This window comes from Sphingobium sp. SA2, from assembly GCF_032227065.1.
Lineage (GTDB): Bacteria > Pseudomonadota > Alphaproteobacteria > Sphingomonadales > Sphingomonadaceae > Sphingobium.
Genome location: NZ_JAPMXX010000001.1, coordinates 495,877 through 552,219, shown reverse-complemented (window position 1 = coordinate 552,219; position 56,343 = coordinate 495,877). Strand labels below are relative to the sequence as shown.

At 63.3% G+C, this 56,343-nt stretch carries 54 protein-coding genes and 3 pseudogenes (2 of these 57 cut by a window edge); 36 read left to right on the top strand and 21 right to left on the bottom strand.

Annotated elements, in window-relative coordinates:
* The 16 genes from OVY48_RS02795 to OVY48_RS02720 form a co-directional block, all read left to right on the top strand.
* Window positions 1-364, top strand: the 3' portion of a protein-coding gene (locus OVY48_RS02795) for an aldehyde dehydrogenase family protein (protein ID WP_313921785.1). Its footprint begins 1,055 nt before the window's first position; only the last 364 of its 1,419 coding nucleotides appear in the window; its start codon lies beyond the left edge, outside the window; its stop codon occupies window positions 362-364.
* Between the two features lie 313 nt (window positions 365-677).
* Complete coding sequence (locus OVY48_RS02790) at window positions 678-1,892, top strand: heparan-alpha-glucosaminide N-acetyltransferase domain-containing protein (protein WP_313921784.1); 1,215 nt, start codon at window positions 678-680, stop codon at window positions 1,890-1,892.
* A gap of 331 nt (window positions 1,893-2,223) precedes the next feature.
* On the top strand, window positions 2,224-4,350 hold the full coding sequence (locus tag OVY48_RS02785) for a TonB-dependent siderophore receptor (RefSeq protein WP_313921783.1): 2,127 nt from the start codon (window positions 2,224-2,226) through the stop codon (window positions 4,348-4,350).
* Window positions 4,351-4,451: 101 nt separating this feature from the next.
* Entirely contained in the window at window positions 4,452-5,378 is a 927-nt protein-coding gene (locus OVY48_RS02780; protein ID WP_313921782.1) for a glyoxylate/hydroxypyruvate reductase A, read from the top strand.
* A 239-nt stretch (window positions 5,379-5,617) separates the two neighbouring features.
* The gene (locus tag OVY48_RS02775) at window positions 5,618-6,286 is read left to right on the top strand and encodes a haloacid dehalogenase type II (RefSeq protein WP_069064131.1); all 669 of its coding nucleotides are present in this window, start codon (window positions 5,618-5,620) and stop codon (window positions 6,284-6,286) included.
* 7 nt (window positions 6,287-6,293) lie between these two features.
* Complete coding sequence (locus tag OVY48_RS02770) at window positions 6,294-7,577, top strand: FAD-binding oxidoreductase (RefSeq protein ID WP_313921781.1); 1,284 nt, start codon at window positions 6,294-6,296, stop codon at window positions 7,575-7,577.
* Window positions 7,574-9,118, top strand: a complete 1,545-nt coding sequence (locus OVY48_RS02765; protein WP_313921780.1) for an ABC transporter substrate-binding protein — start codon at window positions 7,574-7,576, stop codon at window positions 9,116-9,118. Before OVY48_RS02770 ends, OVY48_RS02765 begins: the two co-directional genes overlap by 4 nt.
* The gene (locus OVY48_RS02760; RefSeq protein WP_313921779.1) at window positions 9,118-10,098 is read left to right on the top strand and encodes an ABC transporter permease; all 981 of its coding nucleotides are present in this window, start codon (window positions 9,118-9,120) and stop codon (window positions 10,096-10,098) included. The genes OVY48_RS02765 and OVY48_RS02760 overlap by 1 nt, the downstream gene beginning before the upstream one ends.
* Window positions 10,095-10,922, top strand: coding sequence for an ABC transporter permease (locus OVY48_RS02755; protein ID WP_313921778.1), 828 nt, complete (start codon window positions 10,095-10,097; stop codon window positions 10,920-10,922). Before OVY48_RS02760 ends, OVY48_RS02755 begins: the two co-directional genes overlap by 4 nt.
* On the top strand, window positions 10,919-12,727 hold the full coding sequence (locus tag OVY48_RS02750; RefSeq protein WP_313921777.1) for an ABC transporter ATP-binding protein: 1,809 nt from the start codon (window positions 10,919-10,921) through the stop codon (window positions 12,725-12,727). The genes OVY48_RS02755 and OVY48_RS02750 overlap by 4 nt, the downstream gene beginning before the upstream one ends.
* The gene (locus tag OVY48_RS02745) at window positions 12,724-13,029 is read left to right on the top strand and encodes a (2Fe-2S)-binding protein (RefSeq protein ID WP_313921776.1); all 306 of its coding nucleotides are present in this window, start codon (window positions 12,724-12,726) and stop codon (window positions 13,027-13,029) included. The genes OVY48_RS02750 and OVY48_RS02745 overlap by 4 nt, the downstream gene beginning before the upstream one ends.
* Window positions 13,011-14,387, top strand: coding sequence for an NAD(P)/FAD-dependent oxidoreductase (locus OVY48_RS02740; RefSeq protein ID WP_313921775.1), 1,377 nt, complete (start codon window positions 13,011-13,013; stop codon window positions 14,385-14,387). The genes OVY48_RS02745 and OVY48_RS02740 overlap by 19 nt, the downstream gene beginning before the upstream one ends.
* Window positions 14,384-15,517 carry an FAD-binding oxidoreductase gene (locus OVY48_RS02735; RefSeq protein ID WP_313921774.1) on the top strand — a complete coding sequence of 378 codons (1,134 nt, stop codon included), beginning with the start codon at window positions 14,384-14,386 and terminating at the stop codon, window positions 15,515-15,517. The genes OVY48_RS02740 and OVY48_RS02735 overlap by 4 nt, the downstream gene beginning before the upstream one ends.
* 19 nt (window positions 15,518-15,536) lie before the next feature.
* Window positions 15,537-15,695, top strand: coding sequence for a DUF2256 domain-containing protein (locus OVY48_RS02730; RefSeq protein WP_037476832.1), 159 nt, complete (start codon window positions 15,537-15,539; stop codon window positions 15,693-15,695).
* Between the two features lie 52 nt (window positions 15,696-15,747).
* The gene (locus OVY48_RS02725; protein WP_313921773.1) at window positions 15,748-16,479 is read left to right on the top strand and encodes an SDR family NAD(P)-dependent oxidoreductase; all 732 of its coding nucleotides are present in this window, start codon (window positions 15,748-15,750) and stop codon (window positions 16,477-16,479) included.
* Between the two features lie 43 nt (window positions 16,480-16,522).
* Window positions 16,523-16,957 (top strand): DUF3429 domain-containing protein, encoded by a 435-nt coding sequence (locus tag OVY48_RS02720; protein ID WP_313921772.1) that lies wholly within the window; start codon window positions 16,523-16,525, stop codon window positions 16,955-16,957.
* Here the strand turns inward: OVY48_RS02720 and OVY48_RS02715 are convergent.
* Window positions 16,954-17,928 carry an FAD-dependent oxidoreductase gene (locus OVY48_RS02715; RefSeq protein ID WP_313921771.1) on the bottom strand — a complete coding sequence of 325 codons (975 nt, stop codon included), beginning with the start codon at window positions 17,926-17,928 and terminating at the stop codon, window positions 16,954-16,956. The genes OVY48_RS02720 and OVY48_RS02715 overlap by 4 nt on opposite strands.
* 4 nt (window positions 17,929-17,932) lie before the next feature.
* Entirely contained in the window at window positions 17,933-18,544 is a 612-nt protein-coding gene (gene folE, locus OVY48_RS02710) for a GTP cyclohydrolase I FolE (RefSeq protein WP_313921770.1), read from the bottom strand.
* A 135-nt stretch (window positions 18,545-18,679) separates the two neighbouring features.
* Between folE and OVY48_RS02705 the strand changes: the two genes are divergently transcribed.
* On the top strand, window positions 18,680-19,267 hold the full coding sequence (locus OVY48_RS02705; RefSeq protein WP_313921769.1) for a PAS domain-containing protein: 588 nt from the start codon (window positions 18,680-18,682) through the stop codon (window positions 19,265-19,267).
* A 4-nt stretch (window positions 19,268-19,271) separates the two neighbouring features.
* On the opposite strand, the gene OVY48_RS02700 is transcribed toward OVY48_RS02705, so the two are convergent.
* From OVY48_RS02700 to OVY48_RS02685, 4 genes are all read right to left on the bottom strand, one after another.
* Window positions 19,272-22,028, bottom strand: coding sequence for a response regulator (locus OVY48_RS02700; RefSeq protein ID WP_313921768.1), 2,757 nt, complete (start codon window positions 22,026-22,028; stop codon window positions 19,272-19,274).
* Between the two features lie 90 nt (window positions 22,029-22,118).
* Window positions 22,119-23,435, bottom strand: coding sequence for an AarF/ABC1/UbiB kinase family protein (locus tag OVY48_RS02695; RefSeq protein ID WP_313921767.1), 1,317 nt, complete (start codon window positions 23,433-23,435; stop codon window positions 22,119-22,121).
* Complete coding sequence (locus OVY48_RS02690; protein ID WP_313921766.1) at window positions 23,432-23,818, bottom strand: DUF393 domain-containing protein; 387 nt, start codon at window positions 23,816-23,818, stop codon at window positions 23,432-23,434. The genes OVY48_RS02695 and OVY48_RS02690 overlap by 4 nt, the downstream gene beginning before the upstream one ends.
* Before the next feature lie 61 nt (window positions 23,819-23,879).
* Complete coding sequence (locus OVY48_RS02685; RefSeq protein WP_313921765.1) at window positions 23,880-25,352, bottom strand: aldehyde dehydrogenase family protein; 1,473 nt, start codon at window positions 25,350-25,352, stop codon at window positions 23,880-23,882.
* Between the two features lie 219 nt (window positions 25,353-25,571).
* Between OVY48_RS02685 and OVY48_RS02680 the strand changes: the two genes are divergently transcribed.
* From OVY48_RS02680 to OVY48_RS02650, 7 genes are all read left to right on the top strand, one after another.
* Entirely contained in the window at window positions 25,572-26,429 is an 858-nt protein-coding gene (locus tag OVY48_RS02680) for a GNAT family N-acetyltransferase (RefSeq protein WP_313921764.1), read from the top strand.
* Window positions 26,426-27,889, top strand: a complete 1,464-nt coding sequence (locus OVY48_RS02675; protein WP_313921763.1) for an NAD-dependent succinate-semialdehyde dehydrogenase — start codon at window positions 26,426-26,428, stop codon at window positions 27,887-27,889. The genes OVY48_RS02680 and OVY48_RS02675 overlap by 4 nt, the downstream gene beginning before the upstream one ends.
* Window positions 27,890-27,990: 101 nt before the next feature.
* The gene (locus tag OVY48_RS02670; RefSeq protein WP_313921762.1) at window positions 27,991-29,067 is read left to right on the top strand and encodes a tartrate dehydrogenase; all 1,077 of its coding nucleotides are present in this window, start codon (window positions 27,991-27,993) and stop codon (window positions 29,065-29,067) included.
* A 299-nt stretch (window positions 29,068-29,366) separates the two neighbouring features.
* The gene (locus OVY48_RS02665) at window positions 29,367-30,752 is read left to right on the top strand and encodes an aspartate aminotransferase family protein (protein ID WP_313921761.1); all 1,386 of its coding nucleotides are present in this window, start codon (window positions 29,367-29,369) and stop codon (window positions 30,750-30,752) included.
* Between the two features lie 19 nt (window positions 30,753-30,771).
* Entirely contained in the window at window positions 30,772-31,266 is a 495-nt protein-coding gene (locus tag OVY48_RS02660) for an Lrp/AsnC family transcriptional regulator (RefSeq protein WP_043149307.1), read from the top strand.
* Window positions 31,267-31,517: 251 nt separating this feature from the next.
* A complete protein-coding gene (locus OVY48_RS02655; protein ID WP_313921760.1) occupies window positions 31,518-32,666 on the top strand; it encodes a M20 aminoacylase family protein in 1,149 nt (382 codons plus the stop codon).
* A gap of 345 nt (window positions 32,667-33,011) precedes the next feature.
* Window positions 33,012-33,956 (top strand): IS110 family transposase, encoded by a 945-nt coding sequence (locus OVY48_RS02650; protein WP_313921759.1) that lies wholly within the window; start codon window positions 33,012-33,014, stop codon window positions 33,954-33,956.
* A gap of 87 nt (window positions 33,957-34,043) precedes the next feature.
* Here OVY48_RS02650 and OVY48_RS02645 read toward each other — a convergent pair whose 3' ends face one another.
* From OVY48_RS02645 to OVY48_RS02625, 5 genes are all read right to left on the bottom strand, one after another.
* Window positions 34,044-34,196: a hypothetical protein gene (locus OVY48_RS02645; RefSeq protein WP_313921758.1), complete on the bottom strand. Its 153-nt coding sequence runs from the start codon at window positions 34,194-34,196 to the stop codon at window positions 34,044-34,046.
* Between the two features lie 55 nt (window positions 34,197-34,251).
* Window positions 34,252-35,016 carry an IS6-like element IS6100 family transposase gene (locus OVY48_RS02640; protein WP_001389365.1) on the bottom strand — a complete coding sequence of 255 codons (765 nt, stop codon included), beginning with the start codon at window positions 35,014-35,016 and terminating at the stop codon, window positions 34,252-34,254.
* 116 nt (window positions 35,017-35,132) lie between these two features.
* The gene (locus OVY48_RS02635) at window positions 35,133-36,308 is read right to left on the bottom strand and encodes an ROK family transcriptional regulator (RefSeq protein ID WP_037472764.1); all 1,176 of its coding nucleotides are present in this window, start codon (window positions 36,306-36,308) and stop codon (window positions 35,133-35,135) included.
* Window positions 36,309-36,396: 88 nt separating this feature from the next.
* Window positions 36,397-37,710, bottom strand: a complete 1,314-nt coding sequence (fucP, locus tag OVY48_RS02630) for an L-fucose:H+ symporter permease (RefSeq protein WP_313921757.1) — start codon at window positions 37,708-37,710, stop codon at window positions 36,397-36,399.
* A gap of 147 nt (window positions 37,711-37,857) precedes the next feature.
* Window positions 37,858-40,539, bottom strand: a complete 2,682-nt coding sequence (locus tag OVY48_RS02625) for a TonB-dependent receptor (RefSeq protein ID WP_081912766.1) — start codon at window positions 40,537-40,539, stop codon at window positions 37,858-37,860.
* Window positions 40,540-40,713: 174 nt separating this feature from the next.
* Between OVY48_RS02625 and OVY48_RS02620 the strand changes: the two genes are divergently transcribed.
* Together OVY48_RS02620 and OVY48_RS02615 are read left to right on the top strand one after the other, a co-directional pair.
* Entirely contained in the window at window positions 40,714-41,127 is a 414-nt protein-coding gene (locus OVY48_RS02620) for an RbsD/FucU family protein (protein WP_237748778.1), read from the top strand.
* Between the two features lie 51 nt (window positions 41,128-41,178).
* Window positions 41,179-42,066 carry an ROK family protein gene (locus tag OVY48_RS02615; protein ID WP_037473553.1) on the top strand — a complete coding sequence of 296 codons (888 nt, stop codon included), beginning with the start codon at window positions 41,179-41,181 and terminating at the stop codon, window positions 42,064-42,066.
* On the opposite strand, the gene OVY48_RS02610 is transcribed toward OVY48_RS02615, so the two are convergent.
* Together OVY48_RS02610 and OVY48_RS02605 are read right to left on the bottom strand one after the other, a co-directional pair.
* Entirely contained in the window at window positions 41,979-42,356 is a 378-nt protein-coding gene (locus tag OVY48_RS02610; RefSeq protein ID WP_156106115.1) for a DUF6118 family protein, read from the bottom strand. The two genes, OVY48_RS02615 and OVY48_RS02610, sit on opposite strands and share 88 nt — an antisense overlap.
* Before the next feature lie 3 nt (window positions 42,357-42,359).
* A complete protein-coding gene (locus tag OVY48_RS02605; protein WP_237748779.1) occupies window positions 42,360-42,527 on the bottom strand; it encodes a hypothetical protein in 168 nt (55 codons plus the stop codon).
* Between the two features lie 37 nt (window positions 42,528-42,564).
* On the opposite strand from OVY48_RS02605, the pseudogene OVY48_RS02600 reads away from it, so the two are divergent.
* Window positions 42,565-43,318, top strand: a pseudogene (locus OVY48_RS02600) (type IV secretory system conjugative DNA transfer family protein); the annotation flags it as partial.
* Window positions 43,319-43,350: 32 nt separating this feature from the next.
* Here OVY48_RS02600 and OVY48_RS02595 read toward each other — a convergent pair.
* A pseudogene (locus OVY48_RS02595) lies at window positions 43,351-43,622 on the bottom strand (recombinase family protein); the annotation flags it as partial.
* A gap of 64 nt (window positions 43,623-43,686) precedes the next feature.
* Window positions 43,687-44,025, bottom strand: coding sequence for an N-acetyltransferase (locus tag OVY48_RS02590; protein ID WP_272945500.1), 339 nt, complete (start codon window positions 44,023-44,025; stop codon window positions 43,687-43,689).
* A 96-nt stretch (window positions 44,026-44,121) separates the two neighbouring features.
* Here OVY48_RS02590 and OVY48_RS02585 point away from each other — a divergent pair, with 96 nt between their 5' ends.
* Complete coding sequence (locus tag OVY48_RS02585; RefSeq protein ID WP_017503527.1) at window positions 44,122-44,397, top strand: hypothetical protein; 276 nt, start codon at window positions 44,122-44,124, stop codon at window positions 44,395-44,397.
* Between the two features lie 270 nt (window positions 44,398-44,667).
* Complete coding sequence (locus OVY48_RS02580) at window positions 44,668-45,945, top strand: outer membrane beta-barrel family protein (protein ID WP_076605470.1); 1,278 nt, start codon at window positions 44,668-44,670, stop codon at window positions 45,943-45,945.
* 81 nt (window positions 45,946-46,026) lie between these two features.
* On the opposite strand, the gene OVY48_RS02575 is transcribed toward OVY48_RS02580, so the two are convergent.
* The 3 genes from OVY48_RS02575 to OVY48_RS02565 all read right to left on the bottom strand — a co-directional run bounded on the left by OVY48_RS02575 (window position 46,027) and on the right by OVY48_RS02565 (window position 47,716).
* A complete protein-coding gene (locus OVY48_RS02575; RefSeq protein ID WP_017503527.1) occupies window positions 46,027-46,302 on the bottom strand; it encodes a hypothetical protein in 276 nt (91 codons plus the stop codon).
* A 143-nt stretch (window positions 46,303-46,445) separates the two neighbouring features.
* On the bottom strand, window positions 46,446-47,045 hold the full coding sequence (locus tag OVY48_RS02570; RefSeq protein ID WP_004212923.1) for a GNAT family N-acetyltransferase: 600 nt from the start codon (window positions 47,043-47,045) through the stop codon (window positions 46,446-46,448).
* Window positions 47,042-47,716, bottom strand: coding sequence for a YgjV family protein (locus tag OVY48_RS02565; RefSeq protein ID WP_313921756.1), 675 nt, complete (start codon window positions 47,714-47,716; stop codon window positions 47,042-47,044). The genes OVY48_RS02570 and OVY48_RS02565 overlap by 4 nt, the downstream gene beginning before the upstream one ends.
* 528 nt (window positions 47,717-48,244) lie before the next feature.
* Here OVY48_RS02565 and OVY48_RS02560 point away from each other — a divergent pair.
* Window positions 48,245-48,643, top strand: coding sequence for a hypothetical protein (locus tag OVY48_RS02560; RefSeq protein ID WP_004212919.1), 399 nt, complete (start codon window positions 48,245-48,247; stop codon window positions 48,641-48,643).
* A 72-nt stretch (window positions 48,644-48,715) separates the two neighbouring features.
* Here the strand turns inward: OVY48_RS02560 and OVY48_RS02555 are convergent, their stop codons facing one another.
* Entirely contained in the window at window positions 48,716-49,426 is a 711-nt protein-coding gene (locus tag OVY48_RS02555; protein WP_231472229.1) for a TonB-dependent receptor, read from the bottom strand.
* On the opposite strand from OVY48_RS02555, the pseudogene istB reads away from it, so the two are divergent.
* The 3 genes and pseudogenes from istB to OVY48_RS02540 form a co-directional block, all read left to right on the top strand.
* Window positions 49,350-49,688, top strand: a pseudogene (gene istB / locus OVY48_RS02550) (IS21-like element ISSsp5 family helper ATPase IstB); the annotation flags it as partial. The gene OVY48_RS02555 and the pseudogene istB sit on opposite strands and share 77 nt — an antisense overlap.
* Window positions 49,689-49,760: 72 nt before the next feature.
* A complete protein-coding gene (locus tag OVY48_RS02545; RefSeq protein ID WP_004212916.1) occupies window positions 49,761-50,915 on the top strand; it encodes a TonB-dependent receptor in 1,155 nt (384 codons plus the stop codon).
* Complete coding sequence (locus OVY48_RS02540; RefSeq protein ID WP_313921755.1) at window positions 50,915-51,556, top strand: alkaline phosphatase D family protein; 642 nt, start codon at window positions 50,915-50,917, stop codon at window positions 51,554-51,556. The genes OVY48_RS02545 and OVY48_RS02540 overlap by 1 nt, the downstream gene beginning before the upstream one ends.
* Here OVY48_RS02540 and OVY48_RS02535 read toward each other — a convergent pair.
* Window positions 51,507-53,600, bottom strand: a complete 2,094-nt coding sequence (locus OVY48_RS02535) for a recombinase family protein (RefSeq protein WP_037473055.1) — start codon at window positions 53,598-53,600, stop codon at window positions 51,507-51,509. The two genes, OVY48_RS02540 and OVY48_RS02535, sit on opposite strands and share 50 nt — an antisense overlap.
* Window positions 53,601-54,005: 405 nt before the next feature.
* On the opposite strand from OVY48_RS02535, the gene OVY48_RS02530 reads away from it, so the two are divergent.
* Window positions 54,006-55,166 (top strand): alkaline phosphatase D family protein, encoded by a 1,161-nt coding sequence (locus OVY48_RS02530; protein WP_313922050.1) that lies wholly within the window; start codon window positions 54,006-54,008, stop codon window positions 55,164-55,166.
* Here OVY48_RS02530 and OVY48_RS02525 read toward each other — a convergent pair.
* Window positions 55,159-55,428, bottom strand: coding sequence for a hypothetical protein (locus OVY48_RS02525; RefSeq protein ID WP_004212913.1), 270 nt, complete (start codon window positions 55,426-55,428; stop codon window positions 55,159-55,161). The two genes, OVY48_RS02530 and OVY48_RS02525, sit on opposite strands and share 8 nt — an antisense overlap.
* Window positions 55,429-55,599: 171 nt before the next feature.
* Between OVY48_RS02525 and OVY48_RS02520 the strand changes: the two genes are divergently transcribed.
* Window positions 55,600-55,782 (top strand): hypothetical protein, encoded by a 183-nt coding sequence (locus OVY48_RS02520; RefSeq protein ID WP_143058613.1) that lies wholly within the window; start codon window positions 55,600-55,602, stop codon window positions 55,780-55,782.
* Window positions 55,783-56,201: 419 nt separating this feature from the next.
* Window positions 56,202-56,343: the 5' end (the start) of a TonB-dependent receptor gene (locus OVY48_RS02515; protein ID WP_004212911.1), read on the top strand. Its footprint extends 2,315 nt past the window's final position; 142 of the gene's 2,457 nt are visible here — the first part of the coding sequence; the start codon lies at window positions 56,202-56,204; its stop codon lies off the right edge, out of view.

Sequence of the window (56,343 nt, the reverse complement as noted above, 5' to 3'; positions counted from 1 at the left end):
TTTCATGCCGCCCACGATCGTTCGCGACCTGGATGACGACGCGCCGTTGGTGCGCGAAGAACAGTTCGGCCCGGTGCTGCCCGTGCTGAAATATGACGATATTGACGATGTGATCGCCCGCGCCAATGACAGCGACTATGGCCTGGGCGGCACCGTATGGGGCAAGGATCTGGCGCGGGCGACCGATGTCGCGATGCGGATCGATTCCGGCACGGTCTGGGTCAACCAGCATATGGCGATCGACGCCAACATTCCCTTCCGCGGCGTCAAGCAATCGGGCCTGGGCGCGGAACTGGGCGAAGCCGGGCTGCTGGAATATACCCAGGCGCATATCGTCAACGCCATTGCGCTCGAAGACGCCTGAACGGCTGACGGATACAGGCATTAGCGGGGGTGAAGGAGCGCAACGCTTCTTCACCCCCTTTTTTTGACATAATCCACCTAGTCATTCGACATATTCGACACTTTCGTTCGTGCAGTCATCATAGCCTCAACCCTTGGGACCAATCCCTGGTTGTGGCGTTTCGGCGCGCATCCGGTGACTGTGTTCCCCACCTCTTCCTGTCGCAATGAAGCTTGCTACTCGGAGGAGGCGAAGCTAGATCATAGATGATACAGGGTATCATGATTGGTTCGGGCGGTGCCGCAACGAACCACGGGGAAAAGGGACAGACGCCATGAGCAGCTTAGCGGGCCACGCGCCCCCCACCGCCTTCAGCCCCGGCGCCACGTCGCCCATGGCCACAGCCCAGGCGCGTACCCGCCTGATCGCGATCGACGCGCTGCGCGGCCTGGTCATGCTGTTCATGCTGGTCGATCATGTGCGGGAGACATTCTTCCTCTACATGCAGGTCACTGACCCGGTGGACGCGAACACGACTGATCCGGGGCTGTTCTACACCCGCCTGCTGTCGACCTTTTGCGCGCCGACTTTTGTCGCGCTCACCGGCCTGTCCGCCTGGCTCTATGGCCAGTCGCACAGCAAGGGGCAGGTGTCGGAATTTCTGCTGAAGCGCGGGCTTTTCCTGATCGTCCTGGAATTTACCGTGGTCGGCTATGCCTGGCCAACCCAAGCCCCCGCCTTCCCACCGACGGCGATTTGGTTGCAGGTCATCTGGGCCATCGGGATTTCGATGATCGCGCTGGCCGCGCTGCTGCACCTGCCGCGCGTCGCCCAGTTTGCGGTGGGCTTGGCCATCGTGTGCCTGCACAATCTGCTCGACCCGATCCGGCTGACGGCCGATCAACCGGGCTATGTCGCCTGGGCGATCTTGCATCAACGCTCGCTGATTGAATTTGGCGGCATCGCGGTCAAGACCACCTATCCCATCCTGCCATGGATCGGCGTCATCCTGCTGGGCTATGCCTGCGGACCATGGTTCGCCAAGGGTAGCGATCCGCAGCGGCGCATCCGGCGCCTGGCGATGACCGGCCTTGGGCTGGTGCTGGGCTTCGTGCTGATCCGCTATCTCAATGTCTATGGCGACAAGCCGTGGTTCGTTGCGGAAAATTCGACGCGCACGGTGATGAGCTTCCTCGCACTGACCAAATATCCGCCTTCGCTGCTGTTTTTGATGCCGACGGTCGGCACCGGCTGTCTGCTGCTCGCTTTGTTCGAGAAGTTCGAGAATAGCCGGGTGATGCCGCATCTGGCGCTGCTGGGTGGCGCGCCGATGTTCTATTATGTGTTGCATCTCTATGTGCTCAAGCTGATCTACAATGTCGCGCTGGCGCTCTATGGGCCGACCAAGGGCACGGTGTTCGGGGTCGACAACCTGTCCACCGTCTGGATCTGGGTCGCGCTGCTGATCCTGCCGCTTTACTATCCCACCCGCTGGTTTGCGCAGCTCAAGCAGCGGCGCAAGGATATATGGTGGCTCAAATATCTCTGAGGGCATGAACCCTCCGGGTCGCAGGCCGCCTTCCTTATCGGAGGCGGCCATTTTTCGGGGTTTTCACCAGGATCGATGGCGTAACGACGGGCAGCATTTTCATGCCGTAGGACCACGCGATTCACAATTTTGCGCCGTCCCATGCGCCATGTTTGACGTAATATATCCGTAACTCGACCTAGCCTCAATTCAACAAGAGGTGACGGAAACACCCCGCGGCCCGGCTGCCGATGACAGGACGCAATGTCCGCATCGGACAATAAGAGAAGACCAGCCGGTCCCCGTTTCGCAGGACATTTGGGAACAGCGATTTTTCATAGGGGATCATATCATGCGCACATCATCGGCTCTTCGCCTGGCGCTTATCGCCAGCACCGCCGCCATCACCCTGCCCACCGCCGCCCTTGCCCAGGCTCCGGCCGATAATGCCGAAGGCAACATCATCGTCACTGGCCTCAAGCGCCAATATTTCGGCGATACGCCGGTCAAGGAAATCCCGCAGGCGGTCCAGTTTCTGGAAGGCACGCTGCTCAACGACCTCAACATCACCCGGCTCGACACCGCGCTGGAGCTGGCGAGTGGCGTGTCGAAGCAGAATAATTTCGGCGGCCTGTGGGACAGTTTCGCCATTCGCGGCTTTGCTGGCGACGAGAATTTTCCGAGCGGCTTCCTGGTCAACGGCTTTAACGGCGGGCGCGGCTATGCCGGCCCGCGCGATGCCTCCAATGTCGAGCGGATCGAAGTGCTGAAAGGTCCGAACTCGGCGCTGTTCGGGCGCGGCGAGCCGGGCGGCACGATCAACATCGTCAGCAAGAAGCCGACCTTCAAGGAAGGCGGCAGCTTCACGGTCGCGGGTGGCAAGTGGAACACCTATCGCGTCGAGGGCGATTATAACATGCCGCTTGGCGACAGCGTCGCCATCCGCCTGACCGGTGCCGTCGAGGATGCCGAAAGTTTCCGCGACACGGTGGAAACCCGCAAATATGTGCTGAACCCGTCCATCCTGGCGAAACTGTCGGACAAGACGATCTTCACCTACGAGCTGGAATATGTGAACCAGGAAGTGCCGTTCGATCGCGGCGTGGTGGCGATTCCGACGGTCACGGCAACCGGAACGACATATAATCTGGGTGCCATTCCGCAGAGCCGGTTCCTCAGCAATCCCAATGACGGCCCGATCAAGATCACGGCGCTCGGCCATCAGGCGCAGTTGCAGCATGACCTGAGCGACGATTGGGTCGTGATGCTGGGCGCAGGCTATAAGGACACCACGTTCGAGGGCTTCTCCAGCGATCCCGAACTGGCGCTAGGTCGTCAGCAGATCGACAATGACGGCCGCACCTTGTCACGCCAGCGCCGCTATCGCGATTATAGCACCACCCATATGGTGTTCCGCGGGGAAATCAGCGGCAAGCTGGAAACCGGGTCGATCGTCCACAATATCCGCGTTGGCGGGGACTGGGACAAGTTCGAGATCGAATTGCTCCAGACCCGCTATCGCCCGACGGCGGCGGACCAGTCCTATTCGATCGACATCTTCAACCCCAATTACAATATTGCGGCACCGATACCGGCAGCAGTAATCCAGAATTCGACCGAAGTGCAGAAGGCCTGGGGCATCTATGCGCAGGACCAGATCGAGATCACCGAGCAGTTCAAGGTGCGCTTTGGTGGTCGCTATGATGATTTCAGCCAGAATATCGATAACCGGTTGGGGACCACCAACCCCGCATCCTACACCAAGTTCAGCCCGATGGCGGGCCTGGTGTTCGAACCGACCAAGAGCCTGTCTTTCTACGCCAGTTATGGCAAGGGGTTCCGGCCCAACAGCGGCGTCGATGTGAACAACAACCCCTTCGCCCCGGAAGTCAGCACAAGCTATGAAGTCGGTGCGAAGTTCGTGACGCCGGATGGCCGCATCACCAGCACGCTGTCGCTCTACAAGATGAAGAAGAGCAACGTCCTGACCGCCGATCTGCTGACCGGACTGTCGGTGGCGGTCGGTGAAGCCAAGAGCCAGGGCGTGGAGTTTGACATCAACGCCAAGCTGCCCGCCGGGTTCGAACTGTTCGCCACCTATGCCTATACCGATGCAGGCTGGGCGGATGACTATGCGTCCGCTGGGGTGCTCAAGAATGATCCGCTGCTCAATATTCCCAAACATCAGGCCAATGCCCTGTTGTTCAAGAATTTCTCGATCGGCGATCATGAGGCGATGCTGGGCGCGGGCGTGAACCATGTCGGCAAGCGGCTGGGCCAGACGGCGGCTGACTTCTATCTGCCGAGCTATACGATCGCGAAAATCCTGGGTTCGGTGACGATCAACGACCAGTTCAAGCTGTCGGCCAATGTCGACAATCTGTTCGACAAGAAATATTATGCCAGCTCCTATGCGACATTGTGGGTGCAGCCGGGCGTCCCCCGTTCCTTCACGATCCGCGGGACGTTTACCTTCTAACCAGGGGCGAGGCGGTCTTCCGCCCTGCTCGACCGTCGGCAACAGCGCCCTCCCGCTGTTGCCGACGGTTTTTCTTTATGGCCCGGACAAGGATGGCCCGCATGACCCTGCTCTACACATCCGATCCCGAACGCGGCCGCATCTGGCGCGAGATTTTCGCGGACGAAGCGGCGGACGTGGCTTTTGTCGATCCTACGGATCCGCATGACCCGGCGACCATTCGTTACTTGGCTGCGTGGAATCCGTCAGCCGACCTCATCGCCACCTTGCCCGCGGTGGAAGTCTTGTTTTCGATCGGTGCGGGGATCGACCAGTTCGACATGACACGCCTGCCGCCCCATGTGCGGGTCGTGCGGATGATCGAGCCGGGCATTCGCCAAGGCATGGTGGAATATGTGACGATGGCAGTGCTGGCGCTGCATCGGAACCTGATCGACCATGGCATTGCCCAGCGCGAGGGACGCTGGAACCCCATCAAGCTGGTGCCTGCCGGGCAGCGGCGGGTTGGCGTGATGGGCCTCGGCAATTTGGGGCGGGCCGTGCTGGAGGGACTTGGGCCCTTCGGCTTCGCGCTTTCGGGGTGGAGCCGGTCGGCCCATGATATTGACGGGGTGAATTGCCATGCCGGGGACGCGGCCTTGCCTGCTTTCCTGTCCAGTTGCGATATCCTTATCTGCCTGTTGCCGCTGACGCCGGAGACACGCGGCATCTTGTGCCGGGATAGGCTGGCGCAGCTGCCTTCCGGGGCCAGCCTGATCAATGTCGGGCGGGGTGGCCATCTGGTGGAGCAGGATCTGCTGTCCCTGCTCGACGAAGGTCATATGTCGGGTGCGGTGCTGGACGTTTTCGACCCGGAACCGCTGCCCGCCGGACATGCCTTCTGGACGCATCCACGCATCATCATGACGCCCCATATCGCCAGCATGACCCGCGCGGACAGCGCCGCGCGCGCGCTGATCGCCAATATCCGCCGCCATGAATCAGGCCAGCCGATGGAGGGCGAAGTGGTGCGGGGCCGTGGCTATTGAGGGCGCGACATTCCGTGCCGTCGGCCAGGCATTTTCGTCAGCGAGCCGCACTTTTCCTCGCCCAATTGCGGCGCCTTTGCAGGCACGGCAAACTATGCCGAATAGGGCGCGATAAAAGCCTATAATCTGCGCCGCGCCGCGTCGAAATGGGGTTCATGTTCCGGTGCAGCCATGTCGTAATGTCCCTGTCACACGGCTGCCAAGGCCCCCTATAAAAGCATGCAAAGGACGATCCGCCCATGCCCAATTTCCGGCCCAAATTCATCAGCTTCGACTGTTATGGCACGCTGACCCGTTTCCGCATGACGGAAATGGCGACCGCTTTCATGGCCGACCGGATCGACGCGGAAAAGCTGCCCGCTTTCTGCAAGGATTGGGGTGCCTATCGCTTCGACCAGGTGATGGGGGCATGGGAACCCTATCAAGAGATCATCCGCAATTCGCTGCGCCGGACCTGCGAGAAATGGGGCGTCGCCTATAATGAGGCGGATGCCGACGCGGTGTACAACGCCGTGCCGACCTGGGGTCCGCATGACGATGTGGCCGGTGGCCTGTCGAAGATCGGCGACAAGATCCCGCTCGTCATCCTCTCCAACGCGATGAACGACCAGATCCATCATAATGTCGGGATGCTGGGCGCGCCCTTCCACGCGGTCTATACCGCGCAGATGGCGCAGGCCTATAAGCCCCGGATGCAGGCCTTCGAATATATGTTCGATCAACTGGGTGCCAACCCGGAAGACATGATGCATGTGTCGTCCAGCTTCCGCTACGACCAGAATACCGCCACCGACCTGCATTTCGGCTGCCGCGTGTTTGTGGGGCGCGGCCATGAGCCGTCCAACCCCTTCTATCGCGATGTCGAAATCCCGCATATCGGTTGCCTGCCCGCCGTCGTCGGTCTTTGATCGGCTGATGCGCGCTTCCCCCCTCTCCTACTGGCTCGCCAGCGCGCCGCCCTTTACGGGTGGCGCGGAGGGTGGGGTCGAAGGCAAGGCCGACGTCGCGATCATCGGCGGCGGCTTTACCGGCCTGTCGGCGGCGTTGGCGCTGGCAAAGCGTGGCGCGCGCGTCGTGCTGCTGGAGGCGGGCCGGGTCGTGGGCGAAGCGTCCGGGCGCAATGGCGGTCAGTGCAATAATGGCACGGCACATGATTATGGCGCCTTGTCCGCCAAGTTCGGCAAGGACACTGCCAAGGCGTGGTATCGGGCGCATTGCGACGCGGTCGATACGGTCGAGCGGCTGGCGCGCGAAGAGGGCATCGATTGCGATTTCAATCGCTGTGGCCGGGTGAAGCTGGCGGCCAAACCCGCCCATTATGACAAGCTGGTGCGGGCGCATGATCTGCTGGCGGCCGAGGTGGACAGCAACGTCCGGCTGGTGCCGCCGGAGCAGGTGCAGGATGAAGTAGGGTCGGACACTTTTCATGGCGCGCTGATCCAGACGACCAGTGCGCAATTGCATCCCGCCCGTTTCGGTGTGGGATTGGCGGACGCGGCAGTGCGGGCCGGCGCGCGCATCTATGAGCGAGCGGAGGTGACGGGTCTCGATCGTCTGCCGCAAGGATGGCGGGTCACATCGTCGCGCGGGACGATCAATGCAACCCAAGTGCTGGTGGCCACGGGCGGCGCGCCTGCCGCTGCGCCCTTTGGCTATTTCCGGCGGCGGATCATATCGGTCGGCAGCTTCGTGATCGCGACGGAGCCGCTCGACAATGCGACGATCGACCGGCTGCTGCCGGGGCGGCGCAATTATGTGACCAGCAAGAATATCGGCAATTATTTCCGCCTGACCCCCGACAACCGGCTGATCTTCGGTGGGCGGGCGCGTTTTGCGATCAGCGATCCCCGGTCGGACCTGAAAAGCGGGCGCATTCTGGAAGAGACGATGGGCGCACTATTCCCGGCCTTGAAAGGTGTGGGCGTCGATCATGTCTGGGGCGGGATGGTCGACCTGACCGCCGACCGACTGCCGCGGGCGGGCGAACAGGACGGACTCTATTATGCCATGGGCTATAGCGGCCATGGCGTGCAGATGGCGACGCATATGGGGCAACAAATGGCGCGCGTGATGAGCGGCGAGCCGGACGCGAACCCCTGGGCTGATCTGGACTGGCCAAGTGTGCCCGGCCATTTCGGCAAGCCCTGGTTCCTGCCGCTGGTCGGCCTTTGGTATAAATGGCAGGATGTGATCCGTTGACCGACATTCTGTCTCCCCTTTCTCGCCGTGGCCTGATCGGCGCGGGGCTTGGCATGGGTGCCGGGCTGCTGCTGCCTGATGGCGCGCTGGCGGCTGGTCGCCCGCGCCGGGGTGGCCGCATCCGTGCTGCCAGCCTGTCCAGTTCGACCGCCGATACGCTCGACCCGGCCAAGGGCGCCCTGTCGACCGACTATATCCGCCACTACATGTTTTACAGCGGGCTGACCCAGCTCGACGGCCAGCTCAACCCGCGCCCTGACCTCGCCGAGCGGATCGAGAGCGCGGACCAGATCACTTGGCATATCCGCCTGCGCAAGGGCGTGACATTCCATGACGGGGCGAACCTGACCGCGCAGGATGTCGTCTGGTCGTTGCTGCGGCACAAGAACCCGGCGACGGGGTCGAAGATGGCGCAGATCGCCGAGCAGTTCGCGCAGATCAAGGCGACCGGCAAACAGGATTTGGTGATCCGCCTGACCGGCCCCAATGCCGACCTGCCCGCCATCCTTGCCCAGTCGCATTTCGTGATCCTGCGCGCGGGGACGAGCGATTTCCGCACCGCCAACGGCACTGGTCCTTATCTATGCGCGCAATTTCGTCCCGGCGTCCGCACGCTTGGGCGGCGCAACCCCAATTTCTGGAAGCCGGGCAAACCCTATCTCGACGAGATCGAGCTGATCGGTATTCCCGACGAGACGAGCCGGGTCAATGCGCTGCTGTCGGGGGATGTTCACCTGATCCTGGCGGTCAATCCACGATCGACCAAGCGCATCATGGCGTCGCCCCGTCATGCGCTGATGGAGACGCAATCAGGGCTGCACACCAACCTCATCATGCGGCAGGATCGCTTGCCGACCGGCAACCCGCATTTCGTCGCGACGATGAAATATCTGTTCGACCGACCGCTGATCAAGCGCGCGCTCTATCGCGGCTATGCGACGATCGGCAATGACCATCCGATCCCGCCTTTCCACCCCTATTATCGCGCCGACCTGCCGCAGCGCGTGCTCGACCTGGACAAGGCGCGCTGGCATTTGCAGCGGTCGGGACTGGATGGCGTGCGACTGCCTATCTATGCCTCGCCCGCGGCGGACGGGTCGGTCGATATGGCGTCGATCCTGCAGGAATATGGATCGCGCATTGGCCTCAAACTCGCGGTCAATCGCGTGCCGGCCGATGGCTATTGGTCGACCCATTGGATGAAGCACCCGCTGGGCTTCGGCAACACCAACCCGCGCCCGACCGCCGACCTGCTGTTCAGCCTGTTCTACAAATCCGACGCGGCATGGAATGAGAGCGGATGGAAAAATCCGCGCTTCGACCGGCTGTTGCTGGAAGCGCGCGGCGAGGCCGACCAGGCGAAGCGTAAACAGCTTTATGGCGAGATGCAGGGGCTGGTTCACCATTATTGCGGGGTCGGCATCCCGGTGTTCATCAACCTGATCGACGGGTACGACCGCCGGTTGAAGGGCATGTTCCCGATCGCGATGGGCGGCATGATGGGCTATCAATTCGCCGAACATGTGTGGTGGGAAGGCTGATGGCAGGCGCTTCCTCCCAAAGCGGCATGAAGGCTGCATTGATCCTGATCGGCAAGCGGTTTGCGTCGTCGTTGCTGACGCTGCTGATGGTGTCGGTCACCATCTTCATTATCGCGCAACTGTTGCCCGGCGATGCCGCGCAGGAAGCGCTGGGCCAGAGCGCCACGGCTGATCAGGTCGCGGCGCTTCGCCATGAAATGGGCCTCGATCGCCCCGCCCATGTCCGTTATGTGAGCTGGCTGACCGGCATGGTCAGCGGCGACCCCGGCCAGTCGATGGTCGCCAACATGCCGGTGGCGGAGGTGATTTCCACCCGCCTGCCCAATAGCCTGCTGCTTGCGGCGCTGACTGCTCTGGTCGCCATTCCGGTGGCGCTGTCGATCGGCATCGGGTCTGCCATGAACCGGGGCGGACGGATCGACCGGGCGCTCAATATCGCCACGCTGTCGATGGTCGCGGTGCCCGAATTTCTGGTGGCGACGATCGCCGTCCTCATCTTTTCGGTGAAGCTGCGCTGGTTGCCGTCGATCGCGATGGCATCGAGCGACATGGGCTGGGGCGACTATCTGCGCGGCGTCGCCATGCCGATCTTGACGCTGTGCGTCATCGTCGTCGCGCAAATGGCGCGGATGACGCGCGCGGCGGTGATCGACCAGATGGACCGACCCTATGTCGAGATGGCGGTGCTGAAGGGCGTCGCGCCGGTGCGGGTCGTGCTGAAACATATCATGCCCAACGCCATCGCCCCGATCGTCAATGCCATGGCGCTCAGCCTCTCCTATCTGCTCGGCGGAGCGGTGATCGTGGAAACCATCTTCAACTATCCGGGCCTCGCCAGCCTGATGGTCAACGCCGTCACCAGCCGCGACATGCCGTTGTTGCAGGCCTGCGCGATGATCTTCTGCACCGCCTATCTCATCCTGATGCTGATCGCGGACGTCACCGCGATCCTCGCCAATCCCAGGCTGCGCGCGCAATGATCGCTTCTGCTCTCAAACGGGCGAAGGCCCTGCCACTGTCGGGCAAGGTCGGTTTGGCGCTGGTCATCTTCTGGCTGCTCGTCGCGCTGTTCGGGCCGATGCTGGCACCTTATCCGATCGGCGCCTTCGTCGCCTATGATGTGTTCGACGGGCAATCGGCGGACCATTGGCTGGGTAGCGACTATCTCGGTCGCGATGTGCTGAGCCGCCTGCTGTCGGGCGCGCGCTATACCGTCGGGCTGGCGGCGGCGGCGGCTTTGCTCGCCAGCAGCACCGGCACCGCACTGGCGCTGACGGCGGCGGTTGGCGGGGCGAAGGTCGATGAGCCGCTGTCACGCTTCATGGACATGCTGATTTCGATCCCTTCCAAGATTTTCTCGCTGGTGCTGGTCGCGGCGTTCGGATCGTCGCTGGGACTGTTGCTGCTGATCGCGGCCTTCACCTATGTGCCGGGCAATTACCGCATCGCCCGCGCGCTGGCCGTCAATCTGGCGCAGATGGATTATGTGCAGGTCGCCAAGGCGCGGGGCGAAGGGCGGTTCCATATCGCCATCGCCGAAATATTGCCCAATATGATCCATCCGCTACTCGCTGACTTTGGTCTGCGCTTCGTGTTCATCGTGCTGCTGCTGTCCGGTCTGTCGTTCCTGGGGCTTGGCGTGCAGCCGCCGGACGCGGACCTGGGGTCGCTGGTGCGCGAGAATATTTCGGGATTGGGCGAAGGGGCGCTGGCGATTTTGGCTCCGGCTGTTGCGATTGCGACGCTGACCGTCGGCGTGAACCTGCTGATCGATGCGCTGCCGGGACAGGGGAAAGGCCGATGAGCGAAATTCCCCATGTCGAAGTGCGCGGCCTGACCGTCACCGCGCGCAACGCAGCGGGCGAGATTTTCCCGATCGTCAGCGATATCGATTTTGCATTGAAGCGCGGCGAGGTGCTGGCGCTGATCGGGGAATCGGGGTCGGGCAAGACGACGATCGCGCTGACCTTGCTTGGCCATGCTAGGCCCGGCGCGCGGATTGCCAGTGGCTCCATTCGTGTGGGCGATGTCGATCTCACCACGCTCGATCGCAGCGCATTGGCGCAGCTGCGCGGCAATCGCATCGCCTATATCGCGCAGTCGGCGGCGGCGGCGTTCAACCCATCGCGCACGATCATGGAGCAGGTGATTGAGCCCGCGCTGATCCACGGCCTGATGCCGCGCGCCGAGGCCGAGGCCAAGGCGGTCGAGCTGTTCCGGGGCCTCGCCCTCCCCTTCCCCGACACGATCGGGTCGCGCTACCCGCACCAATTATCGGGTGGGCAGTTGCAGCGATTGATGGCGGCGATGGCGCTGATCACCGATCCTGAACTGGTGATATTGGACGAGCCGACCACCGCGCTGGACGTCACGACCCAGATCGAAGTGCTGCGCGCCTTCAAGGCGGTGGTGCTGGAGCGTGGCGCGACCGCCATCTATGTGTCGCACGACCTGGCCGTGGTGGCGCAGATGGCTGACCAGATCGTCGTGCTGAGCCAAGGCCGGATACAGGAAGCCGGCGCGGCGGCGCAAATCCTCCACGCGCCTGCGGATGACTATACCAAGACGCTGATGGCCGCCGCGCGCCCGGCCATCCGTCCAGCCCCGGTGAAGGCACAGCTGCCCGCCGCGCCGCTGCTGGAAATCAGGGGACTGACCGCGGGCTATGGGAAGATCGACAAGGAGGGTCGGCCACGCATTCCGGTGTTGCGCGACATCAACCTGACGATCGAACGGGGCGCGACTTTGGGCGTGATCGGCGAGAGCGGGTCGGGCAAGTCGACCATCGCGCGGGTGATCGCCGGGCTGTTGCCGCCTGCCAGCGGGCAGGTGTTGCTGGATGGCGAGATATTGCCGCCGGGCCTGAAAGGCCGCAGTCGCGAGCAATTTCGCCGGGTGCAATTGGTGTTCCAAAATGCCGATACGGCGCTCAATCCGGCGCATAGCGTCGGGCACATCTTGGCACGGCCATTGGCCTTTTATCACGGGTTGAAAGGCAATGCCGCGCATTTGCGGGTGCTGGAACTGCTCGACCTCATCCGCCTGCCCGCAACGCTGATCGACCGGCCGATCGGTGGCCTGTCGGGCGGGCAGAAGCAGCGGATCAATCTGGCGCGCGCGTTGGCGGCTGACCCGCAACTCATCCTGTGCGACGAAGTGACTTCGGCGCTCGATACGGTGGTGGGTGCGGCAATCTTGGAGTTGATGGCGGAATTGCGCCGGGAGCTTGGCATCGCGACGATGTTCATCAGCCATGACATTTCGACGGTGCGGGCGATCTGCGACGACATTCTGGTGCTTTATTCGGGCACGATGGTCGAGACCGGACCGCGCGCGGCGTTCGGGACGGCGCCTTTCCATCCCTATACCGACCTGCTGATCGGCTCCGTGCCGGAAATGCGGGCTGGCTGGCTGGAGGAAAGCCATGCGGGTGCCGCGCCGCCGCCGATCGGCGCTGCGGGCGATCATCCTGATCTGTGCCGTTTCCTGCCGCGTTGTGCCGCGCGGGTGGATGGACTGTGCAACACGACGCCGCCGCCGCGCCATCCGCTGGCCAAGGGCAGCCGCATCCTATGCCATCATGGAGATGAAAGTTTGATCCCGTCATGAGCCGTTTCGTTCGCCTGGGCGAAACCGACCGCCCCGGCCTGACCCTGCATGTCGATGGCGCGCCAGTCACCGCGCTGGAGGGTGACACGTTGATGGTCGCGCTGCTGAGCCAGGGCGCGACTTTGCGCCAATCCGAATTCGGGCCGGAAAAGCGCGCGGGCTTTTGCCTGATGGGCGCATGCCAGGATTGCTGGGTATGGACCGAGAGCGGCGACCGCCTGCGCGCCTGTTCGACGCTGGCGGCACCGGGCCAGCGCATCCTCACCAGCCAGCCGGAGGCGACATGGCCGAACCACGCATAATCATCGTCGGTGCCGGGCCAGCGGGCACGCGCGCGGCGGAGGCCTGCGTGCAGGCGGGCATCCGACCGATCGTGCTGGATGAGGGGCGGCGGGACGGGGGGCAGATTTATCGCCGCCAGCCCGACAATTTCACCCGCCCCTATGCCAAGCTCTACGGCACCGAAGCGCCGCGGGCGCAGGCGCTGCACGAGACGTTCGACGGCCTGAAGGACCGCATCGATTATCGTGCCGAGACCCTGGTGTGGAACATCGCCGATGGCCATGTGCGGACAGCGACCCGGACAATGGAATCGGCTTTGCCCTTCGATGCGCTGCTGCTTTGTACCGGGGCGACGGATCGGTTGATGCCGGTCAAGGGCTGGCAGTTTGCCGGAGCCTATAGCCTGGGCGGGGCGCAAGTGGCGCTCAAGAGCCAGGCAGTGTCGATCGGCCATAAGGTCGTGTTCATGGGGTCGGGGCCGCTGCTTTATCTCGTCGCGAGCCAATATGTGCAGGCGGGGGCCGATGTCGTCGCGGTGTTGGACACCGCGCCCTATAGCGCGCGGATCAAGGCCTTGCCCGACCTGCTGGCGGTGCCGTCGGTATTATGGAATGGCGTGGCGCTGACTTTGGCGTTGAAGCGTGCGGGGGTGATGGTCCGCAATAGCGTCAAGCCTTTGGAAATATTGGGCAACGCGGAGGATGGCGTCAGCGGCATCCGCTTCCGGGTGGGCGATGGGGCCGAACAGACGATCGCCTGCGATGCCGTGGCGATGGGGCATCATCTGCGGCCCGAAACCCAGTTGGCGGATTTGGCGCGTTGCGCCTTCGCCTTCGATCCGGTCACCCGCCAATGGTTGCCAGAGCGCGACGGCGACGGGCGGTCGAGCGTGGCGGGCGTCTATCTGGCGGGCGATGGCGCGAAGATATTGGGTGCGCGATCGGCCGAGGCGAGCGGGCGGCTGACGGCGCTTGCGGCCTTGGGCGATCTTGGGGTGCCGGTGGACAAGGGCGAGATGGCGTCGCTGCGCGGCGATGTCGGCACCTATGCCAAATTCGCGCGCGGGCTGGCCACCGCCTTCCCCTGGCCCGCAGAGCAAGCGGGCGCGCTGCCCGACGAGGCGATATTGTGCCGGTGCGAAGGCGTGACGGCGGGTGATCTGCGCGCCGTGATGCGGGAGACGGGGGCCAGGGAAGCGAACCGCGCCAAGGCGTTCAGCCGGGTCGGCATGGGGCGCTGCCAGGGGCGCTATTGCGGGCTTGCTGCGGCTGAACTGATCGCGGGGCAGGCGGGTATTCCGGTCGAACAGGTTGGTCGGCTGCGCGGGCAGGCACCGGTCAAACCGCTCAACATCAGCATCGGGGATACGGACGCATGAGCGCCGCCAGCGACGTCATCATCGTAGGCGGCGGCCTGATGGGGTCATCCGCCGCCCTGTTCCTGCGTGGCCATGGCCTGTCGGTCACGCTGCTGGAAACCGACCTGATCGGACGGCAGGCGAGCGGCACCAATTTCGGCAATGTCCGGCGGCAGGGACGCCCGATCCACCAATTGCCACTGGCCAACCGCGCCATCGATATATGGCGGCGGTCGCGCGAATTGCTGGGCGCGGATGTCGAATATCTCCAGTCCGGGCATATCCGCGTCTGTTATCGCGAGCGGCCCGAACTGGTCGGGTCGATGGAGGATTATGCCGACAAGGCGCGCGCCGAAGGGCTGGACCTGGAATTGCTCAGCGGGAATGCGCTGCGCGACAAATTCCCCTTCTTCGGGGCCGATGTGCTGGCCGGTTCCTATTCCGCGACCGATGGCCACGCCAATCCGCGCCTCGCCGCGCCTGCCTTTGCACGGGCGGCCGAGCGGCTGGGCGCGGTGATCCATGAGCATACCAAGATCATCGATGCACAAAAGATCGGCGAGGATTTTGTTGTCAGCGCGGCAGATGGGCGGACGTTCCGGGCTCCCATATTGCTGGTGACGGCCGGCGCCTGGGGCAATGCGCTGTCATCGCAATTTGGCGAGCCGGTGCCGATCGTCCCGCGCGGCCCCAATATGAGCGTTACCGAGCCGGTGCCCTATGCCATCCTGCCCGCCGTCGGCGTGATGACGCCGGTGGAAGAAGAGACGGTCTATTTCCGGCAGGTCGCGCGCGGCAATATCGTGCTGGGCGGCAGTACGCGCGGGCCATCTTTTCCCGATCAGTATCGCGCCTATGTCGAGCCGCAAAATACGGTCAGCCAGCTGAAGCATATCCGGCGGCTTGCCCCGGCGCTGGGCAAGCTCAACATCATCCGTGTCTGGTCGGGCATTGAGGGCTATCTGCCCGACAGCCAGCCCGTCATGGGACCAAGCGCGACGACGAGCGGGCTCTATTATGCGTTCGGCTTTTCGGGGTCCGGGTTCCAGATCGGGCCGGGCGTCGGCGAGACGATGGCGGAGATCATCGCCAAGGGCGCGACGGACATTCCGATCGCCCCCTACACTATTGGCCGCTTCGCCAAGGGCTGATTTGCGCTATTGTCCGCTGATGACGGACAAGCGCTACACCAAATCGACCCTGCCGGAGAAGATCTGCGCGGCGTGCGGGCGGCCCTTTGCCTGGCGCAAGAAATGGGCACGCGATTGGGACGAGGTGAAGACCTGTTCGGAGCGGTGCAAGGGCGACTTGCGGCGCAAGAGCCGATGATGCCCGATCGGCCATCTGGCCTGCGTGCCCTGCACCTTGCAGGGGCGTACAGATGACGGACCTATTTCCTTCCCCGGTTGCCGCCTGCATTTTCGGCGCGAGCGGCGGCATCGGCGCGGCGTTGGCGGCACAGTTCGCGGCGAGCGACGCGATTTCGCTGGTGCATACGGGCGGGCGCGGCCCGGTGGCGCAGGGCGCGAAGATACGGCCTTTTACGTTCGACCTGGAGGATGAAGCCTCGATCGCAGCGGCGGCGCGGGCCATGGACGATGCCCCGCCCCGGATCATCATCGTCGCTACCGGCCTGTTACATGGGGACGATCTGCGGCCCGAAAAATCGCTGCGCGACCAGAGCGGGGACGCCTATGCGCGGTTGTTCGCGGTCAATGCCACCGGCCCGGCGCTGATCGCCAAACATATGCTGGCGCGGCCGCCGCGTCAGGGCAGGCTGGTCTTTGCCGCATTGTCGGCGCGGGTCGGGTCGATCAGCGACAATCGGCTGGGCGGATGGCACGCCTATCGCGCGTCGAAGGCGGCGCTCAACATGATCGTCCGCAACATCGCGATCGAACTGGCGCGGATCAACCCGGAGGCCATTGCCGTCACGCTACATCCCGGCACGGTGGATAGCGGATTGTCGCAACCCTTTCAGCGCAATGTCGCGCCGGAGAAGCTGTTTCCGCCCGAACGGTCGGCCGGGCACCTGTTGTCGGTGATCGACGGGTTGGGACCGGAGGCGTCGGGCCAATGCTATGGCTGGGATGGCGCGGTCATTCCGTTCTGACAGGTCGAGAGGAAGACGGCGAATGCGAGAGGCAAAGGATAGGATGGACGGGTCCGCCCGGCTGCTCGGTTATTGCGGGCTGTTGCCGCAGATGGCCGCCATCGGCACCACGCTGACAGGCGGGCCGGAGCTATACTGGACAGCGATGGCGGTGGCCTATGGCTATGCGGCTTTCATCTTTTCGTTTCTGGGCGGCGTGTGGTGGGGGTTGGGCCTGGCGATCGCGCAGCCGCCGCGCTGGATATTCGTCGCGGCGGTAATGCCCAGCCTGATCGCGCTTGCCACCTATCTGCCTTGGGTGCTGGGGTGGGATTGGCCGCGACCGTCGTTGATGATCCTGGCGGTGGCGCTGATCGCCTCGCCTCTGGTCGATCGCCTGATCGTGCGCGGGCGGGAAGGCTTTGGCGGATGGCTCAAGCTGCGCTGGCATTTGTCTCTTGGGCTAGGCGGGCTGACGCTGTTGGCAGGGCTGCTTTAGCCGCGCCGGGCGATGCCCATTGCGCCATCATCCTGCGCCAGGCCCAGCATTTCCCCGGCCAGCGCCCTGCCCGACTGCCAGGCCTGTTCGACAAAGCCATGCGCCAGCCAATCGCCGCACATGCCGATTTGCAGCGCAGGGTTCCATAGCGCATTGGCGAAACAGCCCGAAGGCGTCGCATAGCGCCAGCGATGCGCCATGCGGACCACGGGCGTCGGCAGGGTAAGGCCGGTGGCATGGGCCAGGCCGTCGAGCAGCAGGGTGGCAATCCGGTCGGCATCCTCCTCCAGATGCGTTGCAGACCAGTCCGCCGATCCCTGCACCACCCAGGCTTCCGGCCCGGTCCGGCCCGGCTTTGCACTGTTGCGGACGGCCCAGCCGATCGGCCCGATATGGCGGATCATGTCGGGGCCGATGTCGAGCGGTTCGGCAAAGGCGAACATCCCCGCCCAGCAGGGTTGCGAGCCGACCGTCATGGCCAGCCGGGCCATTTGAAAATCATGGAGCGATATGAGGGGCAACGCCTGTTCGACCGGCACGGCGATGACCACGGCGTCGAACGGGCCAAAGGGTCTGTCCTGGCCCCGGCACCACCAATGGCGGCCATCATGGGTGACGCCTGCAATCGGGCAGTTCCAGGTTACGGGATGCCGTTCGGCCATCGCCTTGATCGGCGCATTCATGCCGGGCGTGCCGACCCAGGCGTCGCGCCCGGCGACGGGCCAGGGCGCAACGACGCCCTGCGTGTGCCATTCGCTAACCAGCTGGCGGAACGCCGCGCCGCGCGCGGTGAAGTGCGAGGCGCCATGGTCGAAGGCGATCGTGCCGAGCGGGCTGTCGCAGCGGCGGGTGGACATGCGCCCGCCCGGCCCGCGCGCCTTGTCGAACAGAGCCGGTTCATGGCCTTCTTCCCGCAAGGCATCGGCGCAGGACAGTCCCGCCATGCCAGCGCCGATTACTGCGACCCGCATCAGTTCAATATCCCATTAGCGCCAGCAATTCCTTACGGCTGCCGGCATCGGTCAGGAAGCAGCCGAGCAGGCGGCTGGTGACCATGGAGACGCCCGGCGTCCGCACGCCACGCCCGGTCATACAGCCATGCTGCGCCTCTATCACCACCGCAACGCCATGGGGTTGCAGATGATCCCATATGCACTGGGCGACATCGGCGGTCAGCCGTTCCTGCACCTGCAGGCGGCGGGCATAGCCATGCAAAACGCGGGCGAGCTTCGATATGCCGACGACCCGGTTGCGCGGCAGATAGGCGATCGACGCCTTGCCGGTGATGGGGGCCAGATGATGTTCGCAATGCGAATGAAAGGGAATATCCTTCAGCAGCACGATTTCATCATAGCCGCCGACATCCTCGAACGTCCGGTCGAGGTGCAGGGCGGGATTTTCCTGATAGCCGCTGCAATATTCCTGCCAGGCGCGGGCGACCCGCTTGGGGGTATCGACCAGGCCTTCGCGGTCCGGGTCGTCGCCTGACCAGCGTAACAGGGTGCGCACTGCCTCCAGCACCGCATCAGGGATGATTTGCGTGTCGGACTCGTCAAACGCGTCATGATCATGCAACATGAAGTTCATCGGGCACCCCTCGATCCGTCATTGCCACGACCGTCGTGCCGCTGCGTCTGGTTAACAATGCCGCTAAGGGGGGTAGTGCCACAACATGTCCAACCGGGCATGGTGCATCAGCCGTTTACGGGATTAAGATTACGCATGTCCTTAGTAGAAATGATCGCCAACAGTCCGGTCGCGACAGTCATCAGCAATCCGCGCCTGCCCGACAATCCCATCATCGAATGCAATGCGGCATTTATGGAACTTACAGGGTTCAGCCGTGATGAAATAGTCGGGCATAATTGCCGCTTTCTGTCAGGGGCGGACACGGAGCCCTGGTTGACCGAGACATTGCGCACGGCGATCCGCCAGCAACGGCCCGCACTGGTGGAAATACTGAATTACAAGAAGAACGGCACGCCGTTCCGTAATGCCGTGCTGGTCGCGCCGATCTTCGACGAGGAAGGCGTGCTGGAATATTTTCTGGGGTCGCAGGTCGAGGTGATGGACCCGACGATCGGTATCGTCGCCCGCCGCGCCCAGGCCCATGCGCAGATTTCGCGCCTGTCGGTGCGGCAGCGCGAAGTGTTGATGCTGATGGCAACGGGCAAGCTGAACAAGCAGATTGCCTATGCGCTCACCCTGTCGGAGCGGACGGTCAAGATGCACAAGGCCGCGCTGCTCAAGGCGCTAGGCGTGTCGACCAGCGCCGACGCCATCCGCCTGGCGGTCGAAGCGGGCTACTGAGCGGTCAGTCCTTCTCCACCTCCCGCATCGGTTGGGGCGCGGGCGGGATCAGCGCTTCGGGATCGGGCCGCAAGTCATACGCGCGCATCGCGGCCTGGACAGCCTGGATCAGTTGGACCGCGTCATAGGGTTTGTTCAGCACCATGTCGCCGGGCAGGGCGTCGCGCGCGGCGAGTTGCCCGTCGCCGGTGGCAAAGAGAATGGCGATGGTGCCGCGTTGAGCGCGGGCCGCTTCGGCGAGCGCCACGCCGGACGCGCCGGGCAGATGCAGGTCGGTCACCAGCACGTCCACCGGCGCGGTCTGCAAGGCCATCATCGCGTCTTCGGTGCTGCCAGCCTCGATCACCAGGCATCCGGCATTTTTGAGGATTTCGGCGGCATGTTGCCGGATCAAAGCGTCGTCATCGACCAGTAGCACCGTCGCGCCGATCCGTGCCACGGGGGTGTCGCCGGGCTGCTGTGCAATGGCGTTGCGTTGCCGTTGGTTATCGAGGACATGCCGCAAGCGCCGCGCCAGCGCTTCGCGGGTATAGGGTTTGGAGAGCAGTTCGACCCCGGCGTCCAGCTTGCCGCCATGGACGATGGAATTTTCGGTATAGCCCGATGTGAAGAGGACGGCGAGATTGGGCAGCCGTTCGCGCGCCTTGCGCGCGAGTTCCGGGCTTTTGAGCGGGCCGGGCATCACGACATCGGTGAACAAGATGTCGATCGGCATACCGCTTTCGATGACGATCAGACCTGCCGCCGCGTCCGGTGCCTTGAGGACATTATAGCCAAGGTCGGTCAGCACCTCGACCACGGTGGCGCGGACTTCCTCGTCATCTTCGACCACCAGCACGGTTTCGGTGCCGCCGCTGATCGGCCCGCTGTCCATCTGGACCTCGGCATCTTCGCTTTCGATCGAGCGGGGCAGATAGAGGCGGACGGTCGTGCCTTCGCCCACTTCGGAATAGATTTTCACATGGCCGCCCGATTGTTTGACGAAGCCATAGACCATGGAGAGGCCAAGGCCCGACCCCTTGCCTTCGCCCTTGGTCGAAAAGAAGGGTTCGAACACCTTGGCGAGAATGTCGGCATCCATGCCCGAACCCGTATCCGACACCGCCAGCATGACATATTGGCCCGGCGTCACTTCATCATGCGCGCGGGCATAATCGGCGTCGAGATGGGCATTGCCGAGTTCGATGGTCAGGCGACCCTGCCCGTCCATCGCGTCGCGCGCGTTGATGGCGAGGTTTAACAGGGCGTTTTCGAACTGGGCCGGATCGATAAAGGTATTCCACAAGCCGCCGCCCACGACGGTTTCGATTTCTACGCCCTCGCCGATCGCGCGGCGCAACATGTCGTCCATCCCGCGCACGAAGCGGGTCGCATTGACGACGCGCGGTTCGAGCGCCTGGCGACGCCCGAAGGCGAGCAACTGGCTGGCGAGTTTGGCGCCGCGCGAGACGCCCGCCATCGCGTTGTTGACCCGCTTTTCGACGCGCGGATTGCCCGCCGCGTCCTTGGCCAGCAATTGCAGATTGCCCGATATGATCTGCAGCAGATTGTTGAAGTCATGGGCGACGCCACCGGTCAGCTTGCCGATCGTCTCCATCTTCTGCGCCTGGGCGAGCTTGGCTTCCGTCCGCCGCCGTTCGTCGATTTCGGCGATCACGCGCGCTTCGAGCGTTTCGTTGAGCTGGCGCAACTGGTCTTCGGCACGTTCGCGATGGCGCACCTGCCGCGCCAGCATGTCGGCCTGTTCGCGCAAGGCGGCTTCGGCCGCGCGCTGGTGGGTGATGTCGGTGTGGACGCCGACCCATTCCATGATCTCGCCCGCATCACTGAGGATCGGCAGGGCGCGGATAGCGCAGACGCGCCACATGCCGTCATGGCGGCGCAGCCGATGTTCATGGACATACATGCGCTTGGCCGCGACTGCTTCGTTCCAGCTGTGGACGCTGTCAGCCTGATCGTCGGGATGCACGGCGTTGGCCCAGCCGAAATCCTGATATTCGTCATAGGACTGGCCGGTCAGCGCGGCCCAGCCGGGTTGTTCGCCGACCATCCGCCCATCGGCGCTGTTGCTCCACAGCACGCCATGCACCGCCTCCATCGCCATGCGGAAGCGGCTGTTACTGAGCGACAGGTCGGCTTCGAACTTGGCGCGGACGCTATTGTCGATACAGGTACACATCACCCCGCCGACCGTGCCGTCGCCGTTAAAGACAGGCGTGTAGAACAAGTCGAAAATGACGGTTTGCGACACGCCGCCGCGGTTGAGGACCAAGGGCTGTTCCAGGTAGGACAGGTTTTCGCCCTTGAGCCCTGCTTCCAGCACACGCTGGTTGAAGTCCCAGATTTCCGGCCATACGCCGCGCACGGTCCCGCCCAGCGCAGCAGGGTGGTTCGCACCTGCGATCTGGGCATAGGCGTCGTTATAGATCATGACATGGTCCGGTCCCCACATCAGCACCTTGGCCACCGGCGAATTGACGATATTGCCGACCGTCGCGCGCAATTCGACCGACCATGTGGCAATCGCCCCCAGCGCGGTCGAGGCCCAGTCGAAGCGGCGGACGATGGCACCACATTCGCCACCGCCGAAGGGCCAGCCCGGCAGCACCGGATGGGCCGCCTGTGCGCCATCGCGCAGCGCCTGCAAACCGGCGAGCAATATCGCGTCGGCATCGGCATAGACGCCCTTGGCAATCTGATCGGCGATGAAGCCGTCCCATTCGGGCGTCAGGGCGATGCTGCGAGTCTGGCGGATGGTCATCGTCCGGCGCTGCCGCGATGACGGGAATGTGTCAACTCATGTCACGGAATTTGCGCCGAACCGTGGGCCGCCATGTCCCAAAATCGGCCGCTAGTCCGGCGCCACCATCCCCGCGACCATATCCACCAGTGGCAGGCGGGCCTGCATGCGGACGGCGAGCAACGCCGTGCCGCTGACCTTGCGCTGGACGAACATGGTTTCGACCGGCGGCAGGTGCCAGCTGGCCGTATCGGCCACGACCGGCGTCGCCTGCTCGCGGAGGCGCGCGACGAAGCTGCGATCGGCGAAATCGAACAGGCCGGGGCGCAGCACATGGGCAATGATGGTGTCGATCATGGCATCAAGCGCAGCGCCATGCCGCATGACAAGGGCGGGCGACACGAAGCCCACATCGATGAGCGCCGCGCGCAGGCCATCCCGGTCGCCCGCAAGGCCAGCCCGCAACAATGTGCGATAGGCGTTGCTCGTTTCGGGCGGCACCGGGCGCGCGGCCCCGAAGTCCAGCAGCACGATTTCCCCGCTTTCGGGACGCCAGCGATAATTGGCGAAATTGGGGTCGGTCTGCATATGGCCGAAGACGAACAGTTCATGCAGCACAAGGTCGAGCAGCGCGGCCATCGACCGGTCGCGCACCGCCTGCGATGCGTCGGCGAGCGTGTCGATCGAGTCCGCTGCGATATAATCCATCACCAGCACCTGGTCCGTGGTCCAATCGTCGAGCGGACGGGGCACCAGGAAGCGGGGGTCGTCGGCTAGGCGATCGGCATAAAGCTGCATCTGCCGCGCTTCGCGCAGATAGTCGGCCTCTTCATGTAGCTGGACCTTGGCTTCGCCCAGCAGCGGCGCGATGTCGAGCGCCGAGGGCAGCAGTCCCGACAGGCGCAGCAGGGTCGCGACATTGTCGACATCGGCGTCGATACTGTCGGCGATGCCGGGATATTGCACCTTTACCGCGACTACCCGGCCATCGGGCAGGCGGGCGCGATGGACCTGGCCGATCGAGGCGGCCGCGATCGGGCTGGCTTCGAAATGGGCAAAACGCCGCCGCCAGTCCTGCCCCCATTGCGTGGCCAGTACCTTTTGCAATTGGGCAGGCGGCATATGATGGGCATTGTCGCGCAACTTGGCGAGGATGGCCGTCAGTTCGGGTGGCAGCATGTCGCCCGCGTCCAGCGAGATCATCTGCCCCAGCTTCATCGCCGCGCCGCGCAGGCGCGACAATTGTTCGGTCACGCGCTGCGCATTGCCGGGCGTGAGCAACAGGTCGCGCATTTGCGGCCGTTCCCCGCGCGCCAGCCGCCGTGCGCCCTCCGCCACCATGCCCGATGCGACGCCGCCCGCCATCTGACCGAAGGCGGCGAAGCGCGACAGCCGGGCGGAGGGCACTTTGCGATAGCGATCGCTCATCGTAGCCGCCTTTGCAGCGCCGGTCGCCAGCGCAGGAAGTAGGTGTAAAGCCCGTCGAGCAGCGCCAGGACGGGGCGATAGCGCGCGAGCAGGCCGAAGGGACGGAGCAGCGGAATGGCGCGCCACATGGCGGCAAAGGCGGCTGCGCCCTCCAGCATGCGGCCATCTTCGCAGGCGTGGAAGCGCGCCAGCAGGGCGGCACGGTCGATCGGGCAGGTGGCGTCGGCACGGGCCACATCGATGAAATGCAACCGGCCGCGCCGGTCCAATCGGCGCATCAGGTCAATTTCGCGGCGGCATAAGGGACATGCGCCATCATACCACACCGTCACGCGAGCGTCACCAGCGGCGGCGCGATCATCGTGGGGGAGGACTGTGTTCATATGGCGCGCTTCCCACGCCCAAGCCCTTGGCGCGACATGGTCTTTCGGGCACGCCCCGGCGTCAGAACTCGATCAACGCCACCTTGGTCTTGAGATTGGCGAGATAGGCCTCTCGCCCCAGATCCTTGCCGATGCCCGATTGCTTATAGCCGCCGGTGGGCAGGATGAAGTCGTTGCTGCGGCCATAGCGGTTGACCCAGATGGTTCCGGCTTCCAGCGCACGGGTGGCGCGCAGCGCGCGCGCGACATCGGTGGTATGCACGCCAGCGGCCAGGCCATAGGCGCTGTCATTGGCCAGCGCATAGGCCTCAGCATCGTCGGCAAAGGTCTGGACGGTCAGCACGGGGCCGAAAATCTCGCCCTGCACCGCCTCGCTATGCTGCGCAGCATTTTGCAGCAAAGTGGGTTGGAAATAGCTGCCATCCTGCGGCGCGGCGGCGCGACCGCCACCAGTCAGGATTTCCGCGCCAGCGACCACGGCGCGCTGGACGATGCCATCGATCCGGTCGAGCTGCCCTTCCGAAATGATGGGGCCAAGCGTGCTGTCGCTGGCCCAGGTCGGTCCCATTTTGTGCGCAGCAAAGGACGTGACGATACGGTCGATCACCTCGTCGGCGACACTCTCCTGCACCAGCAGGCGGGAACCGGCGACGCAGACCTGGCCCGCATTAAGCGTGATCGCCCGCGCGACGATCGCCGCCGCCTTGTCCAGCGCGGCGTCGGCGAAGATGATCTGCGGGCTTTTGCCGCCGAGTTCCAGCGTCACCGGCTTTGGCCCGGTCTGGGCGCAGGCGGTCATGATCGCCGCGCCGGTCGCGGTCGATCCGGTGAAAGTGACCTTGGCGACTTCAGGGCGGCGCACCAGCGGATCGCCGACCGAGCGGCCGTCGCCCTGCACGATGTTGAAGATACCGGCCGGCAAGCCCGCTTCGATCGCCAGTTCGGCGAGGCGGACGATGCTGAACGGCGTCATTTCCGACGGCTTGAGGACGATGCTGTTGCCCGCCGCAATGGCAGGTGCGATTTTCCAGGCGGCCATGACCAGCGGCAGGTTCCACGGCGCGATCGCCGCGACGACGCCATAGGGTTCGTGGATGGTGAGGCCGAGCTTGTCGGGCGTGGTCGCCGCCACCTCGCCGCCGACCTTGTCCGCCCATTCGGCAAAGAAGCGCACCGTTTCAGCCGTATAGGTCACATCCCAGGCGCGGATTTCGTGGATCATCCGGGTGGAGCCGAGCGCTTCGAGTGGGGCGAGCGTCTCCATGTCAGCCTCGATCAAGGCGGCCCAGCGGCGCAGCACGCGCATCCGCCCGCGCGGGTCGGTCTGTGCCCAGCCGCTGTTCTTATAGGCGCGCTGGGCATCCTCGACCGCCTCACCCAATTGCGCCTCGTCCGCGCTGTCGAGATCGGCATAGACCCGCGCGTCGGACGGCCGCCGCACCGCGATAGCAGGACCGCGGCCCACAACACGCCGCCCGCCGATGAAATTGCTGCCCTGCGGCAAGGCGATGAGATCAGGGTTGAAAATGTCCATGGCACAGCTTTCCTCTTGGCGGGCTGGCGGACAGAATATGGATCGTGCGCGGCATGTGTTGCAGTTGCGCAGGAAAATCTGCGCGATAATGTTCCAAAATCGGGGCGAAGGCAGCAGCCAATGCTTGAACGCGGCATTTATGGTCGCGCCGACAATGGGAATCCGATGATTTCGACCAAGACAGGCGGGCGACCCTTTCCCGCCAATGGAGCAAGACGCATGGCGACAGGCATAGAGGCGATGGTGGACCTGCGGCGCATGACCGTGGATGATCTGGCCGCGGGCCATGCCTTGTCCAGCGAACAGAAATGGCCGCACCGGATCGAAGATTGGGAGATGCTGCTGAGCCTTGGCCTCGGCTATGTCGCGGAGCGCGACGGCGAAGTCATCGGCACGGCCATGGCCTGGCTCTATGGCCTGGATGCGGCGACGCTGGGCATGGTCATCGTCTCGCCCGCTGCGCAGGGCATGGGGCTGGGCCGTCGCCTGATGGAAGCGGTGATGGCCGATCTGGGCGATCGCACCATATTGTTGAACGCCACTGACGAAGGCGCGCCGCTTTATCGCAAGCTGGGTTTCGAAAGCATCGGCCCGGTGTTTCAGCATCAGGGCGCGGCTTTTTCCGTGCCGGTCGCCGAACTGATCCCCGATGAGCGGGTGCGGCCTTTGGGCGCGAAGGATATGTCGTCGCTGCATGATCTGGCGCGCCGGGCCACGGGCATGAACCGCGACGCGCTGCTCGATGCGCTGGTGCCGGGCGCGCAGGGCGTGGTGCTGACGCGCAGCAACGAACCGGTCGGCTTTGCGCTATTTCGCCGGTTCGGGCGTGGCTATGTGGTGGGGCCGACCATCGCGCCCGATGTCGGCGGGGCGAAGGCGTTGATCTCGCACTGGCTGGGGTCGAACAGCGGCACTTTCTGTCGGCTCGATATACCGGAAGAAAGCGGGCTGGGCGGATGGCTCGACGAGTTGGGCCTGCCCTGCGTCGGCCGGGTCATGCGCATGGTGCGCGGGCCGTTGCCGCAGACGGACGCAGCCGTCCAAGTCTTTTCCCTCACGACACAGGCGCTCGGATGACCCTCTTCCTCAACAACCCCGCTCTTTTCGTCGAACGCGCCTATATTGGCGGCGCGTGGGTCGGGGCTGCCTCCGGCGCTACTGTGCCGGTCGACAATCCCGCGACCGGCGCGATCATCGGCACTGTGCCGGATTGTAACGAAACCGATACGCAGGCGGCCATCGACGCAGCGGAGGCGGCTTTCCCGGCGTGGAAGTCGCGGACGGCAGCCGACCGCGCTGCCGTGCTGGAGCGCTGGCATGCGCTGGTGCTGGAGAATGTCGCGGATCTGGGTCGGATCATGACCGCCGAGCAGGGCAAGCCGGTGGCCGAAGCCGAGGGCGAAATCCGCTATGCGGCGAGCTTCATCAAATGGTTTGCAGAGGAAGCGCGCCGGGTCGAAGGCGGCATGATCCCTGCGCCGGAAGCCAATCGTCGCATCTTGGTGATGAAGGAGCCGGTCGGGGTGTCGGCCGCGATCACGCCGTGGAATTTCCCGTCCGCGATGATCACGCGCAAATGCGCGCCTGCGCTGGCGGCGGGGTGCCCGGTGGTGGTGAAGCCTTCCGAACTGACCCCCTATAGCGCGCTGGCCATGGCGAAGCTGGCCGAGCAAGCGGGCTTTCCGGCAGGCGTGTTCAACATCGTTACTGGCATGCCGACGGCGATCGGCGGGACGCTGACCGCTAGTCCCGTGGTGCGCAAATTGTCCTTCACCGGATCGACCCGCGTCGGCGCGCTGCTGATGCGGCAATGTGCCGATACGATCAAGCGGGTGAGCTTCGAACTGGGCGGCAATGCGCCGCTGATCGTGTTCGACGATGCGGACATCGACCTGGCCGTTGCCAGCACCATGGTCAGCAAGTTCCGCAATGCCGGGCAGACCTGCGTCTGTGCCAACCGGATATTGGTGCAGGACGCCGTGTATGACCAGTTTGCCGAGAAGCTGGCCAAGGCGGTGTCTGCGCTGACCGTCGCGCCGGGCGACCAGCCTGGCAGCACGATCGGGCCGCTGATCAATGCGGCGGCCGCCGACAAGGTGAAGGCGCATGTCGAGGATGCGCTGTCCCATGGCGCGACTTTGTTCGCGCAGGCACCCGAAGGCGCGATGGGTGAGCGTTTTGCCCGCCCGGTGGTGCTGACCGGCGCGACGCGCGCCATGCGGCTGGCGGAGGAGGAGACGTTCGGTCCGGTCGCGCCGCTGTTCCGCTTCACCCATGAAGAGGAAGGCATCGAACTGGCCAATGCGACCAGCTATGGCCTGGCGAGCTATTTCTACACCGAAAATCTGCACCGCGCCTTCCGCGTGGCGGAGCGGCTGGAGGCGGGGATGGTCGCGCTCAACAGCGGGGCGATCGCGATGGAGGTTGCGCCCTTTGGCGGGGTCAAGATGTCCGGGTTGGGCCGTGAAGGCGGGCGTTTGGGAATCGAGGAATATCTGGAGACCAAGGCGTTTCATATCGGCGGGTTGAAACTGTAACCACACGTAAAAATTCCGTTCGCCCTGAGCCTGTCGAAGGGCCGCACTTCACTTCAAGAAAGAACAGGGCTTCGACAGGCTCAGCCCGAACGGGAGTTTTTATGGCGAACAATCGCACCTATTCCATCTCCGTCATTCCCGGCGACGGCATCGGCAAGGAGGTCATGCCTGAGGGCATTCGCGTGCTGGAGCGGGCGGCGAGCCTGTATGGCTTTTCGATCGCGCAGACATGGCAGGATTTCGCCTGCTGCGACTATTATGCCAAACATGGGCAGATGATGCCGGACGATTGGAAGGAGCGGATCGGCAAGCCGGACGCGATCTTCTTCGGCGCGGTTGGCTGGCCCGATACGGTGCCGGATCATGTGTCGCTCTGGGGGTCGCTGCTCCAGTTCCGGCGCGAATATGACCAATATGTCAATCTGCGCCCGGTGCGGTTGATGCCCGGCGTCCCCTGCCCGCTCGTCGGGCGCGAGCCGGGCGACATTGATTTCTGGGTCGTGCGCGAAAATACGGAAGGGGAATATAGTTCGGTTGGCGGCAAGATGTTTCCCGGCACCGATCGCGAGATCGTGATCCAGGAAACGGTGATGACGCGCCATGGGACCGACCGGGTGCTGCGCTATGCCTTCGATCTTGCTGCGACGCGCGACCGCAAGCATGTCACGTCCGCGACCAAGTCCAACGGCATTGCCATTACCATGCCCTGGTGGGATGAGCGGGTGGAAGAGATGGCCAAAAACTATCCGACCGTGACCCATGACAAATATCATATCGACATTTTGACGGCGCAATTCGTGCTGAACCCCGATCGGTTCGATGTCGTGGTCGCGTCCAATCTGTTCGGCGATATATTGTCGGACCTTGGCCCGGCCTGCACCGGCACAATCGGCGTCGCGCCGTCGGGCAATATCAACCCGGACGGCACCCACCCTTCTTTGTTCGAGCCGGTCCATGGCTCCGCGCCCGATATTGCGGGAAAAGGCATCGCCAACCCGGTCGGGCAAATCTGGTCGGCGGCGATGATGCTGGAGCATCTGGGCGCGGTGGACGCCGCCGCCGCGATCATGCGCGCGGTCGAAACCGTGCTGGCGGAACCCGGCCTGCGCACCGGCGATCTGAAAGGCACAGCCAATACCGAGCAGTGCGGCAAGGCGATTGCCGACGCGCTGGCGTGATGGACGGGAAGCGCTTAACTTCGCATATTTCCCGCAAATTGCGACATTTTGTTACGGTCGCCTGATCCTATCGGAACATTGAGCGATGACAAAGTGCGTTGCGATATTCCCTGTTCCCCGGCGAAGGCCGGGGAACAGCATTGTGGCACAAATGGCATCCTGTAGGACAGCGGCATAATATGCTGCGTTGGTTCATCATAAAGGGCGGCGATGGTCGCTATTGGTGCCATATCGGGCTTTGCCCCCGCGGCGGGACGATAGGCTGGGCTCCATAACCATCCATGGCGAGCAACCCGACGATGCACCAATCCAACCGATCCCTGCTGGACATCGACCGCGATCACCTGATCCATCCCGTCACCTCCTTCCGGGCGCATGAAGCGCGCGGCGCGACCCTGCTGCAAAGCGGCAAGGGCATGTGGCTGACCGACATGGACGGCAAGGAATTGCTCGATGCCTTTGCGGGGCTGTGGTGCGTCAATGTCGGCTATGGTCAGGACAGCATCGCTGAGGTCGCGGCCGAGCAGATGCGCCGCCTGCCCTATGCGACCGGTTATTTCCATTTCGGCAGCGAACCCGCGGTGCGACTGGCGCAGCGGTTGGTCGAGCTTTCGCCCAAAGGCCTGGATCATGTCTATTTCACGCTGGGCGGGTCGGACGCGGTGGATAGCGCGATCCGCTACATCACCCATTATTTCAACGCGATCGGCAAGCCCGCCAAGAAACAGTGTATCGCGCTGGAGCGCGGCTATCATGGTTCCAGCACCACCGGCGCTGGCCTGACGGCGCTCGCCAATTTCCATCGCGGGTTCGACCTGCCGCTGCGCTGGCAGCATCATATCGCGTCGCCCTACCCCTATCGCAGCGATCTGGAAGGCGACGATGCCGCGATCATCGCGCGGTCGGTGCAGCAGTTGAAGGACAAGGTTGCGGAGCTGGGTGCCGACAATGTCGCCGCCTTCTTCTGCGAACCGATCCAGGGATCGGGCGGCGTCATCGTGCCGCCGGTCGGTTGGCTAAAAGCCATGCGGCAGGCGTGCGACGAACTCGACATCTTGCTGGTGGCCGACGAAGTCATCACTGCCTTTGGCCGGACCGGGCCAATGTTCGCCTGCGAAGCGGAAGGCGTGACGCCGGACCTGATGACCGTCGCCAAGGGGCTGACCGCTGGCTATGTGCCGATGGGCGCGGTGCTGATGTCGGACATCATCTATCAGGGCATTGCCGATGGCGCGGCTGCCGATGTCGTGATCGGCCATGGCGCGACCTATTCAGGTCATCCGGTCAGCGCGGCGGTGGGCCTGGAAGTGCTGCGCCTCTATACCGAAGGCGGCATTTTGGCGAACGGGCAGAAGGTGGCGGCGCGCTTTGACGCGGGGCTGGCGGGCCTGGCCGATCATACGCTGGTTGGCGACACGCGCGGGCGCGGGCTGCTGGGTGCGATCGAACTGGTGGCGAACAAGGGCACGAAGGCGCGGTTCGACCCGTCGCTCAAGGTCGCCGATCGGCTCTTTGCCGATGGCTATGCCAATGGCGTCATCTTCCGTGCCTTTGCCGACAATATTATCGGGCTTGCCCCGGCGCTGTGCGCGTCGGATGCGGAGATGGACGAGATATTCGCGCGCATTCGGAAAACACTCGACGGACTGCTCGAACAGGCGGATATTCGCGCGGCGCTGGGATAAGATAAGGGGAGCAAGGCATATGTTGGGCGGACCCAGACTGGACAGGATCGACCTGAAGATCCTGACGCAGCTTCAGATGTCGGGCCGGATCACCAATGTCGAATTGGCCGATGCGGTCGGCCTGTCGCCAAGCCCTTGCCTCACCCGCGTCAAGCGGCTGGAGAAAGCGGGCTACATCACCGGCTATGGCGCGCATATCAACCTACATAAGCTGGGCGAATATCTGACCGTCTTTACCGAAGTGACGCTGACCGAACATCGGGCCGGGGACTTTTCGCGGTTCGAAACGCGCATCCGCAAGCTGGACGAAATCGTCGAATGTCATCTGGTCAGCGGCGGCTATGATTATCTGCTGAAATTCGTGACGCGGGGTGTGGCGCATTATCAGTCGATCGTCGAAGGCATGCTGGAAAGCGATTATGGCATCGAAAAATATTTCAGCTACGTCGTGATCAAATCGCCTTTCATCAAACATCATTATCCGATCCAGCATCTGTTCGGGGAACAGCGGTAGGATTGGGGGGGAAACGCGTTCTCGCCTGCGCGGGAACACGATAGTCTCTGGAAGATATAGTTTAGGCGATTATGTAGTTTGACAAGCCGGACACCAACATCCTCCCCTGTAAGGGGAGGGGGACCGCTCGCGAAGCGAGTGGTGGAGGGGTGTCACCCTATCGAGGGGGCGACACCCCTCCGTCAGGGCTACGCCCTGCCACCTCCCCTACAAGGGGAGGATCGATTACTGCCATAGTTTAGGGTGCTGCCATGACCGACATATCCGATCTGATCGAACCGCTGATCGCCTTTCGCCGCGACATTCATGCGCATCCTGAATTGGGGTTTTGCGAGCATCGCACCGCCGGGCGGATCGCCGAGCAGCTGCGCACGCTGGGGCTGGATGTTCATGAGGGGATCGGGCGGACAGGCGTCGTCGCTGTGTTGCGCAACGGGACGTCGGGGCGCAGCATCGGGTTGCGCGCGGACATGGATGCGCTGCCGATTCAGGAGCAGACCAACCTGCCCTATGCCAGCACGACGCCCGGCACCTTCCATGGTTGCGGCCATGACGGCCATGTCGCGATGCTGCTGGGCGCGGCGCAGCAGTTGAGCCGGACCCGCAATTTCGACGGCACGGTCAATTTCTTCTTCCAGCCCGCCGAAGAGGGGCATGGCGGCGCGCGCGAGATGGTGAACGAGGGGCTATTCGATCGCTTCCCATGCGATCGCGTGTTCGGACTGCATAATTGGCCCGACCTGCCCGCCGGTACGATCGCGACGCGGCCCGGCCCGATCATGGGCGCGGCGGACAAGTTCGAGATCGTGCTGGAAGGGCGCGGCGGCCACGCCGCCATCCCGCAGGATACGCCCGACGCGATCCAGGCAGCCGCTGCGATGGTGCAGCAACTGAACGCCATCATATCGCGCCGGATCGCGGCGACGGCGTCGGCGGTGCTGTCGATCACGCAGATCCATGGCGGGCATACGCATAATGTGATTCCGGCCGAGGTGCGCGTCAGCGGCACGGTGCGCACCTTCGACCCGGCGGTGCAGGACCGGATCGAAGCATCGATCCGAGAGATTGCGGCGGGCATCGGCATCGCCAATGGTGTCACCGCGACCGTCGATTATCAGCGCTATTATCCCGCGACGATCAACGATGCGGAGGCGGCGCAGGAAGCGCTGGATGCGGCCGCGACGGTGGGGAATGCGGTGATCGCGCCCGATCCCGCCTTCACCTCGGAGGACTTCGCCTTCATGCTACAGGCGTGCAAGGGGGCTTATATCTGGCTGGGGCAGGCAAAGGGTGATGGCGGCACGCCGCTGCATAATCCGCATTATGATTTCAATGACGATGTGCTGGCGCTGGGCATCAAACTGCATGTCGCTCTGGCCGAGCGGCATCTGGCGCGTTGATCGCTAGAGCAACATGATTTTAAGTCGCATCACGCCGTTCGCCCTGAGTAGGGGCTGAGCTTGTCGAAGACCCGTATCGAAGGGTCGGCTGCGCTTATATCCTTCGATACGCCATTTCGACTTCGCTCAATGCCTGTCCTTGCATATTGGGGTTGGCATTCATTTCAGCCTCGATTGAATTGATGCCGACATATCCGGGGTCATGATCCCAGATATGTCGGAGCGGATAGGCTGTGCCTGTCCTTGGGCGCTAAGCTCGTGATTCTCAGCAAAGCCGTCCGCTCCATCCATGATCGTCTCGAACGGTTGCCTGAGCCTTGAGCTCGTATGCAAGGTGGAGAAAACATGATGTCGAATAACAGCCAATATGTTGCCGTCGATGTATCGAAGGCGGCACTGGATATTGCCATGCCTGGGGCAAACCGGGTTTGGCGTAGTACCAACACGGTGGCAGGGATCGCGGCTTTAAGAAGGCGGCTTGCGCTCCTTGACCATCCCCATATCGTCTGCGAGGCAACGGGCCGCTATGGACGGTTGCTCGCTCGGCAGATGGGAACAGCGGGGATCGCCATGAGTATCGTCAATCCCAGGCAAGTGCGGGATTTTGCGCGAGCGACCGGCCAACTTGCCAAAACCGATGCGCTTGACGCTGGCATCATCCTACGCTTCGCTGATGTCATGCAACCCGCCAGAACACCGCCAACTCCTGAAAATCAGGCGCGCCTTGCCGAGCAAGTACGCAGAAGGCGGCAACTGGTCGATATGCTGGCTACCGAAAAGCAGCGCCTTTCCGGCCTCGATGACACCGACACGCTGGCTTCGATCCGTGAGCATATCGCCTTCCTGCAAGGACAGATCGGCCAGTGCGATGCGCGCATAAGGGCTGAAATCGCGGCCGATGCCACGCTCACGCGCAAAGCTATGCTGCTGGAGTCCATTCCAGGCATCGGCGCCACGACAGCGGCTGTGCTGATCGCCGAACTCCCCGAACTTGGTATCGCCGACAAAAAGCAGATCGCAGCCCTTGCCGGCGTCGCTCCCATGAACCGCGATAGCGGACAGTGGCGCGGTCAGGCGCATATTACCGGCGGTAGGCTCTCGGTTAGATGCGCCCTCTATATGGCAACCCTGCCCGCAATCCGCTTCAATCCAACCATTCGCGACTTCTATCAACACCTCCGCGCCGAGGGCAAAGCGCCCAAAGTCGCTATCACCGCCGCCATGCGAAAACTCCTCATCATCGCAAACGCCATCGTCCAGCACGATAAGCCATGGGCCAATCTCGCTTGACACCCAATACGGTTGCTGAGCGCCTGCCTTGGCAGGCAGTCGAAGGGGCTACTCAGGACGAACGGTTCTGAGTAAAGTCATCACGCTTTAGAGGCTGAAGCCGAAGCCGATCACGGCAGCGGTGGATTGCAGCACCTCCCCCTGCGACCGGCCGAGCGCGCGGGTGCCGCCCAGCAGCCGTTCATGGACGATGGCCGTGTAGATATTGAGTTTCGGCTTCAGACGATAGCGCAGGCGCAATGGCTCTGTTGCAAAGATTGGCGGCAGTCAGAGGTAGGCTGTCGCTCTGCGCCGATCAGGCGGCTGCTGCGAAATGGTGGTTGAGCATGCCCATGGCCTCCGTCAGCGCCGAGGGCCCAATGCCAAAAGCTCTCTCCACAAGGCGCACCTCGCCCCTGATGCCGGGCTGCAGGCACCAGGGGCGAGCCTGTCCTTTGCGCAGGGCTCGCATGACTTCGAATCCCTTGATCGTGGCATAGGCCGTGGGGATCGATTTGAAACCGCGCACCGGCTTGATCAGTATCTTGAGCTTTCCGTGATCGGCCTCGATCACGTTATTGAGATACTTCACCTGCCGGTGGGCCGTCTCCCGGTCCAGCTTTCCTTCGCGCTTCAATTCGGTGATCGCTGCACCATAGCTCGGCGCTTTGTCGGTATTGAGCGTGGCAGGCTTTTCCCAGTGCTTCAGGCCTCGCAGGGCCTTGCCCAGGAACCGCTTCGCTGCCTTGGCGCTGCGGGTCGGCGACAGGTAGAAATCGATCGTGTCGCCCCGCTTGTCGACTGCCCGGTACAGGTAGGTCCACTTGCCCCGCACCTTGACGTAGGTTTCATCCAGGCGCCAGCTCGGATCAAAGCCACGCCGCCAGAACCAGCGCAGCCGCTTCTCCATCTCCGGGGCGTAGCACTGGACCCAGCGATAGATCGTCGTATGGTCGACCGAAATGCCGCGTTCCGCCAGCATTTCCTCAAGGTCGCGATAGCTGATCGGATAGCGACAATACCAGCGCACCGCCCACAGGATCACATCACCCTGGAAATGGCGCCACTTGAAATCCGTCATCGTTCCGTCCGTCCAATCTCCGCCAAGCATGCTCAAGCTTCACGATTTTTGCAACAGAGCCCCCGCCGTCGCGACCGGTGCGGCCCGCGCGGCGATCGACGGGTTCGGGCCCCGGGCTACAAATTCACGTTCTTTCGATAGCCGAAGCTGTTGTACATGGGCAATGCGGCCGCACCGACCGGCCGGGCGGAATAGCCTTGCGACCCTTCGAATATTCCGGGCGGATGAACGCCCGTCGTCCGGAGGTTCGTCATCGCGGCCCGGGTCGCGTCGCATATCCGGACGCGGATATCGGCGGGAAGCGAGCCGTCGATGACGACCTGCGCGACGTCCACGACGGCGACCGCGTTGATCGCGGCGACCGCCAGATGCCAGCCCGTATCGGCGATCCAGCCATCGAGCATCGCGCCGAGCACGGGCCATTCTTCCGGATTCTGCCACAGGAAGTCCGCGTTCATCCCGGCCGCCTCGATCTGGCGATGCAGATTGACCAGCGACACGCACGACAACAGCTGCCTCGGCTGGGATGCGGTGCCGTCCTTCTCGACGACGAGCATCGATCCGAACGCAGCCGCATTCGCATGGCTACCCTCGATCACCATGTCGTCAAGGACCAGGCCGCCACCGACGAAGGCGCCGATATAGAAATAGACGAAGCCGTGGGGACTGCGCGACTGGCCGAACATGAGCTCGCCGATGCATGCGGCCGTGACGTCGTTCATGATCTGCGGCTCGACCCCGGTCACGGTCCGGACGAGGCCGGCGATATCGAACGTTTCCCATGTCCCGAGCAAATCGCCGGGAACATCGATTTCCTCGGTCCACCGCCATAGCTCTCCGGGCATGGCCACGCCGATCCCGACGATCCGGTCCATGATCCCGGCCGCGGTCGTTCGACACAGTTCCGCCCAGGAGCGGGTCACGAAATGTTCGAGCGCCGCCGGCACCGGATAGCGGAAGACGTGACGATACGCCTCCATCGTGGTCCCGACGAAATCGACCAGGACCAGTTCGAAGCTGCGCCGACCGACCTTCAGCCCGACCGTATAGGCACCGCCCGGATTGAGGGAGAAAGGAACCTTGGGCTGTCCCACCTTCCCCCGGACGAGTTCCTCGCGGCGCAGGCGACCATCGCCTTCCAGACGCCCGACGACATCGGTAAGCGCCTGTCGCGAAAGGCCGGTCCGCGCGGAAAGTTCGGCCTTCGACAATGCCCCGTGGCGCCGGATGATCGAGAGGACGAGGAGTTCGTTATGTTCGCCGACACCAACGATATTGCTGCCGCGGCTCACGCGCTTGCCCTTCTGTCCATGCCTTGATCCTGCGCCAGGTCACGATATCCGGCAAGGGATGTGAAGGGGTTGCGCGCCGTTTTCCGGGTCAGTGGAGCGCGGGACCGGGGGGCGGCGGCTCGTCCGTGGGGGCGCGACGGCGCGCGTCCCATCCAAACAGGGCGACCGCGCCGAAGCACAGGCTTGGCACCCAGAAGGCGGGTCCGATATCGCCGGCAAGATCGGATACCAGACCCTGCAGCCCCACGACGACCGCCCCGCCCGAGATCGCCATCACCAGCCCGGCACCGCCGAGCTTGATGTCGCGGGGGTCCAGCGCGGAGAGGCCGATGCCGTAGATCGTCGGAAACATCAGCGCCATGCATCCGCTGACCGCGACCAGGGCATAGACGCCCGCGACACCGTGCGAGAGCGCGGCGACGGCGCACAGCGCACCTGCCAGAACCGCAAGTCCGAACAACAAGGTCTCCGCCCTCACCCGCCCCATCAACCACGTGCAGATGAAACGGGACAGGAAGAACAGGACCAGTCCGACCGTGTAATAGGTCGCCGCCGCGCTTTCGCTTACGTCCAGGCGGGTCATGACGTAGCGGATCGTGAACGACCACACGCCGACCTGCGCGCCGACGTAGAGGAACTGGATGCCGATCGCGACCAGATAACGGCGGTTGCGCGCCAGCCTTCGCAGGCCTGTTCCGAAGCCCTGCGGCTCGCCGATGTCGCCATCCCCGGTCCGGTCGAGATCCGCGGGCATCGTCTTGACCGCCAGCAGGACCCAGACGATCGACAGCATCGCCGCCACGGCGACATAGGGGCCCATCACCGCGGTCAGCTCGACGCGCTGGACCGACTGCAACGCATCGGTCGACAGCGCCGCACGCTCGGCCGCCGACGCCTGATGGAGATGGTCGAGGATGAAGAACTTGGCGAGCAGCGCGCCCGATATCGCCCCGACGGGATTGAACGACTGGGCGAGGTTGAGCCGCCGTGTCGCGGTAGCCCTTGGCCCCAGCGAGTAGATGAACGGATTGGCGCAGGTCTCGAGAAACGACAGGCCGGCGGCAAGGACGTAGAGCGCAACCAGGAACGGGAAATAGTCGAGCGACAGGCTCGCCGGATAGAACAGGAGCGCGCCGGCGATATACAGGCCTAGGCCGATCAGCAGGCCCGCCTTGTACCCGTATCGCCGCGCCATGAGCGATGCGGGGATAGCGAAGCAGAAATATCCGCCGAAAAACGCATATTGCACGAACGCCGTCTGAAAATCGGTCAGGCTCAGAATGCGCTTGAACGCCGACAATAACGTGTCGGTCATGTTGGCGGCCAGCCCCCATGCGAAGAACAGGCCGGCGACGAGGGCGAACGTCAACGCCTGTCCGCGCGAAATCAGCGCGGCCGGCACAGCGTCCGTGGGAATGGCATTCCGATAGTCACGCATGTGCTGGTTCCATCGTCCGGGGATCGCGCTCCTTCACCACGCATGGCTGCGGGTTCGGTCGCGGCCTGTAAAGCCCGTCCCGCCGGGATGCGGCGGGACGGAGCGGCAAGGTCAGAAGCGCACGCCGACGCGCAGGATGAAGGTCTGCGGGTCGACGACGCGGGCGTTGAAGGTGTTCGTGGCACCGACCAGGGTCTCCCCGGCGCGCGGATCGCCTTCGGTCAACCCGGTGCTCTTCAACAGGTTCTGGACGTCGCCCAGTACATACACGCCGCGTCCCATCTCCAGACCGAAGCCCAGGCTGACGAGGCCGTAGGCGGACAGGCGTGCGGTGTTGGCGTCGTCGGCGAAGCGGCGCCCGCTGAAGGAATAGGCGCCGTGGAGCGAGAAGTCGCCGATCGGCGTGCTGATCCCGTCATAGGAACTGCGGACCTGGAAATAGGCGTTGGGGGTCCGCACGGGCAGATTGCCGTTGATGTCGAGGCTGACGGTCTGCGCGTTCGGGCCGAGTGCCTGTTGCGGGGGCGTGGCGAAGAATTTGGGCGCCTGATAGGTGCCGCTCAGGTCGATCGACCAGTCGGTGACCGGCCGGATCGATATCTGTGCCTCGACCCCGTTGGTACGGGTGTTCCGGAATGCCTGACGTTGCACGATCGCGCCGTTGACGACGGTGGGCACGTTGAAGAACAGGTCCTTCGCCTGCGCGAAGAAATAGTTCAGCTCCACGTTGAGCGGCCGGCTGTTGTACCGCAGCCCCGCCTCGACCATCGTCGTGGTCGCCGGTTTCGTTTCGGGACGGTCCTCGAAATTGCGGATCGCGGCCAGCCCGTCTGCGGTCGATGCGTCGAAATTGGCCAGCGCCTGATACCGGTCGGGATCGGGCATCCGGAAACCGCGGGCGAAGCGGCCGAACAGCGCGAAATTGCTCGCCACCTCGTAATTCCCGCCGACCGTCCAGGCGAGCTTCCGGAAGTTCAGGTCCATCGCCCGGAACGTCCCGCTGCCGAAGGGCAGCGACACGAGGGCCGGATTGCCCGGATCGAAGGTCGCCGGATTGCGGCTGAGGTCGAAATTCGCCGGATTCTCTACCTGCCCGCTAACGTGCAGGGTTTCGTAGCGCGCACCGGCATTCAGCGACAGGCGACCGATGTCGTAGACGAAGTCGACATAGGGCGCGATCGTGCGCTCCTTGAACTGCACGTTGGCATAGCCTGTCGGCCCGGCGATGAGCCCCTTGTACGTGCCCGCGGCACCCGACGCGAGCGGCGCGCCGGCTGCATCGGTGAAGACGATGTCGAGACGCCGGGGCCGCCCCTCGATGCTTTGCAGCGTGTCCAGTCGCGAATCGAGCACCTGCCCGTCGATGTCGGAGAAATAGACGCCGAACGTACTGGCCAGCTTGCCCGGACCGACCTGCAACCCGTCACGTTGCAGCTGGAAATCGTTCTGGAAATTGGTCGCCTCGGTCTTGCGATAGAAATAGGCGGCATCGATGCCGAAGCCGTTGATGTTGAGGCTGTCGGCATTGGCCTGGGTGGCGAGCACCTCGCCGGTCCCGGCGTCGCGCACCTGGAAGAACGGACCGCCGGCACCGGCTGCACCCGCGAAGCGCGTGGGCGCCCGTGCGAATATCTCGCCCGCGATGGTCGTGAGCGGCCGGGCGTTCCCGACGTTGATGATCGCGTTGAACGGCGTGTTCAGATCGGTGTAGCGGTTCTGGTTGCTGACCGACCAGCCGCCGCCGAGGTCGTAATCCAGCTTGAAGCCGAAATAGAGCGTCTTGTCGCGCTGGCCATCGGCGGCATCCCAGTTGATGTCGCCCATCGGCGTGCCCGGCAACGACAACAGGCGGGCGCGAGCGGAAACGCCGGTCGTGCCGTCGTTGATGCTCATTCCGCCCGGAATGGAGCGCGGATTGGAAATCGTCCCGGTGAGCGGCTGGGGCAGATAGAAGATCGCGCGATCGTTCTGCAGGTTGAATTCGGCGCGGATCCTGCCGCGTCCCCCGGCGAAATCGTGCACGACATTGGCGTTGATCTCGCCGCCGCGATTGGCGTTGAAGCCGGGATCGCGGCCGGAATTATCCTGTCGCCACCAGCCGCCGATCGCCGCCGCGGTCGTGTCCGACAGGCTGAACGTGGTCCAGCCGTCGAAACCGATGCGATCGTAGCTGTTGGTCTGGAACTGGATATCGCCATGGGTCGGATCGCCCGGTCGCCCCTCGCGCGACAGCAGGTTGATGTAACCGGCCGGCGCGCTGCCCACGAATACGGACGAGGAACCGCCGCGCACCGCCTGGGCACCGGCGACGAAATTGGAAAAGCGCGTGAACCGGTCGGACTGCGAGAACAGGATATCCTGATCGTAGAATACGACCATGCCGTCGCGTTGCAGCGCCGTGAATTCGGTCTGGGTCGAAAGCGGGAAGCCGCGCGGGGCGATGTTGTTGCCGACTTCGCCGCCCGAATCCTCCGCGTGAAAACCGGGGATGCTGCGTGCCAGCGACGCGATGCTGGCGGGCGCGATTTCGGTCAGCGCTTCCTCGTTGAAGACCGAGATCGCGTTGGACGACCTGATCTGCTGCACGGCGCGGCGGGAGCCGACGACGACGATGTCCTGCACGATCGCGGCGTTCTGCGGCGACACAGCGTCAGCGACCGCATTATCGGCAGCGACCGGCGCCGCCTCATCGACCGGAGCCGGCGTTGCCTGTTCCTGCGCGCGGACCGACGTGCTTGCCGCGACCGCCACAAGTGCAGCCACAGACACCGAAGTTGCAAACGAACCTTTCATAATCCCCCCCTGATGACGTCGCCCGTCCCGGCGATCTGGCATCAACCTGTTCCCATCGATTCTATTTGTCAATATGCTGGACTAATCAAGCTACCCGAATTAAACGAACGGCGACGAGGTCGGAACGACCTGTTGCGAGAGGACGTGCGTGCGATGTTAAAGGGACTGCCGGCGATGTTGGGGCCCGACCTACTGTCGACGCTCCGGGCCATGGGCCATGGTGACGAAATCGCGATCGTCGACGCGAACTACCCCGCCGATGCGCACGCCACCCGACTGGTGCGGATGGACGGGCATGACGTGCCCGCGATCGCCGACGCCTTGCTATCGGTGCTGCCGCTCGATCGCGATGTCGACGCGGCGTTTCGGCCGTGCGCGCATGGCGACTGCGACCGGATGGAGCCCGTCTATAGCGAGTTCGACGCGCTTCTCGCGCGTCACGAACCCGGCATCGTGCTGCGCCCGCTTCCCGGCGACGGTTTCTACGCCCGCGTACGGGGCTGTTACGCGATCATCGCCAGCGGCGAACGTCGGCTGTTCGCCAACATCATCCTGCGCAAGGGCGTGATCGGTCCGGTGGAATCATGACGGCGGCCCCGCATGGCCCCCGCGGTCCCCGCGCCATTTCGGGGAACGCCCGTGGCTGACCCCCTGTTCGGATGCATCGAGGCCGGCGGCACGAAGTTCGTCGTCGGCGTGTTGAGGGATCAGGGAACGATCCTCGACGAATGTCGGATCGAAACGTCGGACCCAGCCGCCACTATCGGTGCCGCGACCGATTTCCTCGACGCCGCGGCTAGTCGGTTCGGCAGTTTCGACGCGATCGGCATCGCCAGCTTCGGTCCGATCGACATCGACCGTCGCTCGCCGCATTGGGGCCGTATCACCACGACTCCCAAGCCCGGCTGGAGCGACATCGACCTCGCAGGGCCGTTGGCGACGGCGTTCGGCTGCCCGGTCGGCTTCGACACCGACGTGAACGGCGCGATCCTGGCGGAAAGCCTGTGGGGCAACGCGATCGGTGCGGATATCGCCTGCTACGTCACCGTGGGCACGGGCATAGGCGGCGGCGCCCTTGTCGAGGAACGCCCGGTCCACGGATCGCGCCATCCCGAAATGGGACATCTGATCGTCCGCCGCCATCCGCTCGACACCGGGTTCGGGGGCATCTGCCCGTTCCACGGCGATTGCCTGGAAGGTCTGGCGAGCGGGCCGGCGATCATCGCCCGCTGGGGGGCGTCGCTGTCCGACCTTCCGCCGGATCACCCCGCCCATGAAATCATCGCGTATTACCTCGGCCAGCTGGTCGTCGCGCAGCAGGCGATCCTTTCGCCGAGACGGATCGTCATGGGCGGTGGCGTCCTTGCCACGCCCGGGCTGATCGACCGGGTGCGGGCGCAGGCGCGGGACCTCGCCAACGGCTATTACGGCACGGAGGATTACGCCCGCCTCGTCGTCGCTCCCGGCCTGGGGGACAAGGCAGGCCTGCTCGGCGCCCTCGCGCTCGCCCAGCGCGCGCGGCGCTGAACGGATCCCGATCCCGTCGGAACGGCCTCGTGGCGTTGCCCGCGGGCCGGGCTACCGGGCTTCACGTCGTTGATAGCTGCGATCCGCTCGGCAGTGGCGTCCACGCCCTGCTGCATCCGCCCCAGCGTCTCGGAATAGTCCGGCACGTCGATATGCGCCCGCTCGGCCGCCAAGCCCTCCACGGCACGGCGTAGCAGCGCCAGCTCGCGGTCCTGTCCCTCGATCACGGCGCGCAACCGGTCGAACGCCTCCGCCGGGTCGCCGCCTTCCTGAATATCGTCGTCCATCATCACCTACCGGCTCATGCCATGATCGCGGTCTCGGCCAATCGTGACCGACTGCGCCAGCTCGTTTGCGACCGATCGGCCCCGCTCCATTTTCAGTTCCAGCTCGGGCGCGCGGGCGCGCAGAACGGATTCGAGCTGCGGGTCGCGTTGTAGCCCGCCAGCAATGCTTTCCATGCGCTTGCCCAGCTTCTCCGCGCCCGCACGATCGCCGGATCTGCTCGGTTCCGCCCGTTTCGACGACCGTGCCGACGTGCGGAAGCTGGAGGCGAACGGGGATCTCCTGATCGGCCGCTCGGCGAAATCGGGAAAGCTGCTGCATTACGACGGCGCGGCGCACCTGCTGACGATGGCGCCCACCCGGTCGGGCAAGGGCGTCGGCACGATCATACCGAACCTGCTGCTGCTCGACCGCTCGGTGATTTGCATCGACCCAAAGGGCGAGAATGCCCGCGTCACCGCCCGCGCGCGTGCCGCCAGGGGCAAGGTCTGGTGCCTCGATCCGTTCGGCGTGTCGGGTCAGCCCCCCTGCCCGTTACAATCCGCTTGACCGGCTCGATCCTGCCAGCCTCGATCTGGCGGAAGATGCCAACACCCTCGCCGACGCGCTGGTGCATGACGCGCCGGGGCAATCTGGCGAAGCGCACTGGAACGAGGAAGCCAAGGCGCTGATCGCCGGGCTGATCCTGCACACCGTCGTCCACGAACCCGCCGATCGTCGCGTTCTGGCGACGGTGCGCGACAAGCTGACGCTCGCCCCTGCCGGCTTCGCCGCGCTGCTGACCGATATGCAGGACAGCGCCGGCGCGGGTGGCCTGATCGCCCGCGCCGCCAACCGCCAGCTCGGCAAGTCCGATCGCGAAGCGGCCGGCGTGCTGTCCTCGGCGCAGCGCCATACCCACTTTCTCGATAGCCCCCGCATCGTCGCCAGCACGGCCGCATCGGATTTCACCTTTGCCGGGTTGAAGGGGTCGCTGCAAGAAAGTGAGCTGAGCGTACGCTAAGGGCGAACGGACCGAGAACTTACCCTTCGACCTGTCCCGCTGGTTCTCCCAGCGCCTGGTAGAGCGCGGTTTTGCCGACCTTCACGCGCGCGGCCGCCTCGCGTACGGTGAGCCCGGCCGCGAGATGCGTCTTGGCGCGGGCCAGCTTGTCGGGGGTGACGACAGGCTTGCGCCCACCTCTACGGCCGCGCGCCTCGGCCGCCTTCAGCCCTGCGTTGGTGCGCTCGCGGATCAGGTCGCGCTCGAACTGCGCGAGGGCGCCGAACAGGGGGGCGTTTGCGGGAGGGGGCGGAATCCTACGCCAAGCTCGCCCAGATAGCCGGCGCGAGATCTTACTTGTTGCTGCCTTCTACGGTCGCGCCAGAAAGGCGACGGCTCAGTTCTATCCGGCGATGGCTACGCATTTTGAAGGTGTCTGGCCCAACGCGCCGATACTCAATGAAGCCGAGAGAACGCCAAAATCGCTCTGCCGCTTCATTCGCTTCCAGCACGGCCAACCGAATCTCTGTGGCACCTCTCGCAGCGGCCCAGCTTTCGACCGTCGAGTAAATTGAGCGTCCGACGCCACGACCACGCTGTGCGGCATCTACGATCATGAAGCCGAGATACCATGTGCCATCACGCGGATAATCGCGGAGGATGGCCGCGATTGCATATAGGCCCCTGTACATTATCGGGACACGGATTCACGGTAGCGGCTCGACAGCGATCGTTTCGGCAGGTTCCGCCCCGTTGCCGACATTACGGACACGTGTCAGCCTCGCTGAATGGAGACGCAATCAGAAGTAGTGCAAACGGCGACCAATCAGCGGGGCGACAAGCCTCAAGAGGGTGACAGGCGCTGGAGCTTGATGCGACGTGCTGATGGCTTCTTCACTCATTACGAAGAGGTATATATCGACCTCTACGATCATGGTGGGGGTGTGGACGGATATTGGACGCGTTCTCACGCTTCCGGTCTCTTCGACGATGCCGAGGCGGCAATGAAAGATGCGCTTGGATCACTGACGTGGCTTGATGCACGAGTGGCGCGGATTGAATGACCGCTCTCCACCACTTTTTGCCATTCCGGAATGGCCCGCGGCCTTGAGGCGTGCTGCCTTATGTAGGTTTTCTGTTCCGTTGCTACTCAACCCCCGGATAGCGGCGCGCCCACAGTCAACCGCCAGACCGGGCGGTTTACCTATGATGGCACTGTTGGACGTCTCAGCGGTAAGGCATCCTACAAGCTGGACTCAAAAACGAGCATTTCAGCACAGCTGGGCGGCGGCGGCGGGCACGATATCGTTACGGACAAGGTCAATTATCTTGCTGTGACCCCGGATTTCTCACCGTTCTCAGAGCATCGCCGCCTCAGCAGTGTCGCAAGCTTCGTTACTGGAGAATTGAACCTCGACCACGCGGGCGCGCGAGAAGGTGAAGCTCTCAACGCGGCTGTCCAGTTTTACACCAACCCGGGCGTGCACGACGTTACCAATGCCCGGTTCAGTGATGGGCGCCGTTACCGGATCGACCTGCAAAAACCCTCGACGTCGATCGATATGCAAATCGACTGGAAACATCCCATGGCTCCAGGACAGATCCTTTCGATGGGCAGCGCCTGGCATCTTGACGACACGACGCAGCACTATCGGTTCATCAGTAACGACAGCACCGGCTCGTTCGGCTCCGACATGAACGATGCGTACGATGCGCGCAGCGGCACATTTTCCGCCTATGCCTCGTTTCAGCAAACATTTGGCTCCTTGACGATCGCACCGGGCCTGCGCGGTGAAGCCAACCGGCGCCGAATTTCTAGTCATGGTGCCGACGATATCCGTATCAACCGGGCTAACTTTTTTCCAAGCTTTCATGCCAGTTACAAGCTCAACAAACAGCTGCAGTTCGGGGCCAGCTTCAGCAAGCGGATAGACAGGGTTCCGCTGGAATATCTGCGGCCCTACGGAACGGTCGAGGATGCCTACACCCTCTTCGAAGGGAACCCCCATCTCAAGGACCAGAGCACAAACGCCTATGAGGCCAGTGTGCAGTTTCGGCCCGGCAAGGTCGAAGCGGGGGCCACCGTCTACTTGCGCGAGACCCGCCAGCTTTGGAGTAAGAATTATCTGGTCAATGCCGCCGGCACCAGCGTTTACAACTACGTAAATTCGGGGAATAGCTGGAACAGCGGCGCGCAATTCGACCTCAGCTTCCCTATCGTCCCTCGGCTCAAGGCAAGCACCAGCGCCAATCTTTTCAACGAACGTACACCGATCGATACGACAGATGGACGAGGCACCCAGCGGACATTTCGCTACTCGACAAACGCGACGTTCGAATGGAATGGCAAGGATCGAGGCAGTGTACCCGGCGATGTGGCGCAGTTGCAGTGGTCATACAACAGCCCCTCTCGAGAATATCAAATCCGCAAGTCATCCTGGTTCGATCTCAGTGCCTCATACACGCATAGTCTGGATCGAACGCTCTCGCTCTCGGGGACATTTCGCTATTCAGGCCGCACAAACCAGCGTCTGATTGCGCCATCGGTAGAGGAAATTTCCTCGCGTCAAAGAACGCCCGAGGTCCAGCTGAAATTGCAAAAGACGCTGTAAAACGGGACGCCGGAGAGAAGGTGTTCGAAATCGTATGCAAAGCCCTTGCCGGGCGAAACGGCAAGAATTGGTGGAGAGCGGTCATTCAATCCGCGCCACTCGTGCATCAAGCCACGTCAGTGATCCAAGCGCATCTTTCATTGCCGCCTCGGCATCGTCGAAGAGACCGGAAGCGTGAGAACGCGTCCAATATCCGTCCACACCCCCACCATGATCGTAGAGGTCGATATATACCTCTTCGTAATGAGTGAAGAAGCCATCAGCACGTCGCATCAAGCTCCAGCGCCTGTCACCCTCTTGAGGCTTGTCGCCCCGCTGATTGGTCGCCGTTTGCACTACTTCTGATTGCGTCTCCATTCAGCGAGGCTGACACGTGTCCGTAATGTCGGCAACGGGGCGGAACCTGCCGAAACGATCGCTGTCGAGCCGCTACCGTGAATCCGTGTCCCGATAATGTACAGGGGCCAGTCAGTCTGGAAAGGCGGGATGATAGTTATGCATCACGCTAACGCATCCTCCTCAGCATCAGCATCGAGCATTCGGCCCATCGCGTAGTAATCGCCAATAACGCCTGATTCTTTATTGGCTGCCACAACATCTCCGCACACGGTATAGCCAAGCCGTTCATAAAATGCGAACGCCCGGTCGTTGCGAACAGCGACGTGGAAGATCAGGAAGAGCAAGCCACGGCGACGTACCCATTCCTCGGCGGACTTCACCAGGCTTGCTCCAAGCCCACGTCCCTGCCACCGTGTCCGGATAGCCAGATTAAAAGAGGCAAATTCTGCAGCGCCTTCGATGCACACGCTCCGTACATCTATGTAGCCGACGAGGTCGCCTATGCGTTGCAGGACGAAGATGCCTCGCTCGCCGGCTACGGCGGCGTTTAGTTCGGCAGTTGTGCGGCGCAGGAGTTCCCCTCGATCCCGGACATCGAAGATCATATGTTCCGCTTCGCGAGCGAGGGCGATCTTCAAGCGTACCAAAGCTTTAGCGTCGTCAAGGTTCGCCGGCCGTAGCTCGCTCCAGCTCTGCTTTCCGCCTACTTGAGCTATCGAACGCGCCGGCGGGAGTGGGCGCGCGTATATTACCTGTGTCATGTGAGGATCTGGACTCCCTGTAACGCGCGCGCGCGCTTTGAGATCGCGAGTTTGCCGAGGGAAAGGTGACCAGAGCGGAAAGCGTGACGTGGGGAAAGCCGCGCCGGATAGCTGAGGCTGCGCGGCCCGTCCGCTTGACGCTGTTCCCGCTTCCAAAAGGCAAAAAGCCCGAGCAGATTCCCCGCGACCGATACAAGATCAACGGCCAAGGCGAACGGTGCGCCAATGAGAAGATTGTGGGCCAGCCAGAAGGGCGCGGCCACGAGAAAGACGATCTTCATCCGCGTCGTTGATCGCTGGGTCCGCGCAATGAAAGAAGATGCACCGCCGCAAGCGGCAAGGCCGGACAGGATTCCATGCCAGGTCGCCACGGTGAGCAACAGCAGCGCGAGCAACGTCGCGCCGTCGAGCGCGAGCTTGGCAACCCGGTCACGAATCACCAGCGCGACGGTGAGCTGCATCAGGGAAAGAACGCATGCGGCCGAAGCGGTAGGCGCGCCGATCAGCGCGAAGTGAAGCGCGAATGCGCCCGCGCCCGCGCCCTGCACCATGAGCGCTCCCCGGCGCGAGGGTAGGAGCGGCCAGCTCACCACGCAGCCGAGACCAACAGCCCCGAATAGGATCGCAGCTAACCCGGTGCTCGCAAACGTTTGATCGAGGAAAAGCGACATGCACGCTCGCGTCGGGGTTGGTCCGGCTTCCACCGTGAAGGAAGAAGGTTAATGTGGCGTTGTCGTCGACCGCTTTCCCATCGCGAGTCCCGGCCACAATGGCATTTGGCTTTTGACGAGGACTGGTTCATTCTGCGTCCAGCGCGGCGCTCTTCCCCTTGGGTTCCGCCCTTGTTTGGACCAGGACAATGGTGCGTGACGCTTTCAAGCTTCTCGCCATCTCGACGTCGCTCGTGCTTTCTGGCTGCGTCAGTCCGCGAGAAATGGCCGCTCGCCATCGGGCGGCGTGTGCGAGCTACGGCTTCCAGCCTGGAACGGAGAGCTATGCGAATTGCCTTCTCCAGCTCGACGTAGGTGATTACGGCTACGGCCATCATAGGGGTGGCGTGCCGTTGTTTCCCGCCCGGCATCAGGCGCCCGCGCCGCCTCCGCCTATCGCCACGCAGGACTAAGGTCGGCTAAAGTTCACTGATGCCCCATCGTCCTGACCTATTGATCTACGCACTTTCGCTCGGAAGCGCAGCGCCCGTGGCGGCTCAGCAGGTGGTGCCCGCCAAACCACGAACCGCCGCGGGTGCGTCGAAGTTCGTCCAGGACATGCTGACCCGCGGCACAGCCGTCGCAAAGCCTTGGCCGGGTTTCGTGCGGAACAGCAGGATCACGAGCGTAGGAGTGAAAGGTGGTTGCCTCGTTACGCTCACGCTCGCCGACAAAAGCGCCCTCAGCGTGAAACTAGATCAGGTGGTTGCGATCCGACCGCTTTACTCGGCCAACGCGCCCCAGGCGTCGGTGGAGATCAAAGGGGGCGCGCAGCCCTACGAGGGTCTCGATATATTCGTCGGGGACAACGACGCGGTGCGCCGCGTCGGTGATGCCCTGGAGTTCATGCGCCAGTCCTGTGATCCATCGGCGAAGACTGGTTTCTAAACCGGCCAGCGGCGTCTCACCGACTTTTGCGAGGGCGGCTTGATCCGCACCCGACCAAGTTGGCCAACACCGTTATAATCTCATTCTAACCGTTGCGCGCACCGTCGTCGGCGCGCCGGGCATGATGTTGTTGTCGTTGTAGGCGGACGAGAAATAATCGCTGTTAAGCAGATTCTCGACGTTGATTTGCGCCTCGATCTGGGGGGTGAGCTTGAAGAATGCGGCGGCATCGACGCGGGTGAAGGCGGGCAGGATGGCGGTGTTGCTGATGGACGTGAAGCTTTTCGACTGGTGGTAGACACCGGCGCCGGCCCCCAAGCGTGGGGTGAGGTCGTAACGCGTCCAGAGCGAAGCCTGTTGTTTTGGAACCAGCGGAACCTCGCGCCCGGCCGGGGCGGCACTCGTCGTTTTGCGAATTGTCGCGTCCTGCAGCGCATAGCCCGCGCTGATCTGCCACTGGGGTGTGATCGCGCCGCTAAGGCCGAGTTCGAGCCCTTTGCTGCGCTGCGCGCCCGTGAGCACCGTCCGTGCGGGGTCATTGGGGTCGGCCGCGCGGGTGTTGGTGCGGTCAAGCTGGTAGATGGCGGCGGTCAGGTTCAGCGTCGGGCGGATATCCCATTTGAGGCCAAGCTCGTAATTGTCGAACCTCTCCGGCTCCAGCGCGGCGCTGGTGACATCGAGCGATGAGAATTGATCCCCCGACTGCAGCGAAATGATGGAGGCCCGCGACGAGCGCCGTCTTCTGCGCTTCCAGAAGCAGATGGCCGGATACAAGCTGCTCATCATCGACGAACTGGGCTTTGTGCCGCTCTCCAAGACCGGCGCCGAACTGTTGTTCGAGCTGATCTCCCAGCGTTACGAACGCGGCTCCACCTTCATCACCAGCAACCTGCCCTTCGACGAATGGACCGAAACCTTCGGATCTGAGCGTCTCACAGGCGCGCTCCTCGATCGCCTGACCCATCACGTCAGCATCCTCGAGATGAACGGCGAAAGCTATCGCCTCGCGCACAGCCGGGCCCGCAAGGCCAAAACCAGACCCTGAAAATTACACCAATGCCGGGGGGAGTGGCCCTCGGGCTACGCCCTCACGCCACTCCCCCCGGCATGTAACACGATGGCCTGGTTTTACGCCGCCGAATGGCCGACTTTTGCTCCGCCGTTGACAATCGAGGCACGGCTGCAGAATCGCGACAAGGGCAACATCAACTGGACGGTCGGCGGTGCCTGGTTCAAGGACAAGATCAGCCTGTTCAGCACGCTGGACGGCGCCGACACCTTCCGTACCGTGTTCGAAGCGAACTATCTGCAGCGGCGCGAAAGCCTCGCGGCCTTCGCAGACGTCGATTTCAAGGTCGCGCCGCGCCTTCGTGCCGATCTGGGCGTGCGCATCAGCAACGAAAAGAACCGCTTCAGCGGCTACACGCATGATCTCAACCCCTATGGCGTGTCGATCGGATCGCTGGTGTTCGCCCTGCCCGCCGAATTCGACAACAAGCTCAGTGAGACGAGCCCTTCGGGTCGCGCCACGGTCACGTATGAACTGAGCGAGGATGCACGGGTCTATGGCTCGGTCGGACGCGGCTTCCGTGCCGGCGGTTTCGACGGCAGCACGATCTGGTCGACCCCCGAAGCCGATGCATTCAAGTCGGAAAGCGTATGGGCCTATGAAGGCGGGGTGAAGTTCATGCCTGCGCGCGGCCCTGTGCAGTTCGAAGTTGCGGGCTTCTATTATGATTTCTCGAACATTCAGGCCGGTTCCTTCCGCACCTATGATGGCGCCACCACCAGCGTACGCACCAATGTGGGCAAGGCGCGCAGCTATGGCGGCGAGGCCAGCTTCACGATCCGCCCGGTGCGCCCGATGACCATCAATTTCGGCGTCGCGCTGCTCGACACGAAGGTCACCGCGATCGAGGCGATCACCGCTGCCGAAAAGGCGCGCCTGGGCAACGACTTGCCGTTCGCGCCGAACATGACGCTGAACGGCTCGATCCGCTACGAGTTCGCGCTGAACGATCGCATGACGCTGACGCCTCAGGTCGATGCCCGCTACGTCGATGCCTATTATGGCGATCTCGACAATACGGCGCCGGTCGGGGACTTCGCGCTCGTCAATGCGCGCATCGATCTCAAGATCGACCAGCGCTGGACCGTGGCCGGCTTCGTGCGCAACATCGCCGATGTCGATTACACGACCGGCGGATCGGCGACGCAGGCATTCAGCGGCACGCCGCGCACCTGGGGCGTTTCGCTCGGGGCGCGTTTCTGATGGCGCTGACGCGGCGCGGCGTTCTTGCGGGATCGGCGGCGGGCGGGCTTTTGCTCGCCGCCGGTCCCGCCGGGGCAAAAACGAACATGGTCTTCGCGCATGGCGTGGCGAGCGGCGATCCGCATGCCGACAGCGTCCTGCTGTGGACCCGCGTGACCGATCCTGCCCATGGGCCGGTCAGCGGCACATGGGAAATGGCCGAGGATGAACTGTTCACGCGCATCGCTGCGCGCGGATCGTTCAGCACATCGGCGGCGCGGGACCATACGGTCAAGGTGATCGCCTCCGGCCTGAAGGCGGGCCGCGAATATTTCTACCGCTTCCGTGCCATGGACACGGTATCGGCGATCGGGCGGGCAAAAACCCTGCCAACGGGACGCATCGATCGTCTCGATATCGTGCTCGCCTGCTGCGCCATGTATATGTTCGGCGAATTTCACGCCTACCGGGCCATTGCCGATCGGGAAGCGGTGGACCTCATCCTCTTCGTGGGCGACTATATTTACGAATATGGCGCCAACTCGATGCCCGCACTCATGGATGTTCGGGCGATCGAGCCAACGCACGACACGGTCACGCTCGCCGAACGTTTCATGATGCTGCTTTCCTGGAAGGGGTCATACTGTAATTTGGCGCTGTGAGCGCCTTTATTTGCTGGAGGGTCAGTTCCACCTGCCACGGCTGTCCCTTCTTTAGTTGCCGGCCCTGAAGCTTACCGCGTTTCAGCCATTTGAACACCGTCTGCTCAGTGACGCCGAGCGCGGTCGCGGCACCTTGGATCGAGTAGCTGCCATCCGGCCAACGGGGCGGATTATGCTCGACGCCGTTGATCTTTACGGTGGGGATATTCCAGCGCTGGCGCAACAGGTGCACCGTGTTGTGGTCGAACAGCCCGTCCAGGCTGTTCCGCAGACCCTCTGTGTTGAGCGCGGTAGCGACCTCGGCGTCCATCATGCCAGCGGCGTTGAGCTCTCGGATCCGCTGTTCTAGCACGTCGGCATGAGCAGCTTCAGCATAGGATTGAGTGCGCCGCATGACCCAGTGTTCGGTCGCTGCGCCCGTCTGCCAGATGATGCGGATCCACACCATGCCTTTCGCCCGCCGCTGATCTAGAATGACCTTGTCGATCACGAGGCGGAGCATCGCCTTGCGTTCGCTGTTCTCGATTCTTTCCCAAAGATCAGGCAGGTCGATGCCGAACGCTGCGATACGGGCGCGATCGTCGGCATTCAACGCAACGGTTTGCTCCGTCTTCCACCGCCGATAGTCCTGCTCGACCTTTTCGACCTCACGCAGCTTGCTTTCCCAGATGCTTTCGAGCGAACGGGCAACGAGGCGGTTTTCCGGCTCGACCGCGTCATATTGGCGCCGGGCACGCTCGCATTCATATTCGGCGCGTTCGCGCTTGAGTGTCCATTGCCGTTCGAGTCCATGGACGTCCGCGTCGATGGCGTCGAGCGCGGCCAACGCGATGGCGAGTTGGTCAGGGGTGAGCGCTGCAAGGAACTGCCGTTCGACCTCAGCCTCAACCCGCGGCGCACGCACCTCTTGGCAATATTGACCGACGCAGGTCGCTCGTTCGGAACGGCACCGATATACCGGATGGTTGCTGTCAGGGCCAGAGTAGTTGAGTGCCATGCGCCGTCCGCAACTGCCACACATCGCTATACCCTGCAGCAGCGCCTTTCCCTTCCGAGGCATGCCACGATGCCCGGCTTTGAAGTTGCCGACATTGTCCGTGAGCTTGTCGCTGATCGCCATATGCGTCTCCCAACTGATATACGCTGGATGAGCATTCTGGATGCAGACTTCCCACTGTTCGCGCGGAACAGCGCGCGTCGGGTTATTGGCCCCCTCGCTTCGCTTTTCGGGCGCAGCACACCGGCGTCCGTAGACATAGGCTCCCGCATAGACAGGGTTTTTCAGGATATTGCGCACACGCGCATCGGTTGCATCGCGCCAGGCTATTTCGTGTGGCGCCGGTCCCTTCAACGGCCTGACCGGCAGGGCAAGATCGGCCTGGCGCAGATAGCGCACTGCTGCCTTTGCGCTTCCCAGGCGCATGAAGCTGTCGAACACAAGTCTGATGCGCTCCTGAACCTGGGCGTCGGGATTGAGCATGATCCCTCCGGCGGGCGCGTAGATCAGCCCTGCCGGAAGCGGGATACGCAGTTCGCCGCGCGCCGCCTTCTGCCGTTCCCCCGTGTGCAGGCGCATGCGGATCTGATGCAGCTCAGCCTCGCTCATGATCCCCGAGAGACCCAACAAAAGCCGATCATGGTAAAGTCCAGGATCATATATTCGTTCGCTGTCGGCGATGAGAACGCTGAACATCGAGCAGAGCTGAAGCAGTTGATGCCAGTCACTGTTGTTGCGTGCGAGGCGCGACGCGTCGTAGCTCAGAACGAGACCGGCGTGACCCAAGCCAACTTCAGCGATTAGGCGTTGGAAGCCGTATCGGTGCTGAGCCTCCGCGCCGGATTTCCCCAGATCGTCGTCGATGATCTCGACCCGTTCGCGCGGCCAGCCAAGGCCAAGCGCGCGGTCGACAAGCCGATACTGAAGCGCCGTGCTTTCCTGGTGATGGCGGATCTGGCCGACGCTCGACTGACGGACATAGACATAGGCCAGCTTGGCCTGCTGCGTGGTGCTTATCCGTTCATCTACGGCATAATCTCTCAACATCGGTGTCACCGGCGTAGCGGGCAGTTGGGCGCGAGCACAAAGCCTGCGCTATCGTCGCCGCCAGCTGACGCTGGATTGCTGGCGGCAGGCTCGACCATATCTGGATCTTTGGCCGTCTCCGGGGAGAGCTGATGTTCACTCTGGCATTCCTCGTCCTGTGATGAACGGCGCAACGCCTCTGCCAGCGCAACGACTCGCATTAGGATGGAGCCTGAGACCAACGGCGCGGATTTCGAGTCAGGCGGAGCGGTAGCCAGATCGGTGACGGAGCGAAGGATGTTTCGCTGCCCGCCATGCGGCACCCGGATAGTCATCCAAGCCGGCCCGCGATCAGACACCAGCTTCAGAACTTCGAACCGCTCGCCGAAGAGCGGATGCTGAGGGCACGTCACCGTTACATGGCGGATCAGCCCGTCGATATCAGGGGTATCACTGGATGGTTGGCTCGCCGACTATCGCGCACGCTATGCACAGTGGCGTCGTGATCCGGCCCTGCGCGACGCCCATGCCCGCGCGTCGTGGATTTGCATGTGGGACGACCATGAAATCGCGAACGACGACTGGATGCATGGTGCCCAGCATCACGATCCGGCGGCCAACGGCGACTGGGAGGAGCGCAAGGCTGCGGCGGTTCAGGCCTATCTGGAATGGATGCCGATCCGCGATCCTGTCACTTCCGATCCCTATGGCATCACCCGCAGCTTCGCGTTCGGCGATCTCGCGACGCTGGCCCTGCCCGAAACCCGGCTCAAGGCCCGCCAGCAGCAATTGTCGCTGGCCAAGGATCTCGACTGGCATGTTGTCGACCGGCGCGGCAGTGGGGAGCGGGTGATATCCGACCCGGCGGAACTCAAGACACTCGACCTCAAGGCCCTGCCGCAAGGCGTCACGCGCGAACCCGATGTCGCAGCCTTCCGCGAGAAACTTGCCGATCCCGCGCGCGAAATGATCGGCGCGGAACAATGCGCATGGCTGGCGGACGAACTGAAGGCCCATAAGGATGCTCGCCGCCCGTGGTTCCTGTTCGGCAGCGCGACCATCCTGTCCAGCTACGTCTATCCCGATCTGACGAAGTTTCCCGATGGCAAGGTAGCGCTGGCGCCGATGTACGCCCTGACGCGCTATGGCCTGCCGCTTCTCAATGTCGATTCCTGGGACGGCTATGCCGGCGAGCGGGACAAGCTGTACGACCAGTTCGAGAAAAGCGGCGCGAACCTGCTCGTGCTGTCGGGCGACAGTCACATGGCCTGGATCAACGAACCCCATCGCGGGGACCGCCGGATTGGTCTCGAGCTTTCCGCCTCCACGCTGACCGGTCCTTCGATCGGGGAACTGCTCCTGCCGTCGGGGCCGGTCGGCGACGCCTTTGTCCACGACAATCGCGATATACGCTGGTGCGACACCAATGCCGTTGGTTTCGTAACGGTATCGCTGACACGCGACCGGGTGGAGGCCGACTTCGTCCGCGTCCTAACGCCGCGCCAGGCGATCGGAAAGCTCGACATCGCGCGCCATGCCAGCGCACGGATCGCCGAAGATGGGTTGAGCGGCTGGGAGATCAGCTGACCGAACGGCACTGCGTCGGAGCGATCCGGCGCAGTGCCAGCAGGCCGATGAGGCCAGCCAGGCATGAGGGCAGCGCGTAGATCGCCCGCAAGGTGGTTTCGCCTAGCCCATGCGCGGCACCCGGCAGGAAGCCGATAAAGGCGAGCGCCGTGAGCGCCCCGAAAACGCCCAGCGCGGCGGCGAGCTTGTTCGCGACATTGAACGGCGCATAGTGCGTGGCAGCAAAGCCATTGCCGCCCGATCGCACCAGATCCGACACCATCGCCCGCAGCAGCTATATAGTCCGCACCCCATGCGAAACTGCGGATGAGCAGATGGGCCAGCAGCAGCGCCCCGGTCCACCCGTGAATCCCCAGTGCCTCCTCTATGAAGAAGAGCGTCACCGCCCCTTCTGCCGCGTCGGCGGCGCCGAGCGCCCGCATAGAGCAACAGGATGAGCACCAGTTCCCGGCGCAGCAGTATCGGGACCAAGGAGTCTCGATTGCCTTGGTACATCCACATCGACGAGGAAAAGACCGCGAGGTCGCTGGCGCTCAAAGGCGCTTTTCTTGCTCCTTTCATGAACGGCTTGTCGCTGACATGGAACGACCGCCTTGCAGGATCTGATGATGATTGAGTTACAAATTACGACGCGGACTTTTTTGTACGAGAGATTCTATCCGTAAAACTGACTCACGGCATAGCAACCGGGCACAACAACTATCGGCTCGGGAGAAAATAGTCTCTGAGCCCAACCCACTATCGTCATTTGCTGCACAATGCCCGATGCTCGCCTGCGAACTTTCCCCTTACCGAAAAGCTTGGGCTACTTACTGAGCGCAGACGGACCAATACACAGCCACGCCTGATATCTCTCGCCGAAATTCGGACCTACACCGCACCTTGACCGCCATCATAAGCGTCAGGACGCAATGCAACATGTCCGCCGCCCAAATGTCATCAAATCGACCCGAAACGGACCGGAAATCGCAACTCGCTCCATTTAACGCGATGCTGCAAGTGCGAAATTGCGCGCTGCTTTGGGGATATTGGGTCATGAATATTTTGCACACGCGTTCGCGCGCCTGCCTGCTAGGCAGTGCCGGCCTGCTCGCTCTGGTAGTAAGCGCGCCCGCTTTTTCGCAGACGCCCACGCCCGCAGCAGACCAAGCGGCGCAGGTCGATGGCGAGGCAACGT

Bases quoted from the DNA above. Each gene is read 5' to 3' on its own strand.
- OVY48_RS02655 (WP_313921760.1), top strand. From the start codon at position 31,518: ATGACCGACATATCCGATCTGATCGAACCGCTGATCGCCTTTCGCCGC.
- OVY48_RS02735 (WP_313921774.1), top strand. From the start codon at position 14,384: ATGAGCGCCGCCAGCGACGTCATCATCGTAGGCGGCGGCCTGATGGGG.
- OVY48_RS02705 (WP_313921769.1), top strand. From the start codon at position 18,680: ATGTCCTTAGTAGAAATGATCGCCAACAGTCCGGTCGCGACAGTCATC.
- OVY48_RS02780 (WP_313921782.1), top strand. From the start codon at position 4,452: ATGACCCTGCTCTACACATCCGATCCCGAACGCGGCCGCATCTGGCGC.
- OVY48_RS02775 (WP_069064131.1), top strand. From the start codon at position 5,618: ATGCCCAATTTCCGGCCCAAATTCATCAGCTTCGACTGTTATGGCACG.
- OVY48_RS02770 (WP_313921781.1), top strand. From the start codon at position 6,294: ATGCGCGCTTCCCCCCTCTCCTACTGGCTCGCCAGCGCGCCGCCCTTT.
- OVY48_RS02525 (WP_004212913.1), bottom strand. From the start codon at position 55,428: ATGGTGTCGGATCTGGTGCGATCGGGCGGCAATGGCTTTGCTGCCACG.
- folE (WP_313921770.1), bottom strand. From the start codon at position 18,544: ATGAACTTCATGTTGCATGATCATGACGCGTTTGACGAGTCCGACACG.
- OVY48_RS02755 (WP_313921778.1), top strand. From the start codon at position 10,095: ATGATCGCTTCTGCTCTCAAACGGGCGAAGGCCCTGCCACTGTCGGGC.
- OVY48_RS02660 (WP_043149307.1), top strand. From the start codon at position 30,772: ATGTTGGGCGGACCCAGACTGGACAGGATCGACCTGAAGATCCTGACG.
- OVY48_RS02725 (WP_313921773.1), top strand. From the start codon at position 15,748: ATGACGGACCTATTTCCTTCCCCGGTTGCCGCCTGCATTTTCGGCGCG.
- OVY48_RS02605 (WP_237748779.1), bottom strand. From the start codon at position 42,527: ATGGAAAGCATTGCTGGCGGGCTACAACGCGACCCGCAGCTCGAATCC.
- OVY48_RS02750 (WP_313921777.1), top strand. From the start codon at position 10,919: ATGAGCGAAATTCCCCATGTCGAAGTGCGCGGCCTGACCGTCACCGCG.
- OVY48_RS02700 (WP_313921768.1), bottom strand. From the start codon at position 22,028: ATGACCATCCGCCAGACTCGCAGCATCGCCCTGACGCCCGAATGGGAC.
- OVY48_RS02625 (WP_081912766.1), bottom strand. From the start codon at position 40,539: ATGAAAGGTTCGTTTGCAACTTCGGTGTCTGTGGCTGCACTTGTGGCG.
- OVY48_RS02650 (WP_313921759.1), top strand. From the start codon at position 33,012: ATGATGTCGAATAACAGCCAATATGTTGCCGTCGATGTATCGAAGGCG.
- OVY48_RS02730 (WP_037476832.1), top strand. From the start codon at position 15,537: ATGACGGACAAGCGCTACACCAAATCGACCCTGCCGGAGAAGATCTGC.
- OVY48_RS02585 (WP_017503527.1), top strand. From the start codon at position 44,122: ATGGAGACGCAATCAGAAGTAGTGCAAACGGCGACCAATCAGCGGGGC.
- OVY48_RS02695 (WP_313921767.1), bottom strand. From the start codon at position 23,435: ATGAGCGATCGCTATCGCAAAGTGCCCTCCGCCCGGCTGTCGCGCTTC.
- OVY48_RS02535 (WP_037473055.1), bottom strand. From the start codon at position 53,600: ATGTTGAGAGATTATGCCGTAGATGAACGGATAAGCACCACGCAGCAG.
- OVY48_RS02540 (WP_313921755.1), top strand. From the start codon at position 50,915: ATGGCGCTGACGCGGCGCGGCGTTCTTGCGGGATCGGCGGCGGGCGGG.
- OVY48_RS02590 (WP_272945500.1), bottom strand. From the start codon at position 44,025: ATGTACAGGGGCCTATATGCAATCGCGGCCATCCTCCGCGATTATCCG.
- OVY48_RS02555 (WP_231472229.1), bottom strand. From the start codon at position 49,426: ATGAGCAGCTTGTATCCGGCCATCTGCTTCTGGAAGCGCAGAAGACGG.
- OVY48_RS02690 (WP_313921766.1), bottom strand. From the start codon at position 23,818: ATGAACACAGTCCTCCCCCACGATGATCGCGCCGCCGCTGGTGACGCT.
- OVY48_RS02520 (WP_143058613.1), top strand. From the start codon at position 55,600: ATGAGCACCAGTTCCCGGCGCAGCAGTATCGGGACCAAGGAGTCTCGA.
- OVY48_RS02665 (WP_313921761.1), top strand. From the start codon at position 29,367: ATGCACCAATCCAACCGATCCCTGCTGGACATCGACCGCGATCACCTG.
- OVY48_RS02675 (WP_313921763.1), top strand. From the start codon at position 26,426: ATGACCCTCTTCCTCAACAACCCCGCTCTTTTCGTCGAACGCGCCTAT.
- OVY48_RS02565 (WP_313921756.1), bottom strand. From the start codon at position 47,716: ATGTCGCTTTTCCTCGATCAAACGTTTGCGAGCACCGGGTTAGCTGCG.
- OVY48_RS02720 (WP_313921772.1), top strand. From the start codon at position 16,523: ATGGACGGGTCCGCCCGGCTGCTCGGTTATTGCGGGCTGTTGCCGCAG.
- OVY48_RS02545 (WP_004212916.1), top strand. From the start codon at position 49,761: ATGGCCTGGTTTTACGCCGCCGAATGGCCGACTTTTGCTCCGCCGTTG.
- OVY48_RS02640 (WP_001389365.1), bottom strand. From the start codon at position 35,016: ATGACGGATTTCAAGTGGCGCCATTTCCAGGGTGATGTGATCCTGTGG.
- OVY48_RS02760 (WP_313921779.1), top strand. From the start codon at position 9,118: ATGGCAGGCGCTTCCTCCCAAAGCGGCATGAAGGCTGCATTGATCCTG.
- OVY48_RS02575 (WP_017503527.1), bottom strand. From the start codon at position 46,302: ATGGAGACGCAATCAGAAGTAGTGCAAACGGCGACCAATCAGCGGGGC.
- OVY48_RS02670 (WP_313921762.1), top strand. From the start codon at position 27,991: ATGGCGAACAATCGCACCTATTCCATCTCCGTCATTCCCGGCGACGGC.
- OVY48_RS02685 (WP_313921765.1), bottom strand. From the start codon at position 25,352: ATGGACATTTTCAACCCTGATCTCATCGCCTTGCCGCAGGGCAGCAAT.
- OVY48_RS02680 (WP_313921764.1), top strand. From the start codon at position 25,572: ATGGCGACAGGCATAGAGGCGATGGTGGACCTGCGGCGCATGACCGTG.
- OVY48_RS02620 (WP_237748778.1), top strand. From the start codon at position 40,714: ATGTTGGGGCCCGACCTACTGTCGACGCTCCGGGCCATGGGCCATGGT.
- OVY48_RS02790 (WP_313921784.1), top strand. From the start codon at position 678: ATGAGCAGCTTAGCGGGCCACGCGCCCCCCACCGCCTTCAGCCCCGGC.
- OVY48_RS02740 (WP_313921775.1), top strand. From the start codon at position 13,011: ATGGCCGAACCACGCATAATCATCGTCGGTGCCGGGCCAGCGGGCACG.
- OVY48_RS02715 (WP_313921771.1), bottom strand. From the start codon at position 17,928: ATGCGGGTCGCAGTAATCGGCGCTGGCATGGCGGGACTGTCCTGCGCC.
- OVY48_RS02570 (WP_004212923.1), bottom strand. From the start codon at position 47,045: ATGACACAGGTAATATACGCGCGCCCACTCCCGCCGGCGCGTTCGATA.
- OVY48_RS02745 (WP_313921776.1), top strand. From the start codon at position 12,724: ATGAGCCGTTTCGTTCGCCTGGGCGAAACCGACCGCCCCGGCCTGACC.
- OVY48_RS02785 (WP_313921783.1), top strand. From the start codon at position 2,224: ATGCGCACATCATCGGCTCTTCGCCTGGCGCTTATCGCCAGCACCGCC.
- OVY48_RS02610 (WP_156106115.1), bottom strand. From the start codon at position 42,356: ATGATGGACGACGATATTCAGGAAGGCGGCGACCCGGCGGAGGCGTTC.